This window comes from Rhodococcus sp. NPDC056960 (genome assembly GCF_042674125.1).
Taxonomy (GTDB): domain Bacteria; phylum Actinomycetota; class Actinomycetes; order Mycobacteriales; family Mycobacteriaceae; genus Rhodococcus_F.
Genome location: NZ_JBHURF010000017.1, coordinates 113,048 through 170,718, shown reverse-complemented (window position 1 = coordinate 170,718; position 57,671 = coordinate 113,048). Strand labels below are relative to the sequence as shown.

Sequence of the window (57,671 nt, the reverse complement as noted above, 5' to 3'; positions counted from 1 at the left end):
GCCGTCAGCAACGCCGACGGGTCGATGGCCGGATCCGCGGCCTGGGCGCCGAGGAGGATCAGCGGGAGGAACGACTCGGCCGCTTCGATACCCGGAACACCCGAGCGGAAGTACTGCGGCGTCTGATCGAGCCCGTTGCCGGGGGCGATTGCCACGGCGCCACCGAGATTCAGCTCCGGCGCGCGTTCCGCGCCCTGCGCCGCGGTGAACAGCGCCGCCTGGCCGCCCTGGCTGTGACCGATCACGAACCACGTCGTGCCGACGGCCGGGTCCATGTCGCGGGCGGCGCGGACGATGTCCACGACGGCGTTCGCCTCCGTGTCGCCGTTGACGTACGGGTGGATACCCGGCGTTCCCAGACCCTGGTAGTCCGTGCTCACCACGGCGTATCCCTTCGCGACCCAGTCGTCGAGGGACGCATTCACCCCGGTGAGATAACTGTGGGCGGGGCCGCCCACGAAATCCGCGGACGGGGCGCAGGCGTCCGCGACACCCGTCGTGCCGTGCGCCCAACTGATCACCGGATACCCGCCCTCGGGTGCGGGTGTGCGGGGAATCGACACCGTGCCCGACACCACGACCGGGTCGCCGTTGCCGTCCTGCGACGCGTAGGTGATCACCTCGTTCCGTCCGGCGCTCGGCAGTGCCGGACCGTCGTCGACGGCCCGGGACGACAGAAGCTGGCCCGGCCGGAGCACACCCGGGTCCGTCGCCGTCTCGGATGACGCAGTGGAACAAGCACTTCCGCCGAGGAGAACGAGCGCGGCCATCGCGCCGATCCGGGCGCGCGACGCCGTCACGAGAACGCCGCCAGCGGCTCGGAACCCGACCAGTCGTGACCCCAGTAGCTGTCCGCGGTGATCTCCTCCGCGGTGTAGTGCGCCTCGTCGACGAGCATGCCCTCGGTGCCGAACTCGAGGTCCCAGCCGCCGGGGGCGCGTACGTAGAACGACACCATGCGGTCGTTGGTGTGACGGCCGAGGGTCGACGAGATCGAGAATCCGAGCTTGCCGAGCCGGTCGAGAGCCTGGCCGACGGCGTCGAGGGAGTCGACCTCCGTCATCAGGTGCACCATCCCGGGTTCGCCGCTGTGCGGCGCCGGGCACAACGCGAGACTGTGATGGCGCTGGTTGACGCCCATGAACCGCACCCGGCGGGCCGGTCCCGGGGCGTCGGCCGGTCCGAGCCGGATCGCGCCGCGGGGCAGGAAACCCAGCACCTCGGTGTAGAACGTGTAGGCCTCCTCGAACGCCGGCGTCGGGAGGACCACGTGCCCCAGTCCCTGCGCGCCCGTGACGAAGCGGCCCCCGTGCGGAGTAACGACCGGACTGTGGTCGAGCACGGGCCCGAAGAACACCTCCACCCGGGTGCCGGACGGATCGTCGAACGCGATCACCTGCTCGGCGTCGCGGTAGCGCGAGTCCTCCTCCGAGAGCACGGTCACCTCGACACCGGCCTTCTCGACGGCCTCGCGCACCCGCTGCAGGGCGAACTGGTCGCGCACCTCCCACCCCACGGCGAGAGCTTTGTCCGTGTCGCCGGGCAGGACGATCAGCCGGGACCGTCGCTCGTCGACGCGCAGGTACAGGCCGTCCGGCTCGGGGCCGGACCCCTCGGCCATGCCCAGCCCGTCCACCACCAGCTCACGCCAGCGTGGCACGTCCTTCGTCTGGATCCGCAGGTAGCCGAGCCCTCGGATGTCGGTCATGTGGAAGTCCTTTCCTGGAGGCGGCTCCGCCGCCCGTGCGCCTTTCTGGTTGCTGGAACTACCAAAAAGGCGCACGGGCGCGAAGCGCCTAGATCATGGAGCGGTGGATGCCCTGGGGTTCTCCGCCGAGCTGGGTCAGAGCCGAGGAGTGGAAGATCGATCCGGGCACGTGGATGGCGTGGGAGAGGCCGGCGTGGGCGTCGCGCCAGAAGCGTTGCATGGGTGTCTTCAGTTGCAGCGCACCGCCGCCGGAGCGGGCGAAGATCTCGTCCACCGCGCGCACTGCCCGCCACGCGGCGGCGGTCTGGGTGCGCCGGCCGATGGAGCGCAGTTCGAACGACACCTCCCGGCCCTTCTCGGTCATGTCCCAGAACCGGTCGACCGTCTCGAGGATCGCCGCGCGCGACGCCGCGATCTCCGCGGCCGCCTCGCCGATCGCGAACAGCACATACGGGTCTTCCTTGATCGCGGTGCCGGAGACGGTGATGCGTTCGCGCTGCGCGTTCAGGTGGCAGGCCAGCGCGCCCTCGGCGATGCCGATGAGCGAGGACGTGATGCCGAGCGGGAAGATGCAGGAGAACGGGAAGTTGTACAGCGTCTGGGTGCGGCCGAACTCCTTCGGCGCGGACCCGTCGAACACCTTGTCGGCCTGCAGCGTCCGGTGCTGCGGGATGAACGCATCCTTGACGATCAGGTCCTTGGATCCGGTGCCGCGCAGTCCGACGACGTTCCAGCTGTCCTGGTCGATGTCGTAATCCGAGCGCGGGAGCAGCACGTGCAGGATCTTCGGGGGCATCACGCGGTTGCCGTCCCGGTCGCCGACCGCGGCGCCGATCATGACCCACCCGCAGTGGTCGGTGCCCGACGAGAACGACCACCGTCCGTTGAGGACGTAGCCGCCGTCGGTCGGCACGGCCACGCCCATCGGGGCGTACGGCGAGGCCATCCACATGTCGGAATCCTCGCCCCACACCTCGTCCTGCGCCGTGCGGTCGAAGAACGCCAGCTCCCAGGGGTGGACGCCGACGATGCCGCTGACCCAGCCCGCGGCCCCGTCGATGGCGCCGATGCCCATCGCGGTCTCCGCGAACTCGCGCGGATGCGATTCGTAGCCCCCGTACTCCTTGGGCTGCAGCATCCGCATCACTCCGGAGTCGCGCAACCGTTTCGCGGACGTGTCGGACAGGCGCATCAGCCTGTCGCCCTCGGCGCCTTCCGCGCGGATCTCGTCCGCGTACTGTTCGATCCTGTCAAGAACCTGGCCCATGATGATCTCGGCTTTCTGGTGTCGGTACCCGGCGAAACGCCTAGGCGGACTTCTTCTCGGCGACTGCGGCTTCCGCGGACTTCCGGTCCGCGAGACCGAGGGCGATCTCGATCAGCTGGTCCTCCTGACCGCCGACCAGCTTGCGCCTGCCGGCCTCGATGAGGATCTCCGCACCGGATACCCCGTACCGGCGGGCGTGGGAATCCGCGTGCTTGAGGAAGCTCGAGTACACACCGGCGTAGCCCATGGTCAGCGACAGCCGGTCGAGCAGGCAGTCGTCGTCCATGATCGGCCGGACGACGTCCTCGGCCGCGTCGATGATCTTCAGAGTGTCGATGCCCGTGCGGATCCCGAGTTTCTCGGCGACGGCGGCGAACGCCTCGACCGGGGTGTTGCCGGCTCCGGCGCCGAAACGCCGGGTGGATCCGTCGATCTGCAGGGCGCCGGCCTCGACGGCGAGCACCGAGTTGGCGACACCGAGGCCGAGGTTCTCGTGCCCGTGGAAGCCGACCTGCGCGTCGTCGCCGAGTTCGGTGACCAGTGCGGACACCCGGTCGCCGACGGCATTCATGATCAGGGCCCCGGCCGAGTCGACGACGTAGACGCACTGGCAGCCGGCGTCGGCCATGATCCGGGCCTGCTTCGCGAGGACCTCCGGCGGCTGACTGTGCGACATCATCAGGAACCCGACCGTCTCCAGCCCGAGGTCGCGGGCGAGACCGAAGTGCTGGACGGAGATGTCGGCCTCGGTGCAGTGTGTGGCGATGCGGCAGATGCTCGCGCCGTTGTCGGCGGCCTCGCGGATGTCGGACTGGACACCCAGCCCGGGGAGCATGAGGAACGCGATCTTCGCCTGCTTCGCCGTCTCCACCGCGGCCTTGATCAGCTCCTGTTCCGGGGTGTGGCTGAAGCCGTAGTTGAACGAGGAGCCGCCGAGTCCGTCGCCGTGCGTGACCTCGATGACCGGGACCCCGGCGGCGTCGAGCGCCCCGACGATGGAGCGGACGTGTTCGACGGTGAACTGGTGGCGCTTGGCGTGGGAGCCGTCGCGCAGCGACGAGTCCGTCACCCGGATGTCGAGATCAGCACTGTAGGGCATCGGTAGTCCTTCGAAGAGTGAGTGGGGCGGACGCGCTCAGACGCTCGCGCCGAGGATCTGCGTCGCGAAGCTCTCGCCGACCTTGGTGGCGGCGGCGGTCATGATGTCGAGGTTGCCGGAGTAGGGCGGCAGGAAGTCGCCGGCGCCCTCGACCTCGAGGAAGATGCCGACCCGGGCGAGTCCGCCGCTGATCGGTGTCGGGTCGTCGAATTGGGGTTCGGCGCGCAGCCGGTAGCCGGGGACGTAGGCCTGCACGGACGCCGCGACGTCGTGGATGGACGCGGTGATCGCGTCCCGGTCGGCGTCGGCGGGAATGGAGCAGAACACGGTGTCCTTCATGAACATCGGTGGTTCGGCCGGGTTCAGGATGATGATCGCCTTGCCCTTCTTCGCTCCGCCGATCGTTTCGATGCCGCGGCTCGTGGTGATCGTGAACTCGTCGATGTTCGCGCGGGTGCCCGGCCCCGCGGACGGCGAGGCCACGCTGGCGACGATCTCGGCGTACGCCACGTCGGTGATCCGGGAGACGGCGTGCACCATGGGGATGGTCGCCTGGCCGCCGCAGGTGATGAGGTTGACGTTCGGCGCGGTCCGGTGCTCGCCCATGTTCACGGCGGGCACGACGGCGGGTCCGAGCGCGGCGGGGGTGAGGTCGACGGCCTGGATGCCGAGTTCCGCGTAGCGGGAGGCGTTGGCCCGGTGCACGTACGCGGACGTGGCCTCGAACACGATGTCGGGACGCTCGTCCTGGGCGAGCAGCCAGTCGACGCCCTCGGCGCTGGCGATCACGCCCCGGTCCGCGGCGCGCTTCAGTCCCTCGCTCTCGGGGTCGACGCCGATCATCCAGCGCGGTTCGATGATCTCCGAGCGGAGCAGCTTGTACATCAGGTCGGTGCCGATGTTGCCGGATCCGACGATCGCGGCGAGAGCCTTGGTCACAGTTGTCGCCTTTACTTGAATTCTACTGATACGGAACCGATGTCACTGAATTCGGCGCGGAACACGTCGCCGGGCCGGGCGTCGATCGCGCGGGTGCACGAACCGGGCAGGATCACGTGCCCGGCCTCGAGCCGCACCCCGAAGCTCGCGACCTTCCGGGCCAGCCAGGCCACGGCCTTCGTGGGATTGCCGAGCACCGCCGACGCCTCGCCCCGCGCGATCTCGTCGTCGCCCCGGAAGAGCACCGCGGAGATGGCGCCGATGTCGACGTTCGCCGGTTCCACACGTCCGGCGCCGAGGATCACCCCGGCCGAGGACGCGTTGTCGGCGATCGTGTCGGCGAGCCCGATCTTCCAGTCCGTGATGCGGGAGTCGATCAGTTCGATGCTGGGAACGATGTATTCGGTGGCCGCGAGCACGTCCGCCTCGGTGCACCCCTCCCCCGGCAGGGTCTCGCCGAGGACGTACCCGATCTCCACCTCGATGCGCGGGTAGCAGAACTGCGCGGTGTCGATCGGCGTCCCCTCGGCGTACACCATGCTCGACAGCAGATGTCCGTAGTCGGGCTCGTCGACACCCATCATCTTCTGCATGACCTCGGAGGACAGTCCGACCTTGTGGCCGTACACCGTTTCCCCCGCCGCCAGCCGCGCCCGGATGTTGAGCAGCGCGATCTCGTACGCGTCGACGACGTCGATGTCCGGGAAGACGGTGGTCAGCGGGTCGATGGGGGCGCGGTCCCGTTCGGCGTTTCGCAACAGGTGGGCGGCGGACAGGCGTTGCGGGTCGCTCAGCATCACGCCACCTCCCCCGCACGTGAGTGCCGTCGTGTGTCCGGGGACTCTTTGCCACTCACCTGGGCGGCGTGCTGCGCGGCGATGTAGCCGAACACCATCGCGGGACCGATGGTCGCGCCCGCGCCGGCGTATTCATTGCCCATCACCGACGCCGACGTGTTGCCGGTGGCGTAGAGGCCGTCGATGACGGATCCGTCCTCGCGGAGCACCCGCGCGTCGGCGTCGGTGACGAGGCCGCCCTTCGTTCCCAGGTCGCCTGCCTCGCAGCGGATCGCGTAGAACGGTCCCTGCGTGATCTCGTCGAGGCACGGGTTCTTCATCGTCGGGTCGCCGTAGTACCGGTCGTACGCGCTGTCGCCACGGCCGAAATCCTCGTCCTTGCCGGAGCGGGCGAAGCCGTTGAACCGGTCGACGGTCGCGACGAGGGTGTCGGCCCTGACACCGATCTGCTCGGCGAGGTCGCGGAGCGTGTCGGCCTTGTGCACCACGCCGGAGTCGTAGAACCCCTGCGGGAACGGCACTCCCGGCAGCACCTGCGCGAACGGGTACCGCGACTTCGCCTTGTTGTCCATCACGAACCACGCCGGGACGTGCCCGCCGTCGAGTTGGTCGTGCACGAAGTTCACGTACGGCGACGACTCGTTGGTGAAGCGTTCGCCGCGACCGTTCACGATCACCGACGGCGGAATGCACCGCTCCGACACCAGCGGGATCACGGCGCCCATCGGGTGCAGCACCGACGGCATCCACCACGCGTCGTCCATGAGGTCGACGGCCGCACCGAGCCGCTGACCCGCGACGATGCCGTCGCCGGTGTTCTCGCGGGCGCCCGCGCTGATGTCCGGGGCGCCGTGCTTGGGCAGGTACTTCGCGCGCATGTCCTGGTTGTGGTCGAATCCGCCGGTCGCGAGCAGCACACCGCGCCGGGCCCCGATCCGGACCGTCCGTCCGTCGCGCTCGGCGAGCACACCGACGACCGCTCCGGCGTCGTCGACGATCAGTTCCGTCATGGACGTCTTCAGCCACAACGGCACTCCGGCGTCCTTGAGGACCATCCGCATCCGTGCGACGAGTGCGCGTCCGCCGGTGGCCATGTGGCGTCGGCGGATCACGTTGGACGCCACCCGCCACGCCGCCACCAGCGACGCCTTGCGGCCCTTCCAGGTGCGCTTGACCATGGCGAGGTCGTGGTAGTCCTTGGACGTGACCCACAGACCCAGTGGGCCTTTCATGCTGTTGGGACGCTGGAACTGCTCGTCCTCCTTCAGCGCCCGGGTGTCGAACGGCGTGCATTCGATGGTGCGCCCGAGCGGACGGCCGCCCTCGTACTCCGGGTGGTAGTCGGAGTACCCCTTCACCCAGTAGAGCGTCATGTGCGGGCTGCGGTCGAGCAGGTCCATCAACTCGGGGCCCTTGTCGACGAACGCGTCGAGGCGGTCGGCGGGAACCGTGCCCTCGGTGATGATGTCGAGGTAGCGGCGGATCGACTCGCGGGAGTCGACGACGCCCTTCGCGCGCAGCGTCGGAGCGTTGGGAATCCAGATGCCGCCGCCGGAGATGGCGGTGGATCCGCCGAACGTCGAGCCCTTGTCGATGACCAGGGTGTCGAGTCCGCGGTGGGCCGCCGTGATGGCGGCGGCCATCCCGCCGCCGCCGCTGCCGACGACGAGGAAATCGACGGTGCTGTCGAATCTTTCGCTCATCGTCCGCTGCCGTCCTTGCGGAGGAGGAAGGCGAGGACGGCGCTCTCGAATGCCGTCTTCTGCTCGATCATCGCCCAGTGCCCGCAGTTCGGGAACACGTGCAGTTCCGCCTTGGGAATCGACCGCATCGGGATGATCGCCATGTCCAGCGGGCTGACCCGGTCGTCGCGACCCCACGTAAGGAGCGTCGGCGCCGTCACCTTGTGCAGCTGGGCCCAGTACGGGGTCGCGTCGGACTCGAGTGCCGCCTTGGCGCCCGCCGCGAACGCGGCCTTGCTGTACATCTTGCGGGCGCTGGCGAGCGTCTCCGGATCGGTGGCCTGCGTCCAGCGTTCCTCGATCAGTTCCTCGGTCACCATGGCGGGGTCGAACACCATCGAGTGCAGCCACGCGATCAGGCGTTCCCGGGTGGGGTCGTCCGTGAACTCCATCAGCAGGTTGATGCCCTCACCGGGACCGGGGCTGAAGAGGTTCCTGCCGATGCCGCCGATGGTGATCAGCTTGGCGACCCGGTCGGGGTGTGCGATGGCGAACTGGGTGGCGACGATGCCGCCCATCGAGTTTCCGAGGATCGCGACCTCGTCGAGTCCGAGCCCGTCGAGGAAGCGGAGTACCGCGTCGCCCGCAGTGAGCATCGGGTGACCACCGAAGTCGTCGCTGACCCCGAATCCCGGGAACTCCAGGATGAAGGTCCGGAAATGTTCCGCGAAGACGCCGAGGTTGCCGCGGAAGTTGCGCCACCCCGTCACGCCGGGGCCGGAGCCGTGCAGCAGCAGAAGCGGCGGACCGTCGCCGGCCTCGTGGTAGCGAAGCACGCCGAGGTCGGTCTTCAGCTCCTTCAGGGTACCCTCGTAACTCGAGTCAGTCGTCATGGTCGATCACGTTGCCAGCGCGCCCCCCGCTCGGACAGAAGCGATCCCGGTCAGCGAGACACCACCCGGTCGCGGACGGCACCCGTCGGGGATTTCCACTGACCGAGACGGCATCTCGTGACGCTTCCGCGCCGTCCCTAGCCTCGGGGACGATCGTCGAACGGGTCGGCGACGGAACAGCACTCGGAGGCGATCTGATGGCAACCGAACCGGCCGACACGACGTCCGGCACACGCGCGGATGCACCCTCGCCGGACGAGATGCGCCGCGCCCTCGGCCAATTCGCCAGTGGCGTCACGGTGGTGACCGGACTCGACACGGAGGGTCCGGTGGGGTTCACGTGCCAGTCGTTCGCGTCGGTATCGCTGGAGCCGCCGCTGATCCTGTTCTGCGCCGACCACCGGGGGCGGGCGTGGCCGCGCATTCGGCGGTCGGGACGGTTCACGATCAACGTGCTGCACGAGGACCAGACGGACCTCTGCTTCCGGTTCGGCTCGAGCCGGGGTTCCAAGTTCGACGGGCTCGCGTGGGAGCCGTCGCGGTGGTCGACGCCGTCACTGCCCGGGGTGCTGCTGCGCGTGCACGCGGACGTGCAGTCGGTGCACGTCGCCGGCGATCACGATGTCGTGATCGGACGCGTCCGGGAACTCGAATCGGTCTGCGAGGAGCGTCCGATGGTGTTCTTCCGCGGCGGTTTCGGCGTCGACGCCGCTCCGCGGCCCGTGCGTGTGTGACGAGTCCAGGGACTCGTCACACACGCACTAGAGCCATTGCCCGGACTGCACCGCGAGGAGCTGGTCGAGGGTCTCGGTCGACCACGAGTTGTCCGGGATCTCCGGAGCCCGGCGGCCGCGACGGGGGGCGCCCAGTTCGGGGTGCAACGTCCGGGTGACCTCCCGGGCGGCGTCGACAACGAGCGGGGCGACGCGTTCGAGTTGGACGGTGCGCGCGTCCCCGCACAGCGAGATACCGGCCACCGGTCCGTCGGCGCTGCGGACCGCGACACCGACGCAGCCGATTCCGCGGACCGCTTCACCTCGCTCGAAGGCGAGACCTCGGCGCTGCCGGATCCGGTTGAGTTCCTGGTGCAGCGTGGACAGCTCGGTGATCGTGCGGTCCGTGCGGCGGCCCAGTCGCGGCCCGTACAGGCCGTCGACCTGCTCGGGGTCGACCCACGCGAGCATCGCCTTGCCGCCCGCGGTCGTGTAGGCGGGCACACGCCCGCCCACCCGGGACGGCAGGGTGGCAGCCATCCGCCCGCCCACCTTGTCGAGGTACACGCTGTCCGCGCCGTCCAGCACGGCGAGGTGCACCACCATCCCGGTCTGCATGTGGAGTTCGTGCAGCAGTGGCGCCGCGGCCGCCCGGACCTGGCTGTGCCCGTTGTCGCCGCCACCGAGCCCCATCGCGCGCCGCCCGAGGCAGTAGCCGAAGCTCGCGTGATCGACCCAGTCGAGGCGGACGAGCTGGTCGAGGATGCGGTGCACCGTGGACCGCGGCAGCCGGGTGCGGCAGGCCACCTCTTCGAGGGTCAGACGCGACGTGCGGCCGTCGAACGCGTCGAGGATCAGCGTCATCCGCTCGACCATCGACGGGGGCAGATCCTTCTTCGCAGCGGGTACCGACAATGCTTCATCCGAATCGACGACAGTCATCGACGCCTCCAAATATCCTGGTCACACGCATACGTCCGACAAAAATTGAAATGAATTCTTAAAATACTAACAGTCGTGCGCGCCGCTGGGAAGAAATCGGGCAACCACCGCGTCCGGTGACCGGGAATGCCCGCACAGCCCCCGGGCACCTCGAGTACAACGGGGACGACAGACGACCCCGAGAGCGGAGTTACGAACTGATGCACATAGGAATCGCGCCGCCCATCGTCATCGCGCACCCCTCCGTCCGCGCGGACTGGGAAGCCGGCGCCGGGATCGCGGAGTTGACCGCGATCGCCCGGACCGCCGACCGCCTCGGCTACCACCACCTCACCTGCAGTGAGCACGTCGCCGTGCCCACCGACGTCGCCGTGGAACGCGGCGGCACCTACTGGGACCCGCTTGCGACCCTCGGGTTCCTCGCCGCCCACACCGGTGGCATCCGCCTGGCGACGCAGGTTCTGGTACTCGGGTACCACCACCCACTCGAGATCGCCAAGCGGTACGGCACGCTCGACGTCGTCAGCGGCGGCCGGCTCGTACTGGGGTTGGGTGTGGGCAGCCTGCGCGAGGAATTCGACCTGCTCGGCGCCCACTTCGACGACCGGGGCGCCCGCGCCGACGACGCCCTCGCGGCGCTGCGTGCGTCGCTGTCGCACCCCCGCCCCGAGTACCACGGCAGGTTCTTCGACTTCGACGGTGTCGTCGTCGAACCGCACGCCGTCCAGCCGCGGGTCCCGCTGTGGATAGGGGGACGGACCCTGCGGTCCCTGCGCCGCGCGGCGACGCTCGGCGACGGGTGGGTGCCGTTCGGCCTCTCGCTCGACGAGTTGTGCGCCCTGCTCGGCAAGGTCGATCTCCCCGACAGTTTCGAGGTGGTCCTCAGCGCCGGTGCACCGCTCGACCCGATCGGGTCCCGCGACGCCGTGACCCGCGCCCTCGAACGACGACGCGACGCCGGGACCACCGTCGTCAGCGCCACCCTCGCATCCACAAGCGCCGACCACTACTGCGAGCAACTGGACGCCCTCCGGCAACTCGGCGACCAACTCGGCCTTTCCTTCCGCACGCCCACCGAAGACAGGATCCGCCCATGACCGACACCGACGAACTCGTCCGCGCACTCGCCGAACGCGTCACCGCGCTCGAAGACAAGATCGCCATCCTCGAACTGATGACCGCCTACGGTCCCGCCATCGACAGCGGTTCCGCCGACGCGGTCGCGCGGCTGTGGACCGAGGACGGCGTCTACGACGTGGACACCGGGGTGATGCGCGGGCACGCGGCCATCACGGCGATGGTGCAGTCGGAGGCGCATCAGGGCTGGATCGGCGGCGGTTGCGCGCACATGCTCGAGCCCGGGCACGTGCGCATCGACGGCGACACCGCCGTGGCCACCTGCAAGTCGCAGTTGATCATCTCCGACGACAACGGGTTCCGGGTGCACCGGATCACGGCGAACCGGTGGGAACTCGCCAAGATCGACGGCGAGTGGAAGGTGACCCGACGGATCAATCGACTGCTCGACGGCCGCGAGGAGGCGCGCTCGCTGCTCGCCGCGGGTGTACGCGCCTGACTGCATACACCGACACGAGGCCCGCACTGCTGCGGGCCTCGTGTCGTCGTGGCGGAGGGAAGGTCAGGCGGCCATCTCCGAGGTGGGCGCCGCCACATCGGCGGGGCGGTCGATCCTGTTGCGGGTGAGCAGAAGTCCCATCACCGCGGCCAGCAGTCCGGCGACGGCGAGCGTGAAGAACGCGTACACGAATCCCTTCTCCGAGTACTGCGCGGCGCGGCCCACCAGCACGACACCCGGGATCGCGACGATCGCGATCATCACCTGGCTGCCGATCGCGCTGCCCAGCGAGCCCGACAGGTTGAGCATCCCGCCGGCGATGCCCTGCGTCTGCGCGGGCACGGTGCGCATGATGAGGTTCGGCAACGTCGCCGACGCGGAGCCCAGGCCGAGGCCGATCACCAACTGACCGAACATCATCTGCGCCGTCGAGTCGTGCAGCGTGGCGAGCAGGACCGAGCCGAGCGCGAGGGAGGCGCCGCCGAACACCAGCACCGGTGCCGGACCGATGCGGCGGGTGAAGTACCCGCCGACGGGGCCTGCGATCATCGACACGACGCCCGTGGGAACGGTGTAGATCGCGACGGCGAGGGCGGTGACGCCGAACCCGTAGCCGAGACCGAGGCCGGGATCGGTCATCACGAACATCGGGATCAGCATCGAATGGCTCACCAGGACGAACTGGACGAAACCACTGGCCGCCAGTGTTTTCGCGACGGGTCCGTGCTTGAGCATCTGCAGGTCGATGAGCGGTTCCTTCGGCGTGCGCTCGTACAGCAGCCAGCCGGCGAGGATGGCGAGACCGCCGCCCACGCACAGCAGCGTCTGCGGGGCGGTGTATCCCCACGCGGTGGCCTTGCCGATGCCGAACAGCAGCACGAAGGCGCCGAGTCCGAGGATGACCGCGCCGAGCACGTCGAGCTTCGACCGCGTCCGCAACGTGGTCTCGGGAACGAGGATCGCGACCGCGATTCCGGCGACCGCCACGTGGAGAAGTTGCGCCCAGAACACGCCGGTGTAGCCGAAGTGGTCGATGAGGTAGCCGCCGATGATCGGGCCGAGGATCGTGCTGGCGCCCATGCCGGTGGCGACGAAGCCGACCGCCACGGGAATGACGGACGGGGGCAGGATGTCTCGGATCAACCCGTAGGCGAGCACGAGGATGGCCATGCCCGCGCCCTGCAGTCCGCGCCCGACGAGGAACAGTTCGAAGTTGGGGGCCAGCGCACCGAGGAGTGATCCGGCGCCGAATACGGCGGCGGATACCAGCATCATCCGCTTCTTGCCGTAGATGTCGCCGAGTTTGCCGACGAGCGGAGTCGAGGCGGCGAGCATGAGGGTCACGATGGTGATCACCCAGCCGACGTTCGCGGTGCCGAAGTGTTTCGCGATCTCCGGCAGCGCCGGGGTGACGAAGTTGTAGGCGAGCGGGATGACTTCGACGAGAAGGATGATCAAGGCCAGGAGGGCGAACGACTTCCCGCGCGAGAGGGGTGCGCGCTCCGCCTCGCCTGGGGACAGGGGCATGTTATGCATATGGGGCTCCGGGGGATTCGTGAGGATCAGCACGCCCAACCTGGCATGCCGCCCAGTGACGTCGACCACAGTTCCCACTCACCGAGACCTGCCCGCGGCCGGTGTCGTCGACATCGAATCCGCAGGAGAAGTAGAAAACATTCCTGCACTGAATCGCACTCATGTAGTGACTGATCAGTAGTTCATGCGATACAACTAGAATGAAATCTAATTCTCTTCGCGATCAGGAGCAGCCATGACGGAATCACTCAGCCTCACCGGACGCACCGCCGTCGTCACCGGCGCCGGCGCAGGCCTCGGCCGTGCGGAAGCCCTCGCACTCGCCGCCGCCGGCGCCGCGGTCGTCGTCAACGACATGGGCGACGGCGCACACGAGGTGGCCGCGGAGATCACCGCCGCCGGCGGCCGCGCCACCGCCGTCACCGGAGACGTCTCCGACTGGGCGCTGGGCGAACGCCTCGTCCACGAGGCCGTCGGCACCTTCGGGTCGATGGACATCCTCGTCAACAACGCCGGAATCCTGCGCGACAAGATGATTTTCAACCTCTCCGAATCCGACTGGGATGACGTCATCCGTGTTCATCTCAAGGGTCACGCCGCCACGTCCCGCGCGGCGGCCGTGCACTGGCGCGAGGCGAGCAAGGCCGCCGGGGGCCCGGTGTACGGGCGGGTCGTCAACACGTCGTCCGAGGCGTTCCTGTTCGGATCGGCGGGCCAGCCCAACTACTCGGCCGCGAAGGCCGGGATCACCGCGCTCACCCTGTCGACGGCACAGGGACTGTCCCGCTACGGAATACGGGCCAACGCGATCTGCCCGCGGGCCAGGACGGCGATGACCGCCGACGCGTTCGGCGAGAACACGGCCGACGCGGGACTCGACCCGCTGTCGCCGGAACGGGTGGCCACCCTCGTCCACTACCTGTCCTCCCCCGCCGCCGACGAGATCAACGGACAGGTCTTCGTCGTGTACGGCAGGATGGTCGCGCTGATGGCGGCGCCGAAGGTCGAGAATCGCTTCGACGCAGCGGGTTCCGCGTTCTCGCCGGAGGAGCTCGACGGCCTCCTCACCCCCTACTTCGCGGGCCGCGGACCGTACGAGAACTACGCGGCGTTCAGCGTCGCCGAATTGGAGAAGGCCGCCCTCGCGACCGGCGACGCGGCCGGTGTGCGATGAGGCTGCACGGCAAGACGGCGATCGTGACCGGCGGCGCCGGAGGGATCGGTCGGGCCGTCACGACGGTGTTCGTCCGCGAGGGCGCGAACGTCCTGTTCGTCGACATCGACGACCGACGCGGCCGGGAACTCGAGCAGGAACTGGGAGCGAACGCCCGGTTCGTGCACACCGACATCTCCCTCCGCGAGTCCGCCGAGCAGATCCGGGACGCCGCCGTCGCAGCGTTCGGATCCGTGGACGTGCTCGTCAACAACGCCCACGCATCGCGGCAGGCGCTGCTGATCGACCACACCCAGGAGATGTTCGATCTCTCGTTCCAGACCGGGTTCTATCCCGTGGTGCACCTGATGCAGGCCTGCTACGAGCAGCTGAAGGCGGCGCAGGGCTCGGTGATCAACTTCGCGTCCGGGTCCGGGCTCGACGGCATGCCCACCCAGACGTCGTACGCCGCGGCGAAGGAAGCGATTCGCGGCGTCAGCCGGGTGGCCGCCAACGAGTGGGCGGCCGATCAGGTCCGGGTCAACGTGATCTGCCCGTTCGCCGCGACCGAGGGTGTCGTCGCTTGGCAGGAACGATTCCCCGACCGCGCGGCCGCCTCCGTCGCGAAGGTTCCGCTGCAACGCATCGGCGATCCCGAGACCGACATCGCGCCCGTCGCGGTGTTCCTCGCCTCCGACGATTCCCGCTACATGACCGGACAGACACTGATGGCGGACGGCGGCAGCATCAAGCTGCGCTAGTTTGCCGGACAAGGAGAACGAAGATGGACGACTTCCAGGGCCGAGTTGCCCTGATCACCGGCGGCGCCCGCGGCCAGGGCCGCAGCCACGCGGTCGGGCTGGCCGAACGCGGCGCCGACATTGTTCTGTGCGACCGGTGCGAGGACAGTGCGGCGGTGAACTATCCCCTGGCGACCGCGGCCGACCTCGACGAGACCGCCGAACTGGTGCGCGCCACCGGCCGCCGGTGCCTCACCGCCAAGGCGGACACCGCCGACCGGGCGGCGATGGACGCGCTGGTCGCGGAGGCCGAATCCGAGTTCGGGCGGATCGACATCGCGGTCGCGAATGCCGGCATCTCGGTGGCCGCTCCGGTGCAGTCGCTCACGCAGGAGCAGTGGTCGGAGGCGATCGGGTCCAACCTCACCGGCGTCTTCAACACCGTCGGAGCGGTGGCGCCCGGCATGATCCGGCGCGGATACGGGCGGATCGTCACCATCTCGTCGATGCTCGGCCGGGCCGGCAGCACCAACATGGCGGCGTACGCGGCGTCGAAGTGGGGTGTCATCGGGCTCACCAAGAGCGCGGCCCTCGATCTCGCACCGCACGGCGTCACCGTGAATGCGATTGCGCCGGGCAATATCTCGACGCCGATGATCCACAACGATGCCCTCTACCGGATGATGCGCCCCGACCTGGAGACGCCCTCCGCGGAGGATGTGGAACCGGTGTTCCGCACCCTGCACGCCCAGCCCGTCGCATGGTTGGACGCCGCCGAGATCACCCGGGTGGTGCTGTTCCTCGCAGCGGAGGGCAGCGCACACATCAGCGGCACCGTGCTGCCCGTCGACGCGGGCAATGCCGCCCGCGGCCTGTGAGTACTTATTAACCGCCCGACGTTGACAAGTACTCACGGGTGGTTGATCAATGCTTTGATTACATGGCTTCCGGCGCTACTCTGAATCCATGCCCGAGCAGACGACCGACCAGAGCAACTTGGACTTCCTGTCCTTCGTGGACTTCGCGGTCGGCAAGACCGTCGACGAGCTGCCCGACGTCGATCCGGTCTCCATGCGGCTCGTTCTCGCGCTGCACCGGGTGACCAGCGCCCTCGTCTACGACCTCGAGTCGGCGGTCCACCGGCCCAGCGGGTGGAGCTGGCCCGGCTTCCGGGTGCTGTTCGTGTTGTGGCTCGCCGGCCCGTGCGAGTCCAAGCGGGTGGCGTCGCTGTCCGGGATGAGCAGGTCGGCGGTGTCTGCCCTGGTGAACACGCTGGAGCGGGACGGTCTGGTGACACGACAGCCGTCCACCGGAGATCGTCGCGCCGTCGATCTCGACCTGACCGACGCGGGGCACGACGCCATCGTCAGTACCTATTCCACGCACAACAAGCGCGAGCAGGCGTGGACCGAGGCGCTGACACCGTCGGAGCGGCTGGCCCTGATCGGGTTGCTGGAGAAGCTGGCGTCCGGTACCGCGGCGCAGGAAGCCATCACACGCAGTTGAAGCAGGTGCACAGGCCATGAGCAGTCTCCTCCACCCCGGCGACCAGCGCCTCGTCTCGTTCGACGAGTTCCGCGAGTCGGTGAGCGACGCGTTCGTACCGCTCGAGATGACGTCGGACGACCACGACGACTTCCGTGGCGTCGTTCGCGGCGCGGCAGTCGGCGCGGTCCGGGTCACCGAGATCGTCGCGGCCCCCCACGTCATTCGGAGAACGCCGCGGACCATCCGCGCCGCCAACCCCGACTACTTCAAACTCGGACTGCAGGTGCGCGGCCGCTGTGTTCTGACGCAGGACGGCCGGGAAGCCGCGCTCGCCCCCGGCGATTTCTCGATCTACGACACCACCCGGCCGTATCAACTGTCCTTCGACGACCGGTTCCAGATGCTCGTCGTGATGTTTCCCCGGAATCTCCTGCGCGTTCCATCCGACGGCATCGCACAGCTCACCGCGTCCCGGGTCTCGGGCACGCACGGACTCGGCGCCCTCGTCACCCCACTGCTGCGTGGACTCGGCGAGCAGATCGCCGACGCGTCCCCCGCCGTCGCCGTCCACCTCGGTGATGCCGTTCTCGACCTGGTCGGCGCCGCATTCGCGGAGCAACTTCACCTCGTCGACGGGCGGGCCCCGACGTCGCGCCGGAACGACCTGTGGGTCCGGGTCACCGCGTTCATCGACGATCGGCTCGCCGACCGGGAACTTGATCTGCACTCGATCGCGGCCGCGCACCACATCTCGGTTCGGCACCTGCAGAAGCTGTTCGAGGCCGAAGGCGACACGGTGAGTGCGTGGATCCGGCGGCGCAGACTCGAAAGGTGCCGGCGCGACCTGGCCGATCACCGCTACCGCGATCTGCCGGTCTCGGCCATCGGTGCGCGCTGGGGATTCGTCGACGCGGCCCACTTCTCCCGGCTCTTCAAGAACACCCACGGATCGACGCCCGGCACCTACCGCGCCGAGGCCGCACCCCTCACGGGGTAGGCGAGTCGGATTCGATGATCTCGGCGACCTCGTCGAGGTGGACCGGTCTGCGCCAACTGTCCCAGCCGACGTGGATCTGCCGCGGATGGACGGACGGGTCGAGCACGCCGGACTGGTGAGTGTGCCCGTGCAGCAACCAGTCTCCCTCGTCCTGCAGGCGGTACTGCACACCCCGGTCCTCCGCGGTGTGGTCGCCGGTGTACGGGAAATGGGAGAGCAGCACCGCGCGGCCCGCGATCTTCCGTCGGGCGAACAGCTGCACCGACGCGAACGTGTCGAGAAAGACGCGCTGCCTCACATGGCTGTTGCGGTTCGCCATCGGATGGCACGAGTCGTGATTGCCCGGAACCAGGTGCAGTTCGACGTTCCGCGTCCGCGCCAACTCGCCCAGCGCGCGGAGCGCCCAGTCCTCGGCCGCCCGGCCTCCGACCGTGACGTCGCCCAGGACCCAGAGTTCATCCCCACTCACGACGGCGGCCCCGATGCTGGCGAGGATGGACTCGTCGTGCGCGTCGATCTCCGTGTCGAAGCCCCGGATCTCCACCAGCCGCGCATGACGAAGGTGCAGGTCGGAGGTGAACCAGACGCTCATGGGCCTCCTTACCGAAAGGGTCGTGGCCGACCGTCGTCGGAACACGATATCGGCCCCTGCCGACAGGATGACCGACCCGGACCGTTCAACCGCCACCGTGCGGCGCGCCCGAACTCCCGCTCCGCTGCGTCCCAGCGGATACCGGGTCGGGGTGCGATACTCCCGGTGGCTCCTGCCTCGTATTCAACCCTTAACCGAGAAGTCCGGAAGGATGCACCGATGAAGGTCACGATTGCACGAACCGTAGGAATGTCCGCCGCAGTCGCCGGCACGGCACTGCTCGCCGCACCCACCGCATCCGCGGCACCCGAGGACCTCGCCGTGGACATCGCCGTCGACGGCAACGCGATAGTCATGGACGTCGCGTACGACGTTCCCGGAGCCGTGGTGTGTGTGCTGAACGTCCTCCCCGTCGACGGCACCGTGCCCGCCGCCGTCGTGGGACCCACCACGGTCATGGGTGGGGACGACGGCGAACTGCGGGCCACCGTCGATCCCGGCAAGTACACGGTGCAATGGTCCTGCTCGAGCATTCCGTCGTTCGAACAGTGGGGCACCGCTCCGCCGCTGACCAACGGCACCGAGGACCCCGTCGACGTCACCGTCACCGTCACGTCCGGGCCGGGCGGCGGAGGTTCGTCCGGCAGCCCGTTCGGCAGCTGACTACCGCCCGGTAGGCAATCCGGGGCGAATGCGTAACGAAACCGAGGCGAGCGGGGATTGACAGTACGGAATCCCGCAACGGACAGGAACCCTCCGCCATGGCTACCGTCACGCACATCGATATCGCTCGCGCCCGCCGCTCCCGTCGGGTTCTCTTCATCGGCAACCCCACGCGGTACAAAGAGGTGTCGCACTGGGCGATGGTCAAGCAGTGGATGGTGGTCCACGGACTCGAGCCGGTCCGGAAGATGGACGGCCCCGCGCTGTGCGCGATCGTCACCGAGGACGTCCTCGACGGCGTCGGCTCGCCCCAGGACGCGCAGGCGATCCAGAAGGCCCGGGAACAGGGCATTCCGTGTATCAGCGTGCACGACAGCACCCAGATCTGGCAGGCCACGGCCCGGGTGCGTGCCAGCATCGCGCGATCCGCGGGCGGCGCACACCCGAGCCCGCACCACCAGGGAGCCTGAGGGAACCCGGGCCACCGGCATGGTCGACTGGGACGGCGAAGGGTACGCGGACGTCGGCGCACTCCAGCGGGCCGTCGCGGAGAACACGATCGCCGAGCTCACCCTCGCGGGCACTGAAACCGTGCTCGACGTGGGGTGCGGCGACGGATTCGTCACCCTCCGGATCGCCGAGCGACTTCCCCGAGGTTCGGTGACCGGAGTGGACGCGTCGCCGCGGATGATCGAGAAGGCGCGTTCGAGAGCGGTGCCGGACGATGCCCGCGCAGAGTTTCGGGTGGCCGACGCACTCGATCTCCCCTTCCACGACGAGTTCGACGTCGCGGTGTCGTTCAACGCACTGCACTGGGTCCCCGACCTGCAGGTAGCGCTGGCCGGGATCGCCCGCAGCGTCGTGGACGGTGGACGTGTGATCATCCAGATGGTGTGCGCGAGCCCGCGGACCAGCGTCGAAGACGTCGAGATGGCGGTGTCCGCACGCCCGCGCTGGGCGCAATTCTTCACCGGCTTCACGGCGCCGTACATCCACATCGAACCGGAGAAGTTCCGCGACCTCGCCCGAGGCGCCGGACTCGACACCACCGACCTCGTCGTCCGCGACGTCGAATGGGACTTCGGTTCGCGGGAGGAATTCACCCGGTGGTGCACCGTCGGATCCACCGACTGGACGACGCACCTCGACGAAGCAGACGTCTCCGCATTCATGGAGGACGTCGTGCGCGAGTACGAGCAGATCTCCGGACGCCCCGGACTTTTCCTCTTCACCCAGATGCGGGCGGAACTCGTCCGGACGACGCAGCGCTCGTAGGCCGCCCTGACCTGTGCCCCCAGTCGGACTCGAACCGACACTGTGCGGATTTTAAGTCCGCTGCCTCTGCCAATTGGGCTATAGGGGCTGACGGTCGCCGAGAGTGTGGCTCGGCGACCGTGCGCAGATCACCCTAGCTCAGGCGATCGACAATGCGATTCCGTCGAGGATGTCGTGTTCGCTGACGACGAGATGGTCGATTCCCGCCTTCTTCTCGAATGCGTCGGCCAGTGCCAGGGTCACGATGGCGCCGCCGCCGATGACGTCGACCCGCCCCGGGTGCATCGGTCCGAGGGCGGCCCGTTCGGTGTGGGTCATGGCGATCAGCGAGTTGCAGACGTCCCGCAGCCGCGGCAGCGGGATGCGGGAGAGATGGACCTGCTCGGCGTCGTACTCGGGCAGTTCTTTCGCGAGCGCGGCGATCGTGGTCATGGTCCCCGCGACGCCGACCCAGGTGTGGGCCTGTTCGACGGGAACGCGGGCGAAGGCGTCGTCGAGACGCTCCTGCGCGACGGAGCGCGCCTCCTCGACCTGTGCAGGGGTCGGCGGATCGTCGTGGAGGCAGCGTTCGGTGATGCGCACGCACCCGATGTCGGTCGAGAACGCCGCGTGGACGCCGGATTCGTCACCCAGCACGACCTCGGTGGAACCGCCGCCGAGGTCCACGACCACGAACGGTCCCTGCGCCGGATCCAGTTCGCCGACCGCACCGTTGAACGACAGCCGCGCTTCCTCGTCGCCGGTGATGACTTCGGCGCCCGCGCCGGCTATCACGGCTCCGAGGACCTCCCGGGTCATCGAGAAGAAATCGTCCCGGTTGGATGCGTCGCGGGTGGCCGACGTGGCCACCATGCGGACCGCGGTGGCGCCGGCCTCCGCGATCATTCCGGCGTACTCGGCCAACGCGATCCGGGTGCGTTCGATGGCCTCGGGTGCCAGCCGGCCGGTGGCGTCGACGCCCTGCCCCAGCCGGACGACCCGCATCTCCCGGCGCACGTCGTGCAGTGCGCCACGGTCGTCGACGTCGGCAATGAGCAGGCGGATGGAGTTGGTGCCGCAGTCGACGGCAGCGACCCGCGTCACTGCTCGGGGCTTTCGACGTCGTCGATGCCGGGCCAGTCCGCGGGGATCGCGGTGCCCCGCAGCTTGCCGCCGGCCGCGGACGCGGCGAGTGCCACGGACTCGTCGCCCAGCGGGTTGACGCCCGGGCCCTTTGCCAGCGAGTGCGCCATCAGCACGTGCAGGCACTTGACGCGCTCCGGCATTCCGCCGCCGGTGAAGTCGGTGCCGAGGGGCTCGATGGCGTCGCGCTCGGCGAGATACGACTGGTGGGCGCGCAGATATGCGGCCGCGAGTTCCGGATCCTGCGCGAGGCGCTCGGTCATCTCCCGCATCACTCCCGCGGACTCCTGCCTGCTGGCTTCCGCGGTGAGGCGCGGGTCCGTCAGGTAGTACAGCGTCGGGAACGGGGTTCCGTCGGGAAGTTTGGGCGCGGTCTTCACGACGCCGGGCTTGCCGTCGGGACTGCGGTACGCGATCTCGAGCACTCCGCGCGGTTCGCGGCCCAATTGGGCGGCGACGGCGTCGAGGTCTTCCTGCGGCACGGGGCTGGACGGGTCGGACGAAGTGGTCACCCGGTGGGTTCTCCTGGTTCTGGCGGTACGGGCGGCGGGACCACGGGGGGTGCCGGCGCCGGCGCCGGCTGCACCTCGGGTGCGACCGGCGGTTCTGAAATGGTCTTCCACAGGTCGGAGTACCAGGCGCCCGTCATCTCGGCGTCCTTCTCCTCCGGCTTCTCCGGCTCCTTGTAGTCGCCGGGCAGCTGCACCTGGAACGGGGTGTCTCCGGGTTTCACCCAGCGGAGACGGCCACGCGCCTGCGCCTCGATGTAGGCGGGATCCGAGTAGCGCTCCTCGAGCACCCGCAGGTCCTTCAGTTCCTTCTCGAGCTGAACCTGTTCCGCCGCAATACGATCCGCCTCACTGCGCTGGGTGAGGTAGTTGCGCAGCGGAACCGCGAGGGTGAGGGCGAGGAGCAACACGACCATCACGAGGATCAGTGCCCGGCCGGTCGACAACCCGAGGATCGTGTGCTCGGACCGGGTGATGCGGGCGGCCCCGGTCGCGCCCACCCGTCTGGGGCGGGCGCGACCGGGGAGCACCTTGCCGGTGTCGGTGCCGTCGACGGACTCCGGTTTGCCGTCGGTCTGACCGGGAGTCGTCGACTTGGTGGTGCGGGGACGCCGCGCTCCCGGCTGGCCGTCTGCCCGGTTTCCGCGCGCGCGTTCACCACGCCCGGAACCCCGGCCGCCCGGACTGGCTCCGGACGACCGCGGCCTACCGCGCTGTGCCACCTACCCCAACACCCCTTACGTCGAACGGTCGAACGTCAGCCTTCGAACGAGAACCGCGGGAACGCGACCTCGCCTGCGTAGCGGGCGGCGTCGCCCAGGTTCTCCTCGATGCGCAGCAGCTGGTTGTACTTGGCGACGCGCTCGCTGCGAGCGGGTGCACCGGTCTTGATCTGACCGCTGCCCACGGCGACCGCGAGGTCGGCGATGGTGGTGTCCTCGGTCTCGCCGGACCGGTGGCTCATCATCGTCTTGTAGCCGTTGCGGTGCGCGAGATCGACGGCGTCGAGGGTCTCGGTCAGCGTGCCGATCTGGTTGACCTTCACCAGCAAAGCGTTCGCGGCGCCCTTGACGATGCCCTCCTCGAGCCGCTCCGGGTTGGTGACGAACAGGTCGTCACCGACCAGCTGCACCTTGTTGCCGATCTGATCGGTCAGGGCGACCCAGCCGTCCCAGTCGTCCTCGTCCAACGGGTCCTCGATGGACACGATCGGGTATGCGTCGACCAGTTCGGCGTAGAACGCCGCCATCTCTTCCGCGGTCCGGTCGCTGCCCTCGAACTTGTAGCCGGTGCCGTCGGTGTAGAACTCGGTGGCGGCGACGTCGAGCGCCAGCGCCACGTCGGTGCCCAGGACCAGACCGGTCTTGCCGATGGCGACGCTGATCAGGTCGAGGGCTTCCTTGGTGCCCGCGACGTCGGGGGCGAAGCCGCCCTCGTCACCGAGTCCGGTGGCCAGGCCCTTCTCCTTGAGCACCGACTTCAGCGCGTGGTACACCTCGGCGCCCCAGCGCAGCGACTCCTTGAACGTGGCGGCACCGATCGGGGCGACCATGAACTCCTGGACGTCGACACCGGTGTCGGCGTGCGCGCCACCGTTGAGGATGTTCATCATCGGGACGGGCAGGACGTGGGCGTTGGGGCCGCCGACGTAGCGGAAGAGGTCGAGTCCCGAGGACTCGGCGGCCGCGCGGGCCACTGCCAGCGATGCACCGAGGAGCGCGTTGGCGCCGAGGCGGGACTTGTCCGGGGTGCCGTCCGCGTCGAGGAGCGCCTGGTCGACGGTGCGCTGCTCGGTGGCGTCGATGCCGATGATGGCCGGCGCGATCTCGTTCAGCACGGCCTCGACGGCCTTCTCGACGCCCTTGCCGTTGTAGCGGTCGCCGCCGTCACGCAGCTCGACGGCCTCGTGCTCACCGGTCGACGCGCCCGACGGAACCGCGGCGCGAGCGAAACTTCCGTCGTCGAGCAGCACCTCGACCTCCACCGTGGGGTTACCACGGGAATCGAGGATCTCACGGGCTCCGACCTGCTCAATGATGGACACTTGCTGATTCTCCTTTATTGGGCTTCGCACTGTGCACCGACCGGTCCGATCGTGACAGGACACCAGATCGTGCCAGGACACAGCGTAACGGCACACCGAAACCGGCGCGGGATGGCGCGCACATCGTGGACGAATGGCCGGATGGCCGGGATTTACGGGCGGACTCCGACCGAGTAGGCCGACGCCCGGTCGCGCACCGACGCGAGGTAGTCGCCCGACAGGTTGTACGCCATCAGTGCCGACTGCCAGCCCTCGGCGGTCGTCAGATCGCCGCCCCGCTCACACAGGTAGCGGGCCGCCGTCAACGATGCGTCGTCGATGTTGTCCGGGTCGGCCACACCGTCGCCGTTGGCGTCGACCCCCCACCGCTTCCAGGTCTCGGGGATGAATTGCAGCGGTCCCATGGCACGGTCGTGGAGGGGGTCGCCGTCCATTGCCCCGCCGTCGGTGTCAGGGATCTCGGCGACGCCGGGTCCGCCGTCGAGGGGGATTCCGCGGATCGGCGGTGTGACCTGACCCGTAGGCCCGACCGTCGATCCGCGGTAGGTGCCGTGCCTGCTCTCCACGCTCCCGATTCCGGCGAGGGTGGTCCAGCCGATGCCGCAGCCCGGTCTGGTCTGGGCCATTACCGCCGCCGCGTAGCCGTACGCCTCGAGCGCGGTGTGTCCGACGCCGATCGAATCGGCCAGTCCGGTAGACCAGTCGTGTAGTTGGTCCGCGGACCGTCCGGGCGCGTCGACGTCGATCGGTGGGGTGGCCGCCCCGGGTCCCGGCGGGATGCCTTCCGGTATCGCGATCCGCGGTTGCTGCTCCCGCGAGCACGCGCCGTACGCGAGAACCACGACAACCGTCGCCGCCAGAAGGGCGAACACCGGTCCGGGCCATCGGGAACGACGCTTCGGCCGCGCGGGATATCGGTTCACGTCTCCATCATCCACACAAAAGTCGCCGATCCCGGAACCGCGAGACAGCCCCCACACCGCGTCGCCGACGAGGACACACCCCGCGCGAAGGTAAAGAGTTGTAAAAGTGCTGGTGAGGGCTTCTTCCGGGAAGCGGGCTCGGTGTATGTTTTTCAGAGGCCTAAGGTTCGCCTTGCCTACCGCAAGGTTGCCTACCCAACATTGCGGATCGCTCTGCTCGACCTCGTCTCGCTCAGGAGTGTTCATGTCCGTCCTCGCCGCAGGGACCGCGACCGCGCCGTCGATCGCCACGCAACTGTTCGGCAGCGGACTGATCGGACTCCGCGAAGGACTCGAAGCGGGAATCGTCGTCATGATCCTCGCCGCGTTCCTCGTGAAAGCGCAGCGCAGGGACGCCCTCAAGTGGGTATGGCTCGGCGTCGGCATCGCCGTGGCGATGGTGGCGGCCATCTTCCTCGTCATCCACTACGGAACGTCCACCGTCACCGGACTGACCGCCGAGATCATCGCCGGCGTCGCCTCCCTCGTCGCGGTCGCGATCGTCACCGCGATGGTGCTGTGGATGCGCAAGGCTGCGCGCACCATCTCCCACGATCTCAAGGCCGGTATGGAGAAGGCACTGGTCGCCGGACCGGTCGCGGTGCTCACCCTCGCCTTCTTCGCCGTCGGCCGGGAAGGCGTCGAGACCGCACTCCTCATGGTCGGCTACGCCGAGAACACGGCGGGCAGCGTCTGGCCCCTGATCGGCCTCCTGCTCGGCATCGTCGCCGCCGCGGTCCTCACGGTTCTCCTGTACTTCGGGGCCGTCCGGCTCGACTTCGCGAAATTCTTCAAATACACCGGCATCTTCCTGATCATCGTCGCCGCCGGAATCCTCGGGTACGGCGTCCACGCCCTGCAGGTCGGCGGCGTCCTGCCCGGGGGGTCGGCGCTCGCCTTCGACATCTCCGACAGCTACGACGCCTCCAGCTGGTACGGCACCGTTTTCGCCGGCATCTTCAACTTCCGCCCCGATCCGACCATTCTTCAGGCGGTCGCCTGGATCGTGTACGTCGTCGTGGTCCTGTTCCTGTTCCTCCGGCCCGTCTCCCCACCGAAACCGGTGCCCGCCGCCGGTGGCTCCAGCGAGCGCACCGACTCTCCGTCCACCACCCCCGATGAAACCGTCTCGTGAAAGGCACCGTCCGCCCATGAAGACCATGCGCCGAACCACCTTCGCCCTCGCCTCGGTCGCGGTGCTGCCGCTCGCTCTCGCCGGCTGCACCGAGAAGTCGACCGCGAACAGCGACGACATCACGGTCACCGCGAGCGACGATTCGTGCGACGTCAGCACCGACTCCGGGACCACCGGCACGAGCACGTTCCAGGTCACCAACAACGGAAGCAAGGTCACCGAGTTCTACGTGTTCGCCGAGGGCGACCGGGCGATGGGTGAGGTCGAGAACATCGGTCCCGGCCTCACCCGCCAGCTCATCGTGTCGCTGCCCGACGCCGGCACCTACCAGCTCGCGTGCAAGCCCGGCATGGTCGGCAACGGCATCCGCCAGGACTTCACCGTCACCGGCGACTCGACGAGCGCGTCCGACGAGAGCGGGCAGCTCGCCGAGGCCGCCGAGGGCTACCGCCGCTACATCCGCAGCCAGGTCGTGGCCCTGCAGGACACGACGCAGAAGTTCGTCGACGCCGTCAAGGCGGGCAACATCGAGCAGGCCAAGGCCCTCTTCCCCGTCGCCCGCACCTACTACGAGCGCATCGAACCCGAGGCCGAGAGCTTCGGCGAACTCGACCCCAAGCTCGACCTGCGGGAAGCCGACCTCGAACCCGGGCAGGCCTGGACGGGCTTCCACCGGCTCGAGAAGGATCTGTGGGTCACGGGCCCCCAGCCGGACACCAACGCAATCGCCGACCAACTCGTCGTCGACGTCCAGTACCTCGCCGACCAGGTGAACGCCGAGGACTACACGATCGATCCCACCAAGATCGCCGGCGACGCACAGGGGCTGCTCGACGAGATCGCGACGTCGAAGATCACCGGCGAGGAAGACATCTTCTCCCACACCGATCTGTGGGACTTCCAGGCCAACGTCGACGGCTCGCAGGCCGCGGTCGCCGCACTGCAGCCGATCATCGAAGAACGCAATCCCGAACTGGCCGCGAACCTCACCCAGCGGTTCGCGGACCTCGACGCCGAACTCGCTCAGTACCGTCAGGGTGACGGGTTCGTCTTCTACGACACTGTCAACGAACAACAGCGCCAAGAACTGTCGCGCCAGATCGACGCCCTCTCGGCCGAGGTCAGCCAGGTTCAGGGCGTGGTAGCAGGCGCATGATCATGACTGATCCGACCGGTACGACCGACACGACAACCACGGTGGACGAGCGCAGGGGCGTGTCCCGACGACGTCTGTTCGGCGCCGTCGGGGCGGGAGCCGCCCTCGCCGGCGCCGGCGCACTGGTCGGGCGCGCCACCGCCGCCGAACCGCCCCTGTCGCATGCCGACGTGGTCGCCTTCCGGGGCGAACACCAGGCAGGCATCGTGACACCGGCGCAGGATCGGATGCACTTCGTCGCGTTCGACGTCACCACGAAGTCTCGCGAGGAACTCGAAGCGCTGCTGAAGAAGTGGACCGAGATGGCCGATCGGATGACGTCCGGCGAGGAGGCCACCCCGGACGGTGCCATCGGCGACGGCGCCCACGTTCCGCCCAGCGACACCGGTGAGGCGCTGGGGCTCGCGGCGTCCCAGCTCACCCTCACCATCGGATTCGGGCCCTCCCTGTTCGACGACCGATTCGGGTTCGCGTCCAAGAAACCCGCGGCGCTCGTGGAACTTCCGCACTTCCGGGCAGACAACCTGGATCCGGCGCGCAGCGGCGGCGACATCGCGATCCAGGCGTGCGCCAACGACCCGCAGGTGGCCGTCCACGCCATCCGCAACCTGGCTCGTGTCGCGTTCGGGACGGCCTCGGTCCGCTGGTCGCAATTGGGGTTCGGCCGCACGTCGTCGACGTCGACCACCCAGGACACCCCGCGAAACCTGTTCGGTTTCAAGGACGGGACGAACAACATCAAGGCGGAGCAAACCGACGTCGTCGACGAGAACGTCTGGGTGGCGTCCGGCGACGACCAGCCGTGGATGGGCGGCGGCGCGTATCTGGTGGCGCGGCGGATCCGCATGCTCATCGAGCAGTGGGACCGCACCGTGCTCGGCGAGCAGGAGCGAGTGATCGGGCGGTCCAAGGGCACGGGCGCTCCCCTGAGCGGCAAGGCGGAGTTCGACGAACTCGACTTCGATTCCAAGAAGGGCCACGACCCGGTGATCGACGTGGACGCACACGTCCGGTTGGCGTCCGCGCAGGAGTTGGGCGGCATCCAGATCCTCCGTCGCGGCTACAACTTCACCGACGGCTCCGACGGTTTCGGCCACCTGGACGCCGGACTCTTCTTCATCGCCTACTGCCGCAACCCGCAGGAACAATTCGTGCCGATGCAGCTCAACCTGTCCCGGAACGACGCGATGAACGAGTACATCCAGCATGTCGGTTCCGCCCTCTTCGCCTGCCCACCCGGACTCGCCGAGGGGCAGTACTGGGGGCAGGGCCTCTTCACGTAGCCGTCACCCGTGCCGGCCGATCAACCGAAGATCGAGTTGGTCGGCCGGGAGCGGCAGCCCGTGGTAATGCCCCTGGGTGACATCGCAGCCGTACCGACGCAAGGCCCGTAACGTGTCTTCGTCCTCGACACCCTCGGCGACCAGCGACGCACCGAGGCTGTGCGCGAGCTCCACCGTCGAGCGCACGATCGCGACCGAGCGCGGGTCGCTGGACAGACGCGCGACGAAGATCCTGTCGAGTTTCAGCTCGTCGACGGCCAGGTCCTGCAGGTACGCCAGGGACGACCAGCCCGTGCCGTAGTCGTCGATCGATAATCCGATTCCCAGCTCCTGCAACGCCTCGACCACCCTTCTTGCGCTCAGGTAATCGGTCATCAGCACGCTTTCGGTGATCTCGAGGATCAGCGCGTCGGCGGGCAACCGAAAGTCGTTCAGCAGTCGGTCGATGTCGGCCACCAGGTCCGCGTCGAGGAGGTTCGTCACCGACAGGTTCACGGCGACGGTCAGCGTGATTCCGCGGTCGAGCCAGCGGCGCGCTTGGCCGAGAGCAAGCTCGGGGACTCTCGTCGTCAGTGGGCGCATGAGTCCCGACTGCTCGGCCTGCGGAAGGAACTGATCGGGCAGGAGCAAGCCGTGGCGGGGGTGCTCCCATCGCACGAGAGCCTCGACGCTGTGCACCTGCCCGTCGTAGGCACTGACCTTCGGTTGGTAATAGCACGTGAGCTCGCCACCGGCGATCGCCGTGCGCAACTCCTCGACGGACTGCCGCTCGTCGATGCTGTGCCGGTTCTGGGTCGCGTCGTACACCGCGATCGGGCGCCGGGTGCACTTGGCGCGGTACATTGCTACGCCTGCGCGCTGCAGCAGGTCTTCGGGATTTGCGCAGTGTTGTGGGCAGAGGGCTATCCCGATTCTCGCCTCGACGCCCACCGTCGCCTCGTCGAGGTGGAACGGCTCGTGCAGCGCCTCCAGGACGCGGCCGGCCAGTGCACGGGCGGCCGTGATGTCGGCCCCCGCGGGCAGCAGGACCGCGAACGCGTCTCCGCCGAGGCGTGCGGGCAGGTCTCCCGGCCGCACCGACCGGGCGAGCCGGTCCGCCACCTGGCACAGCAATTGATCGCCCGCGAACCGTCCGAAGGAGTCGTTGACCTCCTTGAATCGGTCCAGATCCATCAACAGCAAACCCGGGCCCCGGCCGGAGACGTGCCCGTCCGGTCCGGAAACCTCGTCGAGGTACGGGCCCGACAGCGCGGCCACGACGGCCCGTCGGTTTGCCAGATCGGTGAGATCATCGGTCCTCGCCTGGCGGTGGCTGTCGGCCAGAACGACCACCTCACGGAACGTCACCGCGAATCGGGCCGCGACCGCGACCAGGCTCAGCGCTGCCAGCACCACCGCGAGCCGCGGCAACCGCGCATCGTGGTCGAGGACGAGCAGCCCCACGGCAACGGCGGTACACACCAGTGGCGGGACCCAGATGACCAGTCCCGGCCGCTGACCGGATCGACGACGGCCGGAGGCCCGCCAGCTCGCCGCGGCCACCAGCACCGCGGCGGCATGCGGGAGCGCGTCGATCCACGTCCCCGCCACGGACTCGTCGGCGCTGCGGAACAGGTAGACGGTGTCGGCCACCGCGAACAGCATGAATCCCGCGACGAGGAGCACCCACCGCTGGTCTGCACGCCACCCCAGCACCGCGAGGGCACCGACCGCGAGGGCCAGCAGCAGCACGTCCCCCACCGGGTAGGCCAACTCCACGACGACCGCGGCGGGTGATCCGCCGGCGACTGACTCGATCGGGCTGAACGCGAGCGCGGCCGCCAGCGCCCCCAGGGTCAGTCCGGCGGTGACGGCGTCCAACCAGATCTCGGCGGGTAACCGCCGCACTCGCGCGCGCAGGAGCAGGATCAACCCTGCATAGACGAGAGGGTAGAAGGCCAATTTCAGCAGATCGGCGACCGACGGCGACCGGCCGTCGGGCACCCACACCATCGCCACCACGTCGCCGACGCACCAGCTCGCCATCCCCAGCGCGATCAGCCACCACGCCCGATGCTCTGCCGCGACACACCACGCACGAGCCGCGACCAGAAGGGTGGCCGTCAGCGCCAGTCCGTCGTAGAGCACCTCGAGAAGCACGGTCCACCCCGCCGCCCGATCACCCGTCCCCACCGCGATCCCGCACAGCACCGCCGCGATCAGCAGAACTCCGGCGGCCACCCCGAGAGCGCACCGCGACGGGTCGGGCGGCGACACCCAGTTGGACCGAACCGGTCGCTGCCCTGCCGCAGCCTGATTCGTGACGGTTCGCACGGATGGCGGCCCGGTCGCGGCTTCCCCGGCCCCGCTGACGAGGGCGTGCCGGGTGGCGCGGTCGAACTCTGATCGTCGGTCAGTCTCTGCGGAGACGGCCGGGTCCGGCGTGAAGCTGCGCAGGCAGCCGCCGCCGCAGCGTTTCGCCGCGTACATGGCCTGGTCCGCCTGCTTGAGCAGGCTTTCGGTCGTCGTGTCGGGCATCTCGGCGGTGACGATGGTCAATCCGATACTGGGACGAATGGACAGGACGACACCGTCGATGATGAACGGCGGGGTAAATGCCTCCAGGACCCGATCAGCTGCCGCCAGGGCATCCTCGACGCTCCCCTCGACCAGCGCCGCGAACTCGTCACCGCCGAGCCGGGCCACGGTATCGGTGCTCCGCACGCACCCCGTGAGGCGTTCGGCGACGCGGATCAGCAGCTCGTCCCCGGCGGGATGGCCGAGTCTGTCGTTGACCGTTTTGAAGTCGTCGAGGTCCATGCACAGCACCACGATCGGGATCAGTCCGCGGCGCTGGCGCTGAACGGCTTGGTCGAGCCGATCGAGAAACAGGGCACGGTTCGCCAGTCCGGTCAGTCTGTCGCGAAAAGCCTGCCGAGCCACGGTGAGCAGCAGTCGTCGGTTCTCGGCCAACACGATGAACTGCCGCGCCAGCAAGGCGAACACCAGAACCATGATCGCGGCGGGAATCGGGCCGGAGTCCAGACTGGGCAGCTCCCGCTTCAGGCCGACCGCAACGGCCAACAGCAACGGAATGTACGGCAACCACAGCCGAGCCCGAGACGGGGTTTGCACCGAAACCGGTTCGAGCGACGGCTCGCGGGTGCTCGACAGCGCCGCCAGTCCGAACGCGACGAAGGCAGCCACCCAGCCCACGTCGGTCACACCGCCGTTCCGATACGTGCCCAGCGCGGTCAGGTAGGACACGGCGCTGGCAGACAACGCCATCAGGATGACTCCGATGCACAGCAGTCCCAGAGTCAGGCGTTGCCCCGGCCGCGCCCGGGTCAGCACGACAATCGCCATGGTCGCAATCACCAGGTCCGCGACGGGATATGCGAGGGACGACACAAGGGCGAGCGGGGTGTCACTCCCGGCGCGGTACACGCTTCCCAGCACGCTCACCCAGGACACCACGAACAGCGAACCCGCCACGATGAGACCGTCCAGGATCAGAGTGGTACGGGACTGCTCACTGCTGCCTGCGGGAAACAGCAACAACGCCGCGCATGCGCCGATCGGAAACAACAGGTACGCCGCAGCCGCGACGGCGGGGAACGGGATCTGATCACTTCCTTGTCGCACCACGTAGTAGCACCAAATGGCTTGGCCCACCGACCAAGCCGCCAGTCCCCCAGCCAAGGCCAGCCAGCTTCGGCGCCGACTGCCCCGCCCTTTCCAGGCAGCCCACGCGGCGCATCCGGTCGCGGCCAGAGCGAACACCAGCAAACCCACGTCGACGACGACCGTCGTCGCGGACGCTCCACCCCACCCGTGCCACGCCGCCAGTGCGAACAACAACGCAGGCGCGGCGAAGATCACGGAGATCAGCCACAGGGCGCCGCTCGACACCACGGCCTCTGCCCGCGACGGCGTCGCGATCCGGCCGGGTGTCCGATGTCCCATCGTCACCACCCGAACTGCCGTCGTTACCCATCTGGATTCGAAGTTGCTAGAGATCCATCTTTGCACGATATAGATACTGAAATATAGTCTAAAATGATACTTTCAGTATGTTTACTGGGTCCGGCACACCGGGATCGGCTGAGGTTCTCGTAACGATCAGGTGGAGAGCGCGGCACCAGGTCCGACGCTCAGGCCCCCGGATCCGCCGGCACCACTTCGATGTCGTCGACGCGAAACGTAGCGTTGTCGCCGCGCAGGCCTACCCCGCCGGCGCCCCGCAGCGGTGCACATCCCACCCCCTGATCGACGGCTCTTATCCGGGTGCCGTCGCGGTCTGCGGTGATCTCCACCGAACCGTCGGGAAGGTCGCGGACCGACGCTGCCACGTGCTGCCAGAGTCCGAGCGGGATCGGCACATCAGTCGCGACCGAACCCAGATCGAAATACGTGCCACCGTTGGAACCTCCGCCGGGACATTTCTTCTTGATGATCATCTCTCCGTCGCGACGGTCGACACTCACCGCATACAGCTGCCACTCCGATTCGTATCGCACCCAGAGGTGCGCCCCGTCGAAGTCCTGCGCCGGTGTCCGTTCAGTCTCGACGAGCTCGTCCACCCTCAGCCGCATCGTCACGTCGACGTCGGCAAAGTCGCGATCACGAGAGATCATCCGGAATACCGCCGAACCGGTGGCATCGATTTCACGCCCGTCGTCCGGCGTCCCTGTCCACCCCTCGTTGTCCTGGCGGAACAGAGATCCACTGGTCATCATCCACGGCGAGTTGTCCGAGACCGGACTGCCCTCGGAGACGATCAGTTCGTCCCGACCGGTGAATGAATCCCAGATCCCGATGGGTGTGCGCGTGTCAGCTGACGCCGAACAGGACGCGCACGCGAGGATCAGACCGACCACGCCGATCGATCGGAGACGACGAGACCTGACCGGCGGACCCGGGTATCCAGGATGTGCGGCCACGACCAACCTTCTCATTGCACGCACTGTCAGTGAACCGACAGGTCGCCGACGAGTGGCACCGGACTCGTGGGCCGTTGCCTCACACCGGAGATGGCGATCCCTCCGGCCGCAGGAATGGATCCGCGCCCTTGTACCGGAAGAGAACCGACCTCGAGTCCGTCGATCCGCACACTGACCTGGTCGGGACGGACCGCCATCTCGGCCCGGTACGACCCCGCATTCGGCAGGGCGCCCGTCGCGACCACGACCGCCCCGGCGGCGCCGCGACGGATTTGATAGGAACCGTTGCTGACCGACACTTCGACCTGATTGATGTCGTCACCCGACAGCGCCGTCAACCCAGTCGATGTTCCGTCTCCGGGTTGACCGAATCCGCCGAGATCGGCGCTCACCGTGTAGTTGTTCCACATCGTCGTCCTGTGACGAGCGAAGCGGCTGACGACGTAGCCGGCCTCGGCGGAATTCAGAGCAACCTGTCGGTCGGCGACGACGGTCAGTGGTTCTCCGGTACTGCTCGCCCATTCACCGATCCGGCTGAACGGCTGGGCCGTGGACGGGTCGAGAGGACTCGCATCACGCAGCCTCGCCGCCCATTGGTCGAGCGTGACATCGGTCGTGATGTCCATCCGGTCGAGATGCCGGACAGCGAGCTCAGCACTCGTCGTCGTCGCGACGCCACCGGGCGTGTCGAGCATGGCCGCCTGAAACTGTGCGGTGACCGCAGCATTGAGAAGCCCGCTCCCGGTCGAATCCTTCTCGGGAGGCGTTTCCTCGTGTGAGGAGAAGGGATAGGCGAAGAACGCGGGCTCAGGCAACCCGTGAGCCGCGAATTCGGCCTTCGACGCCGAGAGGTCGCTACTGACGCGGGTGCGGTACTCGTCGACTGTCTCGTACCTTTGCAGGTCCACGCGGTACAGACGGCTCGACAGGAACGGGCCTTCGTTCCCCGCCGCGTCGACGGGAATCTGATCGTGACCGAGATGCGTGTGCGAACCGAGATCCCAGCGACCACTCGACTGCAACTGCTGCACCTCGGGCCAAGTCATGTAATACGGGGCGTGCGTGCCCACATTGCCGGTGATGATGTACGCAATCGCGCGCTGACCGTAACGGGCCAGAATCGGATCGGCGTACTGCCACACCCCCCGGGCACCGTCATCGAAACTGATCATCACGCTCCGCGGCGGCAGGGCGTGTCCCTCCAGCCAGCCCGAAAGCTGGTCTGCCGAGATCGTGCTCCATCCCGCGTCGTGGAGAAGTTGCATCTGGGCGGCGAACGCCTCCGGCGTCACGGTGTAGCGGCTGGAATTGTAGGCGATGTCGTGGTACGTCAGAATCAACGGCGGACTCTGCGGACTACTCTCCGCCGCCGCAAGCTCGGACACGAGAGCGGGGTCACTCGGGCCGGACGCGAACGTCTCGATCTGCACGATCGATTTGTCGGCTTTCTCTGCCGCGCTTCTCCATTGCCAGACGGCCGGCAGCAAAAGGTAACCCGCGACGACAACAGCCAATCCGATGACAACGATTCCGGAACGCAGGCGAGCGGTGAATCCGATCGACGACGGCGGATGGTGTTCGGTTTCGCGGTGGGTCATCGGGTGCCCCACTTGGAATCCCGGATGGTGAGCAGTGCGTAGGGTAGTTGCCACACCAGCACGAGCGTGTAGAACATCGTGAAGAATATTCCCTTGTACCAGTACTTCTCACGTTGATGAAGGCGGTAGTAGAGGCCGTAGATGATCGCCATCGCTGCGACGCCACCGAGATACCAGTAGGGCAACTCGCCGAGAAAATGCGGTTGTACGACGAAGGCCCTGAGCACGATTTGCGGCGCCATGAAGGGCAGAAGGAACCCGAGATAGAACATGAGGGCCATCACCGGATGCTTGCGCCACATTATCTTGGCAGCGCGCGCGGACTCTCTCAGCCAGCTCTTCTTCCACCGAAGCTGCTGACGAAGAAATTGCTGCATGCGATCGGGAACTGCCGTATAGGCCTGGGCGTCGGGCGCATACAACACACGCCAGTCGGGCAGGAGAAAGTTCGTCAGGCTGCGATCATCTCCGAAGGTACTCGGCTGACCGAAGAACCTCTGGTTGGCCCAGCTGTGCAGAACGGGCTCCACCGCTGACCGACGGTATCCGGAAAAGCAACCGGAGCAACAGGTTACCGAACTGAAGAGCGCCTCTGCCGACTTGTACACTCGGAACGCGATGTAATACTGCATGGCCTGCATCCGGGTGAGCAGGTTGGTGTCCTGATTCGACACATCGGTGTGGCCCGCCACGGCCCCGACCGACGGGTCCGCGAAGTACGCGATCAATTTGCGCACAGCATCCGGCCGCACCTGAGAGTCCGAGTCGATGAAGACGAACACTTCCGAATCTCCGTCTGCAGCAATTCCGGTGGCCATTGCATGGCGCTTGCCGCCGTTGGACTCCGATGCAACGACCGTCAGTTCGGGATGGGCGGCGGCGACCTCACGGATGCGTGCGAGTGTGTCGTCCGTCGACTTGTCATCCACGACCACGACACGGAGTCGATCCGTCGGGTATTCCACCGAAAGACACGCTTCCAGGGTTTCTGCAATCGCCGGTTCATTGAACGCGGGGACGATGATCGCTACCGACGGGCAATAGGTAGCCGCCTCTGCGGTGAGCCGTGGGCGGTAGAAGAAGGCCAGTCCGAAGCGCGAGAGAATGAAGGTGGTCACGAGGAGGCTGTACACCGCCCACACCGGTTCTGAGCGCAAATTGTCGAGCGATATGACTTTGACCAGACAGATCGCCACGATCACGACCAACAACGCGGCAATGAACACTCCGCGGAGGACATGCTCCCGCCGGGGTGCCGCGTCAGCCTCTCCTGCCTCCGCTTCCCACCGCGACGTCACGTCGAGGATAGGTGTCCCGTCGGCGTCGTACCGGCGGACCTCACTCCCTTCGCCGACGGCGACTACTACACCGGACGGAACTCTGCACGCCACGCGGTTGTCGGCGCCGAACACGGACTCGTCGGACGAGGCCAACACATCATCGGCGGTCTCGGAGACCCATAGTGGCTGGGTATCAGACGCCAGCACGACGCCGGACACCCCCTCAGCCGTCACCGCCAAGGTCCAAGAGCCCGCCAACCGACGCACCACCGCGGAAACCGCGAGAGCCAGTCGAGAGAGACTACGGTCGAGATCGTCGGCGAGTTCCTCCTCTACCAGGTGAGCGACAAGGCTTGCGCCATCCTCGGTGTGAACAGCATGTCCCCTAGCGATCAGTTCCTGAAGCAGGGGCTCGGCGTTCTCGACGCCCCCACTGAGAACCACGGCGACTCTCTCCGTGCAGTCCACCCGCGGAAGCACCTCCGGTGCGCCCGGTCGGACGCCGCCGAGATAGCTGATGCCGAACACGTCCGCCCTGCTGTCGATCAATGTCGCGAGCCGGGTGTCGGTTCGGCGTGCGCCCCAGCGCTCTTCGATCACAGCGGCCGGAGAATGTTCGACCGAATACCGATCATCGACCTGCCCGGCGAGACCGAACCTCGACGCCGAAGAATTCAGGGAAGGACCGTGATAGGCCACGATTCCGGACAAGTAAAGTCTCCTCGAGCTGGATGGCCGCGGAACCTGTGGCAGACCGCGGCGGCAGTGTGTAGATCAGAGAACATGCGGGTGGATGACCCGGTCGAGTTTGTACGTCGCGTCGAGCACCAAAGGCGCATCTGCAATCCAGGAATGGTCCACGGCAGGATGCAGGGTGTGGGCGATCACGAGATCCCAGTCGCCCTTTGCGGGTTCGACTTCGGCGGTGAGTACTCCCGTTCTGGTCGTCACACTCTCGACCAGAGCGTCGGTGTAGGAAACTTCGGCACCGCGGCGGACGAGCTCGTCGACTATCTCCAGAGCCGGCGACTCCCGCACGTCGGCAACACCGGGCTTGTAGGCCACGCCGACGAGCAGGACACGAGTGCCGGAGAGTGGGCGACCCGCCTCGGCGAGAATTTCCTGGGCTCGGGTCACGACCGATCGCGGACGGGCCGCGATCGACGCCATCGCAGCCTCGGTGACGGGAGACTGCTTGCGGTTGGCCTTGAGCTGCCACAGCAGGTAGTGCGGATCGCACGGGATGCAGTGGCCGCCCACACCCGGCCCCGGATAGAAGGGCATGAAGCCGTACGGCTTGGTTGCGGCAGCACCGATGACCTCGATGACATCGACACCGAGCTGCAACGCGATGCCGGAGAACTCGTTGGCCAACGCAATGTTGACCGCTCGAAACGTATTCTCCAGCAGCTTGGTGAGTTCGGCGGCTTCCGGCGTGGAAACCCGGTGGGTGACGGCAGCCACCCTGGCCAGCGTCCGTATGGCCCGATCGGCACACGCCGCGGAAGCGCCACCGACCACGCGGGGCGTGCTCTCCTGAGTGTGGTCTGCAACGCCCGGGTCGATTCGCTCCGGACTGAAGGCGACGAAGACGTCCTGCCCGACGATCAGCCCTCGACGCCGCAGAGGTTCGATCAGGAACTCGCGAGTGCAGCCCACATACGTCGTCGAGGTCAAGACGATTGTCTGGCCGACGCGCGTCGAGTTCACCACGGCTTCGCAGCATTCGGACAGCATGGTCAGATCGGGCACGAGATGACTGTCGACCGGCGTCGGCACGCAGATGATCACCGTGTCCACCGCACTCAGCGCTGCGTGTTCCGTTGTGAGGCTGAGCAGCTCCGAGCCGAGTAGCCGAGAAAGCCGCTCCTCGTCCGCCGGGAGAAGGTCGACAGTCTGCGCTTTGATCGAGGCAAGTCGTGCCTCGCTGATGTCGTAACCCACCACGTCGACGTCCACATCGGCGAGGGCAAGAGCGGTCGGAAGCCCGACATAGCCCAAGCCGACGACACCGACCGCGTGGCGGACGGTGTCGGCGCGCACGGGGTACGCCCGCAATTCGCCGGGGTGCACAGTCTCAGTTACCACGCTGTTGCTCGACACGTTGTTCATCGACGGCATGTGACCCCCATATGCTAACCATCAGCCTTCCACGGCCCTGTATTGCGGATACTTGTCAGCCCAACACGGCACTACAGCAACTTGCCGTTCGTATTATGCACCATAAACCGTTCTCAGGTTTGTTTTTCTTTCAATCATCTCGCGACGTCTGCATAGTGTGCGCGTACTGTTGGCAACCACTCCGCAACCGCACATGCTCTGACCGTCCGATTCGCCCGGTTACGGCCCCCGTGTCACAGCGCTCGTCGGCGGAGCAGCTGACGATGTCTCTATCGTGCCCCGAAGTAGCCGAGCCACTCATCCCGGCCGAGTGAGGACCTCCCCGCCGCGCGCGCAGCGTTCTCGGCAGCGCGAATCCGGGCGATCAGGTCGTGCGTCGCCGCCTGCAGCCGCGACTCGGCGGCAACCACCGCTGAGCTGTCTGCAATGATCTCCGCCGGCACCAGCTCTGGCGGCAGACCCGCCTTACCGGCGCGGGCGATCACCTTCGCCGCCAACGACGCCGCCGGCTGACTCATCGCGATGCCGTCGAGGCAGGAGTTCCGGGCCTTCTCCGCGGCCTTCCGGATCTCCCACGCCCGTTCCTGCTCGGCGATGTCGATCGGTCCCACGACATCCTCCCCGAGGTGAGGGCTGCGGTGCACGAGTTTCGCGACCAGGGTGGCGGCCACCTCGTCGACGTCGAAATTGCCCGCGGCCGATGCGATGCGCGAGTGGAACAGCACCTGCAGCAGCAGGTCGCCGAGCTCCTCTCGCAGATCACCGGGATCGGCGGACTGGATCGCGTCGAGCACCTCGTACGTCTCCTCGACGAGGTAGTGCGACAGGCTTCGGTGCGTCTGGGTCACTTCCCAGCCGCCGTAGCTCCACAACCGGTCCATCACCTCGGCGGCCTCGACGAGATTGTCGCCCAGCACTTTCGGTGCCGCGACGACGCGGGAGCCTGCCGCGACCCATTCGCGCACGGTCGGGTGGTCGGGATCGGTGCCGACCAGGACGGCGGCACCCGGTGCGGCACGCAGCAGCGTCCGCACGACCTCGGGGACGTCGTCGGTGAATTCCACACCGTCACCGACCAACCCGACGGCCTCCATCGGCAACGTCGTGGGCCGCAACGGGTCGAGCAGAACCACCGTCATCCGGTCAGGCCTCCATCACCACGGACCCGGCCGCCTTGCCGTCCAGCGCGAGCACGAAATCAGCGATGTACTGCAACAGCTCCACGTCGCGCACCCGCTCCGCACCGATTCCGCCGGAACCCGAACGGGGCAGCGGCAACTGCACCATTCCGGTCGTGGCACGGTACTGGGCGCTCGGGTAGATGCGCTTCAGACGCAGCTGCCTCGAGTCCGGCAGCGCCATCGGCGAGATCTTCAGCTGCGTCCCGACGACTGCGATCTCCTCGAGCGCGTACTCGCGGGCCAGCAGCCGCAGCTTGGCCACCGAGACCAGTCGCCGGACCTCCTCGGGGAGCGGACCGTACCGGTCGACGAGTTCGTCCACCACGGCGGTGATGCCGTCGAGTTCCGTCGCGGCCGCGAGTTTGCGGTATCCCTCGAGACGGAGCCGGTCGCTGGTGACGTAGTCGGGCGGGATGTGCGCGTCGACGGGAAGGTCGATGCGCACTTCCTTCGGGGCGTCGTCCGTCGTGATCGGCTTGCCGTCCGCGGCCGCACGGAACGCCTCGACGGCCTCCCCCACCAGCCGCACGTACAGGTCGAACCCGACGCCTGCCACGTGACCGGATTGCTCGGCTCCCAGCACGTTTCCAGCGCCACGGATCTCGAGGTCCTTCATCGCGACCGCCATACCGGCGCCGAGGTCGGAGTTCTGCGAAATGGTGGCGAGACGGTCGTACGCCGTCTCGGTGAGCGGCTTCTCGGGCGGGTACAGAAAGTAGGCATACCCGCGTTCGCGGCTACGCCCGACGCGGCCGCGCAGCTGATGCAGCTGCGACAGACCGAGAGAGTCGGCGCGCTCGACGATCAGTGTGTTGGCGTTGGAGATGTCGAGGCCGGTCTCGATGATGGTGGTACACACCAGGACGTCGAAGTCGCGTTCCCAGAAACCCTGCACGGTCCGTTCGAGGGTGTCCTCGTTCATCTGCCCGTGCGCCACCACCACGCGTGCCTCGGGCACGAGTTCGCGGATCCGCTGGGCCGCCTTGTCGATGGAGCTGACCCGGTTGTGGACGTAGAACACCTGCCCGTCGCGGAGCAGTTCCCGTCGGATGGCCGCGGCCACCTGCTTGTCGGCGTACGCACCGACGTAGGTGAGGATGGGGTGCCGCTCCTCCGGCGGCGTGAGGATCGTGGACATCTCCCGGATCCCCGCCATGCTCATCTCGAGCGTTCGCGGGATCGGCGTCGCCGACATGGTGAGCACGTCCACGTGGGTGCGCAGCGCCTTGATGTGCTCCTTGTGCTCCACACCGAAACGCTGCTCCTCGTCGACGATCACGAGACCGAGATCCTTCCACCGGACCGCGGTCTGCAGCAGCCGGTGCGTGCCGACCACCACATCGATCTCACCGTCGGCCATGCCCGCGATGATCTCCTTGGATTCGCCCGCATCTGTGAAGCGGGAGAGTCCGCGCACCTTCACCGGGAACGCCGCCATGCGCTCGGTGAACGTCTGCAGGTGCTGCTGGGCGAGAAGCGTCGTCGGCACCAGGACCGCCACCTGTTTGCCGTCCTGCACGGCCTTGAACGCCGCCCGCACCGCGATCTCCGTCTTGCCGTAACCGACGTCGCCGATGACGACGCGGTCCATCGGGACCGCCTTCTCCATGTCCGCTTTGACCTCGCTGATGACCGTCAGCTGGTCGTGGGTCTCGGTGAACGCGAACGCGTCCTCCATCTCCTTCTGCCACGGGGTGTCCGGGCCGAACGCGTGACCGGGCGCCGCCTGCCGGGCGGCGTACAACTGGACGAGCTCCCCGGCGATCTCACGAACCGCCTTGCGCGCCTTGCGTTTCGTGTTTGCCCAGTCGGAACCGCCGAGTTTGCTGAGCGCGGGCAGTTCGCCGCCGACGTACCGCGACAGCTGGTCCAGCGACTCCATCGGGACGAACAACCTGTCGCCGGGATGGCCGCGCTTGCTGGCGGCGTACTCGATCACGAGGTACTCGCGCCGTGCGCCACCGATGGTCCGTTCGACCATCTCGACGAATCGTCCGATGCCGTGCTGGTCGTGCACGACCATGTCGCCGGCCGTGAGGGCCAGCGGGTCCACCTGGTTGCGGCGCTTCGCCGGCAACCGCTTGCCGTCGCCGACGGCGGCCACCCGGTTGCCGGTGAGGTCGGCCTCGGTGACGACGACGAGTCCGGGCGTGGAGTCGTCGCCGGGGAACACCAGGCCGTCGTGGAGCGAACCGCGCAGCACTCCCACCTGACCGCGCGCCGGCTCGGAACCGGGGGCGAGTTCGGCGGCAGGCACTTCCGCCTCGCGCAGGCGTTCCAGCACTCGGAGCGCGGTGCCGGCGCCCGCGACCACGACAACCGCCCGGCCGCCGGTCGTCACGTGCGCCCGCAGGCTCACGAACAGTTCCGACAACAGGTCGTCGGAACCGCGCACCTGCGGCGCCGGCGTGATCGCCAACTCGAGTTCCTCACCGCTCCCGGACGCGAGCGGGCTCAGCGTCCACCACGGCAGTCCCGCCGTCTCCGCGGACTCCCGGACCTGGCTGAGCGAGCGGTAGGCGGACGCGCCGAGGTCGATGCCGTCGCCCTTCAGGACCGACGTGTCGAGCGGGGCCGCGCCGCCGATCGACGCCGCCGTCCACGACGCCTCGAGGAATTCCTGACCGGTGCGCACCAGGTCGGTGGCGCGCGTCCTGATCTTCTCCGGATCGCACAGGAGCACGTGTGCGCCGTCGGGCAGCACGTCGGTGAGCAGTTGAAGCTGCCCCGGCCGCAGCACGGGCAGCAGTGCCTCCATGCCCTCGACCGGAATGCCGGCCGACATCTTGTCGAGCATTTCGACGAGCGCGGCGTCGGCCTGGTTGTCGACCGCGAGCTGCGCGGCCCGGTTCCGGACGTCCTCGGTGAGGAGCAGTTCCCGGCAGGGCGGGGCGATCACGGCGTCGATCGCGAGTTCGGACAGCGACCGCTGGTCCGCCACGGAGAAGGCCCGCAATTCGGTGACCTCGTCGCCCCAGAATTCGACGCGCACCGGATGATCCGCGGTGGGCGAGAACAGGTCCAGAATGCCGCCGCGGACGGCGAACTCGCCGCGCTTGCCCACCATGTCGACGCGGGTGTACGCCATCTCGACGAGCCGCTGGATCAGCCCGTCGAAGTCGTGCTCCACACCCACGTGCAGCGTGACGGGCTCGATCTCCCCGAGGCCCGGGGCCATGGGCTGCACCAGGGAACGGACGGTGGTGACGATGACCTGGAGCGGGGCGCCGTAGGAGCGGTCGTCCGGCCGCGCGAGTCGGCGGAGCACCTCCACCCGGCGACCGACCGTGTCGGCGCTCGGCGACAGCCGCTCGTGCGGCAGCGTCTCCCACGACGGGAACTGCGCCACGGCGTCGCCGATCATCTCCTGGAGTTCGGCGGTGAGGTCGTCGGCCTCACGACCGGTGGCGGTGACCAGCAGCAGGTGGGTGCGTTCGGCGAGGGCCGCGGCGACGAACGGCCGGGCCGGTCCAGGAGCGACGACATCGAGATGACGGCGCCCGAGCGCCTCGGTCACCTGCGCGACGACGCCGTCGCCCAGTGCGATCTTCGCCAGACCGGCGAGCGGGGTGTCGGCGGACGAGGGCTCGGCAGCGATGAGCGGGGAAGACAACGACGCACTCCTGAGCAGTGGTGACGAACTGCCGGCGAACAGCTCGGGCCGGGGCGGGCGGCCAGTTGCGGACTGAGCCAGCCTAGTCGATATCGCACACGGACGGACCGGGGTCCGGATCAGCCGGCCGCGGGCGTCACCCGTGCGACGGCGACCGAGGTCACCGACCGCACGTACCCCGTCATCACGGCCGCGGCATCGAGCCTGCGCATCGGCACGAGCCGGGATGCCGCCTCAGTATGCGCCGTCGGGCCTCAGCACGGCCCGAATCGTCTTCCACAAGATGAGCACATCCAGCGCGAACGTCCAGTTCTCGACGTAGTGCAGGTCTGCGCGAACCGACTCCTCCCAGCTGAGGTTGCTCCGGCCACTCACCTGCCACAGCCCCGTCAGACCCGGCTTGACGAACAGCCGCCGCCGCGCGCCGTCGTCGCCGTACTGCGCCACCTCACATTCCAACGGCGGACGTGGACCGACGAGGGACATACTTCCCGTGACGACGTTGAACAACTGCGGCAGCTCGTCGAGCGAGTAGCGGCGAATGAACTTCCCCACCCGGGTGACTCGCGGATCGTCGCGGATCTTGAACAGGACGCCGGCTCCCTGGTCGAGCGCGGCGAGTTCGCGAGCACGCCCCTCCGCACCCACCACCATGCTGCGGAACTTGTACATCGTGAACAGCTGGCCGTCGCGGCCGACGCGGGTCTGGGTGAACAGCGCGGGACCACGACTGCTCGCGCAGATTGCACCGGCGATCACGAGCAGGACCGGCGCGATGGCGACGACGAGAACGAGAGCGAAGATCCGATCGAGGACATTCTTGATCACCCAAGCGGGGCCCGAATACGTCGGCGCACTCAACTGCATCAAGGGGACCCCCGCGACGGGGGCGATGTGCAGGCGCGGACCGACGACATCCATGAGCACGGGCGCGATCAACAGGTCCGTTCCAGTGCCCTCCAGCTCCCAGCTCAACCGCTCGGTGCGAGCGGGGGTCCAGCCGCTGGACGGGAGAACGGCAATCGCCTGGAAGGAATGCAGCCTGGTGATCCCGACAATGTCCTTCTCCGTGCCGATCACCGGAGTGTCGTCGACGGCGAGCGGAAGCTGTTCACCCGGCCGCACGTCGGCCAGGCACACCGCGTCGACACGCCACCCGGCTTGCGAGATGTCCGGCGTGCGTTTGATCAGCTCGAGCACTTCGTCGATCTCACCGGCGACGAGGACGGAGCGCAGACTTTCTCCCGATCTCCGGCGCCTGCGCAGTTCCCGCCTCAGCACGTACCGCCCGAGCAGAGTCAGCGCTGCTGCGAGCGGAAGAGCGCCGAACACCCACGAATGCCCGTTGGCGGTCCCCAGGGCGTACCCGGCGAGAGCCATCCCCGCGATGACCCACACGTACGCGCGCCCCACTCTGCGCAGCTCCTCGGAACCGCTGCCGAGAATGCGCGGATCCCACGCGTGCGCCAGCGCCAGGGACAGCATCACCAGCACGGGAACCGCAAAAGCGACCGCAAGGCTCCCGGCCCACGTCCAGAGAGAGAGTTGACGATAGACGACGGTGACGAAAAGGTCGGCGGCGACAACACAGAGGAGATCACTGCACACCGCTGCATGAGAATACGAACGCTCCCAGGGGGGTCGTGGAGACGGACTCTCGGGCACGGCACCGCCGGGGACAGTGGGTAGCCCCGCACCTCTACGGCCGTGTGCACATTCGGATCCGATGAGCAGTTGGGTTCGCTCGGACACGCTCAGTGCCTCGAATTCGCTTCCACATTCGCACATTGATCAAACCCATGCTCGGAGCCCGCCCGCCGCCGCGTCGATTTGGTCGCGCCGCGGAGTTGATTACTAAAAACATACTCCGCGCCTGTTATTGCCGCAATCAAATGGTCTCCAATTATTATTTGCGTTAGAAACCAAACTTTCGGTACATTTACAGCCTCACGGCCGCCTACAAACCGACCTCGATGGTGCCGGCCACCAGCAGGGCGCCGATCTTCTCCGCCGAGACGGGCCGGCTGAACAGAAATCCTTGAGCCCGATGGCATCCCATGTCGATCAGCTGTCGTGCCGACTCGACGTTCTCCACGCCCTCCGCCACCAATTCCAGGCCGAACGATTCGGCGAGACCGATGATGGATTTCACGATTGCCCGATCCTCCGGGTTGGTATCCAGGTTCATCACGAAACCCTTGTCGATTTTCAGCGTCCCCACCGGCAGCGCCTTGAGGTGACTGAGCGAGCTGAACCCGGTGCCGAAATCGTCGATCGCGACCTCCACGTCCATCGCATGCAGCCCTTCGAGCGCCTCACGCGTCCAGGTCAGGTCGCTGAGCACCGCGTTCTCGGTGATCTCCAGGCACAGGGCACCCTTCCGAACGTCGAATTCCGCCAACGCATTCGCGACGACATCCAGAAAGTCCAGACCTGCCAACTGCCCCGGCGACACGTTGACACGGAGATCCAAATCGAGTGCGGGCACCTGCGAGCGCCAGTCGGCCCACTGCCGGCAGGCCTTCCGGATCACCCAGCGTCCGAGTTCCCCAGCCACGTTGGTGGCCTCGGCGACGTCGATGAACGATGCCGGTTGCAGCAGCCCGAGCAGCGGATGATTCCAGCGCACCAGGGCCTCCACCCCGATGATCCGGCCGGTCCGCAGGTCGACCTCTGGCTGGTATTCGAGGAACAGCGACTCGTCCGCGATGGCCGCCCGCAGACTGAGCTCGATCATGTTGCGTTTCTCGCTCTCCTCCTGCATCTCGTCCGTGAAGACGCTGATCGCATTCCCGCCCTTGGTCTTCGCGACCATGACGGCCTGGTCGGCCTGACTGAGGAGTGAACTCGTGGTGGCCTTGCCCGGATGTCCCACCGCGACGCCGATACTGACGCTGCGGCTCACGACCTCGCGGCCGAGCCGTACCCGCTCGGTGACGACGTCGCGGATGTGCTGCGCGCGGACCTCCGCCTCCGCGAGGCCGACGGACCCACCGAGCACGAGGACGAATTCGTCGCCGCCCAGCCGCGCCACGAGGTCGGAAGGGCCGCTGCTCGCGCGAAGCCTCTCCGCGATCGTCGAGATGAACCCGTCACCGGCGCCGTGCCCGAAGAAGTCGTTGAGCGGCTTCAGCCGGTCCAGGTCGAGGAAGAGTATGGCCACCGGCCCGGGTTCGGACGACCCCAGCCGGGTGTCCAGGTGGTGGTACAACGCGCGCCGGTTGCTGAGCCCTGTGAGCGAGTCGTGGTCGGCCGAGTACCGCAACTGCTCCTCGACGACGATCCGCGCCTGAACCTGGGCGAGGAGGGCGGCGATCGCCTTGAGGACGTCGACCTCGGGCGGCGTCCAGTCACGGTCGCCGAACTTGATGAAGCCGAGCGTCCCGGTCGTCGTCTCACCGGACAGCAACGGAACGGCCGCGAGTGACACCTGGGGAACTCCGGAGGCCTCGCGGACCCGCTCGTTGTAGTCCGGACCGGACACCTCCGGCCGGATGATGGCCACTTCCTTCTGGTGCTCGATCCGGGCGAAGGTCGAATCGGCGCCCTTGAAGTAGACGACGCCGATCGGGTCGGGGTCGGGGATGAACGGCCGCAACGGGTATTCCGCGATGAGCACCGTCGCCCCGATCTCGTGATCGGTGAACCGGAGAAAACTGGTGTCGACCTCGAAATGCTCCACGAGATCCTGCAGCACACGGGTGGCCACCGACTTGAACGAGACGGCATCGACAGGGGTGAGCCGGGACGCCACGGTCGTCACCAAAGTCTCGAGCTTCTCTGACTGCTTCTCGACTTGCTTCTCGGTATCCACTGGCCCTCCTGTCCTTACGATATCCGCCCTTGGACTCTGTCCGCGCGACGCTCGCTGCGGACCGACGGACCGGGGGCATGACTGAGCCGCAGCACCAGGGCGAGGGCCTCCCCCGCCTTCGCACCGACGACGTCGAACAGTTCCTGCCGTAGCCTCTCCAATGGTGCCGCATACCGTGGTGAGAGTTGTTCGAGTTCCGCCCGTTCCACACCGTAGAGAAACACCGGGGAAATCGGCTGGACGGCGAGCCCGAGCGCCTGGGCCTCGATCCACACACTTTCGGTGGCCTCCCCGCCCCGCACGTAGTCCCGAGGGGTGTTACCCGGGATCGCGACGACGGCGATCGCCGAACTCGACGCGACCCGGTCCGCGGTGGACTTACCCAGCGCCCGCCCGCCGTCCTGCGCCCCGAGATGTTCCATGACCTCGGGCCGGCGCAGCAGCGCGAGGGTCGACAATTCGGCGGAATCGAGTTCCAATGCACGGACGTCGATGCCGGTCTCGACCGAATCGCCCGGTGGCCACCGCAACTCCCCGATCATTTCGCGATGCAGGGTCGGCGTGAGGAATCGGATGCGGTCCGACTCCGCCAGAATGGCGCCGATCGCCGCGATGTCGTTCCGGTCCGTCACCAGGCAGAGGCGTGCGCCCTCGCGCGACGCCGCCTCCGCGAGACGTCCCGCTTGCGCGTCGTCCAGCGGCCGGGACACACCCGGCCTGCGGTTGGTGGTCCGGTCGAGCATGGCCTCGTAGCGGCTCGTGAGATCCTGCTCGCTCCCACTGCCGAACGTCATCGTCGCGGCCAGCCCCGGTTCGGTGTCCTGAACGGTGACGGCGCCGAGAAGGCCGGCCGCCGACGCGGCGATCCGGACGTTGTGCAGCGCCGCACCGAGCGCGACGTAGCTACCCCGATATTCGACGTCCATCGCCGTCGTGTGCTCCGGCGCCAGTGAGATGGTCACCCCCTCGTCGTCCGCGGTGATCGTCCAGGGCTGGACGTTTCCACCGGAAGGCGCACGCGTCGCGGCGTTCACGACGGCGTCGGCGTCGTTCGACACGGCGTTGTCCGCGCTGGGTGTCGCCGGCGGCTCCGCCAGATCGAGCGGTATCGGTGGATCGGTGAGCGCATCGAGGTGTCCGTCTACGTCCATGCGGCACCGGCCCGACGCGAGCGGCTGTCCGAGCGCGATGCGCCGCACCGCCGCCGCCACCTCCGCCCCGCCGAGCAGCACCTCGCCTCCGAGCTGCGGCCAGGTGGAGATGGTTTCGTCCACCTCGACCAATGACGCGGCCATCGTCGCCGACAACTGCGCGGCATCGAGAATCTGCAGGACCAGGGGAATCTTGTCCCGCGAACCCAGGCCTGCGAGTGACTCCACGTCGACGTCACCGATCACCCCGTGGAAGATCGGACGATCCGGTTCGAGGTCGAACCGCTCGACGTCCAGCAGGCCCCTGTCGCTGGTGGCCATCAGCACCGGCAGACCCCGTCGGCGGGCCTCCCTCCGCAGGGACACCTTCACGTCCAGCGAGTCACACTCGTCGACCACGACGTCCGTGCCGTCCAGAAAGTCCGCGACCGACTCGACGTTCAGCCCGTCCTCCCACAACGTCACGGTGACGTAGGGGTCGATCTCCGCGATGCGGCGGGCCGCCACCACCGCCTTGTTCACGCCGAGGTCCAGAACGGTTCCGGGAACCCGGTTCAGGTTGGACAGTTCGAGGGTGTCGAAGTCCGCGAGCCGCAGACCACCGCACGCCCCCTCCAGGGTGAGGGCCAGCGCGACCGCGTGCCCGACGCTCAGACCGACGATCCCGACCGTGACGTCGCGGAGTCGCTCCTGCTCGTGTGCGGTGACTTTGTTGCGATTGCGGTCGAGCCGGAGCAGCCGGAACGCTGCGGGGCCGAGCAGACGCACCGCGGTGCGCCGCCACGAGTAGTAGGCCCACACGGGCGGCTCGTCCAGCACGCCGGGAGCGGGCGTGGGAACGAGGGTGCGAAGCGAGTCCCGCTGGTGTTCGAGTCGATCGACGAAGACCACCGCGGGGTCGCGGCGGAGACGGTCCAGTACCGCCGCGTCCCCGGAGTGGTCCTCGTCGAGCAGCAGTGCGGTGTAGTCACCGCGGGATTCGTTCACGAGACGCTCCGCATCGGCCGGACGACGTTTCCTCCCATCACCGTCGCGGTGTCCGCCGACGGCGTCGGTCGGGACGTCGTGAGTAACAGTTGGGCCAATTGCAGGGATTCGGCGCGGCCCCGACGCCTACTCCGATCCCACCACATCAGCCGTGTCTCGTAGCGGTCATCCGGGTACGGCACGGGCGCAATGTGGTCGGCTACCACCCCGCCGGAGGACCTCCACGTGTCCAGGACATGGGCTGCCGCGGTCGCGAGCATGAACTGGACGTCCAGCAGATCCATCGAATAGGTGGCGAATCGGCCCAGTGCGCTGACGAGTTCACCCCGGCGGCTCGCGCTGTCCGACACCCAGGCACCCTTCGCTTCCACGACGCCGAACGGCAACCGGTCCTCGATCATCCGGCGCACGGCGGGAGCGCCGGGGTGGGTGCCCCATTCTGTGATCGCGTGCGCCTGATCTGCGGAAAGGTAGGGTCCCTGGATTCGGACGCCTGCCGCGACGGAGCCGTTCGGTTCGATCGCGACGAAGAACGCCGCAGTGGTGTCACCGTCCTGTATCCGCCGGTATTCGAGGGCCTTCTCGGCGCCGTACTTGCGGTAGCCGGTGACGGCGCCCTCGAGATATTCTTCCCACAGCGCGGGTTCGTCCGACGGCCGGGCGACGACGAAGCGACACTCCGATCTGGGATCCCACACACTCAGGGTTCGGTCGAGTATGGTGTCGGTCGACCGTTCGTCGATCTGCAGACGCGTCAGCTGTTCAACTGGCATTGGCTTTCCCATCGGAGTCGGTGCGGTAATTCCGGGGACTCACGGGTTACGTAAAGACCCCAAGAACTGGACACACGAACACCCGGCCACAGCCCCGCGGCTACTCATTTTCCGCGTTTAGTCCCGATTTGTCACCTGCGGTGCCTCAAATGGGCACGAAAACAAACTTCTGGTCGGTAATTATCGACTGGGAATTAGGTGAGGGAAATGAACAGTTCGACGTTGCTCGGAGCGCGGAAGACCTCGATCTCCTCCGCGTAGGCGCGCTCGATGCGCCCTTCCTTCTCCGCCAGCTCGGCCTGGATCCACACGTCCTCGATCGGGTCGGACGACCGCCCGTCGGGTGTGAACCTGGCGAAATAGCCCGACGGGACCCGCACCAGCACGTCGCCGATCTCGAGGTGATCGAGGTCGATACAGCGGTACCCGATCACCGCGGTCCACCCCAGATCCGGGACCGCGACGTAGACGGTGGCCAGTTCGCCGACGCCACGTTGCTGGATCCGCTCGCGCGTGAACTTCATCAGGTCGGTGGCGTGCGCCGTGGGTCCCAGTTCTATGCGCGGCAGGATGAGACCGCCGAAGTCGGTGGCCTCACGCTTGACGATCTCGAAACTCATTGCGGCCCCTGCCTCGTGGCGGGTGGCACTACCGCCACGTACAAATCGATCCCGAAGGCGTGCGGGTAGAACTCGAAGTCGCCGGTGAAGGATCTCTCGATCTGCCGCGATTCCTCCGCATTGCGAATCTGCCCCCAGAGCGCGTCGAAAAGGTCGGGAAACGTTCCGACCGAGGAAAACTTCGCATAGGTTCCCGCGGGGATCCGCGATACGAGGTGCCCCCGTCCGACCTGGTCGAGCGAGGAGCACTCATAACCCACGATTTGCGTGTAGTACGAATTGATCTCGGGGGCATGGTCGACATAGGCAGAGGCCAGCGGCCTGTCCACATTCTGCGCGAGAAGGGTGGACCACGTCTTCTCGAGGGCTCTGTCGCGCGCCTTCCCGAGCGCCCTCTTGGGGCTGCGGACGGCCAGTCCGGCCACCAACGTCTCTTTGCGTTCGACTATGACGAACGGCATCGGGCACCCCCTCCGACGTCATCGTCACGTTAGGCCTGCAACTGCAATATCGTTCGCCCACCAGCAATTCGGCGATCAGGTTTAACCATACCCCGTTACGAATCCACCGTCCTGAGCATTCACCCCGGAAAGCGTCGGAAACTGCCGTCGCCGAACCCTTTTATGCACCCATCTCGAGGAGATAAATAAAGGATCAGAAACAGCTTTAAAGGCAGTTAACATACCAAAAGTTGGTTTTGGTCTTGTTTACCTGTCCTCGATGTGGTTAGTTGGATGAATCGAGTACCACTGGTGTGACGCATCCGACAGTCGGCGTCGCGACCGGGGGATCGGGGCGAAGGGAGGCTGCCCATGCTCTGCCGACTGTGCAACTCCGACAGGATGCGCAGCATCCTCGACCTGGGCGCGACCCCGCCGTGCGAACTCTTTCTGACCGAACCCGCCCTGGACGTTCCCGAGGTCACCTACCCGCTGCACCTGCGGCTGTGCGAAGACTGCCTGCTCCTGCAGATCCCCGCGCTGATCACTCCGGAGGACACCTTCACCGACTATGCCTACTACTCGTCGTTCTCGGACTCCTGGGTCGAGCACGCGCGGCTGTTCGTGGACTCGGCAGTGGACAGGCTCGGACTCGACGACTCGTCGTCGGTCGTGGAGGTGGCGAGCAACGACGGCTATCTTCTGCAACATTGTGTCGCCGCCGGGATTCGGTGCCTCGGAATCGAACCGTCGCACAACGTCGGCGCGGCGGCCCGTGAACGTGGAGTCCCCACCCTCACGGCATTTCTCGACGAGGACCTCGCCGCGCAGGTCCGGACGGAACACGGGCCTGCGGACCTCGTGGTCGCGAACAACGTCTTCGCCCATGTTCCCGACCTTCTCGGATTCACTCGAGCCCTTCGCGCGCTCGTCGCCGACGACGGATGGCTGAGCATCGAGGTTCACCACGCGCTCAATCTCGTCGGCCTCGCGCAGTTCGACACGATCTATCACGAGCACTTCCAGTACTACACGGTGCTGTCCGCGACCCGCGTGCTGGCGACCGCAGGCCTGACCGTCGTGGACGTGGAACTGCTCGACACCCACGGCGGATCGATACGGATCTGGGCGCGTCCCGACGCCCCCGGCCGCGGGCCGGCTCACCGCGTCGCCGAGGTGTTGCACCGAGAGGAAGTAGCCGGGCTCCACGACGTCGGCGGGTACCTCGGACTCGAACCGCGGGCGCGGGCCGTGCGTCAGCAGTTGCTCAGGTTTCTCCTGGACTGCCGGGCCCAGAACAGAACCGTCGTCGGCTACGGGGCTCCCGGCAAGGGAAACACCTTGCTGAACTACTGCGGAATTCGTCCCGACCTACTCGAATACACGGTCGACCGGAATCCGTACAAGCACGGCCGATTCACGCCGGGCACCCGGATCCCGATCCTCGACCCGCAGCAGATCGAGAAGGATCGCCCCGACGTCGTTCTCGCGCTGCCCTGGAATCTCGAGGCAGAACTGACCGAACAGCTGCGTTACATCGCCGAGTGGGGTGGTGAGCTGGTCTTCCCACTCCCCTCCCTGCACAGCGCCGGTTTCCAGCAGGACCGAGTGGCAAGGAGTCTTACGACATGAAAGTTGTCCTCTTCTGTGGCGGTTACGGCATGCGCATGCGGAACGACCGCAACGACGCCATCCCCAAGCCGATGCAGATGGTCGGCCCTCGCCCCCTCCTGTGGCACGTGATGCACTACTACGCCCACTTCGGGCACAAGGAGTTCATCCTCTGCCTCGGGTACGGCGCCGAGGCCATCAAAGAATATTTTCTCGACTACCGCGAAGCGGAATCCAACGACTTCGTGCTCCACGCCAACAAGATCGAGCTTCTGAATTCCGACATCAGCGATTGGTCGATCACGTTCGTCGACACGGGTCTGGAATCGGCAATCGGTGAACGACTGCGCCGCGTACGACGGCATCTCGACGGCGACGAGTACTTTCTCGCGAACTACGCCGACGTCCTGACCGACGCTCCCCTCGACGACGTCGTCGCGAAGTTCCACGAATCCGGGGCCGCGGCCTCGATGCTCGTCGTTCCGCCGCAGTCCTCGTTCCACTGCGTGAACGTGGCCGAAAACGGGGAGGTCAAGGAGATCATTCCAGTCGGTCGCCTGCCGATCTGGGAGAACGGTGGCTACTTCGTCCTCAGCGACGAGATCTTCGAACTGCTCCCGCCGGGCGGCGATCTGGTGGCGGACGTGTGCGAGACCCTGGCGGGCGAGGGGCGTCTGTTCGGATATCGGCACATGGGCTTCTGGAAGCCGGCGGACACCTTCAAGGAGCGTGCCGAACTCGATGCCAACTATTCGAAGGGCATCCATCCGTGGATGGTGTGGGAGCAGTCGGAGGCGGTGTCATAGCTCATGCTCGACCTCCACGCCCAGCACGTCGCCGAGATCGCTGTTCTCGGCGCACACTGCGACGACATCGCGATCGGCATCGGGGGGACGCTGCTGACTCTGTCGTCCACGTCTCCCGGCCTCCGGGTGCGCGCACTCGTGCTGTCGGGCAACGACTCCCGACGAGAGATCGAGGAACGGCACGCGCTCGCCGCACTGTGCCCCGGTGCCGACATCGAACTCGACGTCCTCGACGTCCCGGACGGGCATGCGCCCGCGTACTGGGAACCGATCAAGACTGCACTCGAGGGATTCCGGCGGCGATGTGAGCCCGACATCGTGTTCGCTCCTCACCGCGCAGACGCCCACCAGGATCACCGGCTACTGGCCGAACTCGTGCCCACCGTGTTCCGGGACCACCTCGTGCTGGGATACGAGATCCTCAAATGGGAGACCGACACCCCCCACCCCACCGTCTTCCATCCCCTGTCACGGGCGGTCGCGGAGGAAAAGGCCCGGGTTCTGCTGAAGCACTACCCGTCCCAGATCGACCGCGGCTGGTTCGACGAGGAAGCGTTCCTCGGCATTGCCCGGCTACGCGGTGTGCAGTGCCGGCGCATGTACGCCGAAGCGTTCGTCCTCGAGAAAACGACCATCCGATTCGGAAGGACCTGACATGAGAGTGCTCCTCACCGGACACCAGGGTTACCTGGGTTCGGTCATGGTCCCGGCGCTGCGAGCCGAGGGTCACGACGTCACCGGTCTCGATTCCGGACTGTTCGCCGGCTGCCTCCTCGGCCCCGCACCTGCCGACCCCCCGTCCGTCGACGTGGATCTGCGGGACGTGACGGAGGCCCACCTGGCCGGGTTCGACGCCGTGATTCACCTTGCCGCGCTGTCGAACGATCCTCTGGGGTCCCTCGCGCCCGACGTCACCTACGACATCAATCATCACGGGTCGGTGCGCTTGGCCCGTCTTGCGAAAAATGCCGGGGTACAACGCTTCCTCTACGCATCCACCTGTTCGGTGTACGGCTCGGCGGGTGACGACCTGGTGACCGAATCGGCGCCTCTCCGCCCGCTCACCCCGTACGCGGAAAGCAAGGTCCGCGTCGAGGACGATGTGGCCGCCATCGCCGACTCGGGGTTCTCGCCGGTCTTTCTGCGGAACGCGACCGCGTTCGGGTTCTCACCGCGCCTGCGTGCCGACATCGTTCTCAACAACCTCGTCGGCACCGCCACGCTCACCGGCACCGTGCGAGTGCTGTCGGACGGCACCCCGTGGCGCCCCCTCGTGCACGCGCGCGACATCGCCGCCGCGTTCTGCGCCGCGCTGACCGCTCCGACGGGCGCAATCCACTGCCGCGCCTACAACGTGGGCACCGAGGCCAACAACGTCACGGTGGCGCAGATCGCGGAGGCCGCCGCCGCAGCGGTGCCGGGCTCGACTGTCGCCCTCACCGGCGAGACGGGACCGGATCCGCGGTCGTACCGCGTCGACTTCAGCGCGATCAGAACCGCATTCGAGGGCTATGTCCCACAATGGACCGTCGCCGACGGCGCAGTCGAGCTGTACGAGAACTACGTCCGATGGGGGCTCACCGACGAGCTGTTCACCACCCGATTCACCCGGCTGGCCCACCTACAGGCACTGCGGACGTCGGGGGTGCTCGACGAGTCACTGCGGTTTCTCCGAATCGGGGCCGGCCATGCCTGACATAGCCACTGCGCGGCGGTCAGAGAGATCGCAGCAGATCCTCCCAGCTTCCCGCCGAGGCATCGCGTGGGCTCGTGCCGGACACGGGGAGCGGCCACTCGATCCCGAGGCCGGGATCGTCGTAGGCCACGGCGAGATCCTCGGTGGGATCGTGACCGCGGTCGATCCGGTAACACACGTCGCAGTCGGTGAGGGCCTGGAAACCGTGGAGAAATCCCGCCGGCACGAACAGATGCGAGAAGGTGTCGTCGTCGAGCCTGAACGCCTGCTTCCGGCCGAACGTCGGCGACGTGCGCCGCACGTCCACGAGCACGTCGTAGATCGCTCCGCGCGCACAACGCACGAGTTTTGCCTCGCCGTCCCCCGATCTGCAATGCATGCCACGGATCACGCCGCGCACCGACCGCGACTGCGAGTCCTGGACGAAGTCGGCGGCACGGACCACTCGGCCCGTCGACGCTCGGCTCGCGACGGCGTCGTCGAAGATCTGCGCATCGAAGGTTCGGGTGAAGAGTCCCCGCCCGTCCCGGAACGGCTCGGGAGTGAACAGCAGGACGTCGTCGAGTTCCGTGAGTTCCACGCGCACCTCCCCATCGTGCCGCATCGCGGTGGGCGGGTCCGGCATTTCCGGAAGTCGGGACGGCCACGATGATCTGCCGCGGATGCGCCGGATCCGACACGGTCCGGGTACTCGATCTCGGGGCTGTGCCTGCTGCGGACCATTTCCCGCCGGAGCGATCGGCGATCGACTCGTGCGAGTCGGCTCACCCGCTGGCCATGGAACTGTGCCTGCGGTGCGGCCTCGCGCAACTCGCGGAGGACGACACGACGCCGGAGGAGCCGCGGGGCGTCGAACCCCTGGCGTTGCGGAATCAGGCCGCCGACGCCGTACGGACGGTCGCGGTGTCGGGTTTCCTCGACGGCGACACCGTACTCGAGTTCGGCAGCCCGCACGGCGGCAGCTGGCTCGGACTGCTCGCCGCGCGGGGATTCTGCCCGCCGCCCCCGGGGAAGCCGGCCTCGGTGGTGCTCGACTGCTTCGGCCTCATGCACGAAGCCCACCAGCGGACGGCACTGCGGCATCGCGCCGACGCAACGGCGAGCGACGGTGTCCTCCTCCTCCAATTCCACTCTCTCGCTGCAATAGTCACACACGGTCAGTGGAACGCACTGCGGCACGGCCATTACGCGTACTACTCGCTGACGGCCCTGCAGCGCCTGCTCGGCGAGGTCGGAATGAGCTTGTCGTCCGCGTGGGAATTCGACCTGTACGGCGGGACCGTCCTTGTCGCTGCACGGCACGGTATCCGGTCCGACACCTCCCCCGCCGTGCGGAGAATCCTCGCGGCCGAGCACGAACTCGGCGTGTGCACGCCCCACACTCTCGGTCGGCTGCAGCGTGCCGCGGACGACCACGCCCGGGTGCTGCACGACTGGCTCGACGCGATGGCCGATCACGGTCGGCGCGTCTACGCGTACGGCGCTGCATCGCGTGCCGTCGCGTTGTTCGGCCGTGCGAGTATCGATCGGCGACTGGTGGGGGCCGTGGCCGACGCGTCCCCCGCCAAACAGGGTCGCCGTATGCCGGGCACGAACGTTCCGATCATCTCCCCTGCCGCGTTGGTCGCGGCCGACCCCGACCTCGTACTCCTGACGGTCGCCGACCTGGCCGAGGAGGTGCAGGCACAGTTCCCCCAGTTGTCCGGCAAGTGGGTGGTGGACATTACCGACGGGGACGGGCCGAATGAAGATCCTGCGCTCATCCCGGGACCTCAGCAGTCCTGCTGGAACAGGCTCCGCACGTACCCCGCCGTCTGATAGCCGCTCTGCCACACCCAGTCGGCGGCAGAGATGTTCGCCGGGCTCGCCGCCATCATGACTTCCCCGCCGAAGCAGCGCTGGATGGTATACCGAGCCCGTGAAACATGCGGAGTGAACGTGACGACGATGACACTGTTCCATCGCCCGGCGGTCGCGTAATCGCGGAATGCCTTCGCTTCCCCGGCTGTGGTCGCGGGGTCGGGATCGAAGCAGACGACGGCAAATGTGAACCGCTCTCCGCAGAGTCGATCGAGCCACTCGTCGGCTCCCCCGCTGGGATCGGACAGCAGCACCTGCTCGGCGAGCCCCTTGCGGGCAAGGTCGAGTCCGTAGGTGTAGCGCTCGTGGCTGGGACCGCCGAGGACGAGGATCGCATCCGCTCGGTGGAGCTCGTCGAGTTGCGGCTCGACGTATGTCGGCACACTCGCTGCCGTCGCGCCGAGGACAGCCGTAGTCACGAGGACGAACGTCCAGCGCGGCCATCGAGCTCGTCTGCGCACCTAGCGTTCTCCTCCCGCGACTCGGTCGGCGATCGTGTGGACGGCCTCCCGTATCTCGGCGAAGGCGGATGGTGCGACCAGCCGCAGGGACAGGAGGTAGACGATCAGGAACGCCACACACTCCAGGGCTATCGACGCGAGTCCCACCGCGATCGACCGCTGATCCGAGTGCACCACGTACCGTTCGAGCGGCGCGATCACCGCGAACGCCGCCAGCGACGCGACGATCGGTGGGACCATCACCCGGGCTATCTCACCACCCGATGTCCCGACCACCGATCGGGCGAGTCCGAGCCCCGTGATTCCCACGACGATCGCCGCGCCCGACACCGCGAGACCGACCCCGGCGAGACCGAGAGGGAGCAACAGCACCAGCAAGGGCACTCCGGTCAGCAGGCCCGCCGCGGTCATCCAATTCATTCGGCTCGATCGGCCTGCACCCTTCATCGCCTCCGCACTCACCGAG

51 protein-coding genes and 1 tRNA gene (2 of these 52 running past the window's edge) are annotated in these 57,671 nt (G+C 67.5%); 19 read left to right on the top strand and 33 right to left on the bottom strand.

Annotated features, from left to right (window positions below; all coding sequences use genetic code 11):
* The 8 genes from ACFTWF_RS26735 to ACFTWF_RS26700 all read right to left on the bottom strand — a co-directional run.
* Positions 1-800 carry the 5' portion of an alpha/beta hydrolase family protein gene (locus tag ACFTWF_RS26735; protein ID WP_378464164.1) on the bottom strand. The gene continues 355 nt to the left of window position 1, outside the view, so the window shows 800 of its 1,155 coding nt (coding positions 1-800); its start codon is at positions 798-800; its stop codon lies off the left edge, out of view.
* Positions 797-1,708 carry a biphenyl-2,3-diol 1,2-dioxygenase gene (gene bphC, locus ACFTWF_RS26730; RefSeq protein WP_378464163.1) on the bottom strand — a complete coding sequence of 304 codons (912 nt, stop codon included), beginning with the start codon at positions 1,706-1,708 and terminating at the stop codon, positions 797-799. The genes ACFTWF_RS26735 and bphC overlap by 4 nt, the downstream gene beginning before the upstream one ends.
* 88 nt (positions 1,709-1,796) lie before the next feature.
* Positions 1,797-2,975 (bottom strand): hydroxylase, encoded by a 1,179-nt coding sequence (locus tag ACFTWF_RS26725; protein ID WP_378464162.1) that lies wholly within the window; start codon positions 2,973-2,975, stop codon positions 1,797-1,799.
* A gap of 40 nt (positions 2,976-3,015) precedes the next feature.
* Positions 3,016-4,074 (bottom strand): 4-hydroxy-2-oxovalerate aldolase, encoded by a 1,059-nt coding sequence (gene dmpG / locus ACFTWF_RS26720; protein WP_378464161.1) that lies wholly within the window; start codon positions 4,072-4,074, stop codon positions 3,016-3,018.
* Positions 4,075-4,110: 36 nt separating this feature from the next.
* A complete protein-coding gene (locus ACFTWF_RS26715) occupies positions 4,111-5,013 on the bottom strand; it encodes an acetaldehyde dehydrogenase (acetylating) (protein ID WP_378464160.1) in 903 nt (300 codons plus the stop codon).
* 11 nt (positions 5,014-5,024) lie between these two features.
* Complete coding sequence (locus tag ACFTWF_RS26710; protein ID WP_378464159.1) at positions 5,025-5,810, bottom strand: 2-keto-4-pentenoate hydratase; 786 nt, start codon at positions 5,808-5,810, stop codon at positions 5,025-5,027.
* Positions 5,810-7,513, bottom strand: a complete 1,704-nt coding sequence (locus ACFTWF_RS26705; protein ID WP_378464158.1) for an FAD-binding protein — start codon at positions 7,511-7,513, stop codon at positions 5,810-5,812. Before ACFTWF_RS26705 ends, ACFTWF_RS26710 begins: the two co-directional genes overlap by 1 nt.
* Positions 7,510-8,385, bottom strand: a complete 876-nt coding sequence (locus ACFTWF_RS26700) for an alpha/beta fold hydrolase (RefSeq protein WP_378464157.1) — start codon at positions 8,383-8,385, stop codon at positions 7,510-7,512. Before ACFTWF_RS26700 ends, ACFTWF_RS26705 begins: the two co-directional genes overlap by 4 nt.
* A 197-nt stretch (positions 8,386-8,582) precedes the next feature.
* Here ACFTWF_RS26700 and ACFTWF_RS26695 point away from each other — a divergent pair, with 197 nt between their 5' ends.
* A complete protein-coding gene (locus tag ACFTWF_RS26695) occupies positions 8,583-9,119 on the top strand; it encodes a flavin reductase family protein (protein ID WP_378464156.1) in 537 nt (178 codons plus the stop codon).
* Positions 9,120-9,146: 27 nt separating this feature from the next.
* On the opposite strand, the gene ACFTWF_RS26690 is transcribed toward ACFTWF_RS26695, so the two are convergent.
* Positions 9,147-10,040, bottom strand: coding sequence for an IclR family transcriptional regulator (locus ACFTWF_RS26690; RefSeq protein WP_378464155.1), 894 nt, complete (start codon positions 10,038-10,040; stop codon positions 9,147-9,149).
* 200 nt (positions 10,041-10,240) lie between these two features.
* Between ACFTWF_RS26690 and ACFTWF_RS26685 the strand changes: the two genes are divergently transcribed.
* Together ACFTWF_RS26685 and ACFTWF_RS26680 are read left to right on the top strand one after the other, a co-directional pair.
* Positions 10,241-11,137 (top strand): TIGR03619 family F420-dependent LLM class oxidoreductase, encoded by an 897-nt coding sequence (locus ACFTWF_RS26685; RefSeq protein WP_378464154.1) that lies wholly within the window; start codon positions 10,241-10,243, stop codon positions 11,135-11,137.
* Positions 11,134-11,616, top strand: coding sequence for a nuclear transport factor 2 family protein (locus tag ACFTWF_RS26680; RefSeq protein ID WP_378464153.1), 483 nt, complete (start codon positions 11,134-11,136; stop codon positions 11,614-11,616). Before ACFTWF_RS26685 ends, ACFTWF_RS26680 begins: the two co-directional genes overlap by 4 nt.
* 63 nt (positions 11,617-11,679) lie before the next feature.
* Here ACFTWF_RS26680 and ACFTWF_RS26675 read toward each other — a convergent pair whose 3' ends face one another.
* A complete protein-coding gene (locus ACFTWF_RS26675) occupies positions 11,680-13,143 on the bottom strand; it encodes an MFS transporter (RefSeq protein WP_378464152.1) in 1,464 nt (487 codons plus the stop codon).
* A 244-nt stretch (positions 13,144-13,387) separates the two neighbouring features.
* Between ACFTWF_RS26675 and ACFTWF_RS26670 the strand changes: the two genes are divergently transcribed.
* The 5 genes from ACFTWF_RS26670 to ACFTWF_RS26650 all read left to right on the top strand — a co-directional run bounded on the left by ACFTWF_RS26670 (position 13,388) and on the right by ACFTWF_RS26650 (position 17,530).
* Positions 13,388-14,326 (top strand): 3-oxoacyl-ACP reductase, encoded by a 939-nt coding sequence (locus ACFTWF_RS26670; protein WP_378464151.1) that lies wholly within the window; start codon positions 13,388-13,390, stop codon positions 14,324-14,326.
* Positions 14,323-15,066, top strand: coding sequence for an SDR family NAD(P)-dependent oxidoreductase (locus tag ACFTWF_RS26665; RefSeq protein WP_378464150.1), 744 nt, complete (start codon positions 14,323-14,325; stop codon positions 15,064-15,066). The genes ACFTWF_RS26670 and ACFTWF_RS26665 overlap by 4 nt, the downstream gene beginning before the upstream one ends.
* A gap of 23 nt (positions 15,067-15,089) precedes the next feature.
* A complete protein-coding gene (locus tag ACFTWF_RS26660) occupies positions 15,090-15,923 on the top strand; it encodes a mycofactocin-coupled SDR family oxidoreductase (protein ID WP_378464149.1) in 834 nt (277 codons plus the stop codon).
* An 88-nt stretch (positions 15,924-16,011) separates the two neighbouring features.
* Positions 16,012-16,551 carry a MarR family winged helix-turn-helix transcriptional regulator gene (locus tag ACFTWF_RS26655; RefSeq protein ID WP_378464148.1) on the top strand — a complete coding sequence of 180 codons (540 nt, stop codon included), beginning with the start codon at positions 16,012-16,014 and terminating at the stop codon, positions 16,549-16,551.
* Positions 16,552-16,567: 16 nt separating this feature from the next.
* A complete protein-coding gene (locus ACFTWF_RS26650) occupies positions 16,568-17,530 on the top strand; it encodes a helix-turn-helix domain-containing protein (protein WP_378464147.1) in 963 nt (320 codons plus the stop codon).
* Here ACFTWF_RS26650 and ACFTWF_RS26645 read toward each other — a convergent pair.
* The gene (locus ACFTWF_RS26645; protein ID WP_378464146.1) at positions 17,520-18,122 is read right to left on the bottom strand and encodes a metallophosphoesterase; all 603 of its coding nucleotides are present in this window, start codon (positions 18,120-18,122) and stop codon (positions 17,520-17,522) included. The genes ACFTWF_RS26650 and ACFTWF_RS26645 overlap by 11 nt on opposite strands.
* 219 nt (positions 18,123-18,341) lie before the next feature.
* On the opposite strand from ACFTWF_RS26645, the gene ACFTWF_RS26640 reads away from it, so the two are divergent.
* The 3 genes from ACFTWF_RS26640 to ACFTWF_RS26630 all read left to right on the top strand — a co-directional run bounded on the left by ACFTWF_RS26640 (position 18,342) and on the right by ACFTWF_RS26630 (position 20,060).
* Complete coding sequence (locus ACFTWF_RS26640) at positions 18,342-18,785, top strand: hypothetical protein (RefSeq protein WP_378464145.1); 444 nt, start codon at positions 18,342-18,344, stop codon at positions 18,783-18,785.
* Between the two features lie 98 nt (positions 18,786-18,883).
* Entirely contained in the window at positions 18,884-19,255 is a 372-nt protein-coding gene (locus tag ACFTWF_RS26635) for a hypothetical protein (RefSeq protein ID WP_378464144.1), read from the top strand.
* A 19-nt stretch (positions 19,256-19,274) separates the two neighbouring features.
* Complete coding sequence (locus ACFTWF_RS26630; protein ID WP_378464208.1) at positions 19,275-20,060, top strand: class I SAM-dependent methyltransferase; 786 nt, start codon at positions 19,275-19,277, stop codon at positions 20,058-20,060.
* A 14-nt stretch (positions 20,061-20,074) separates the two neighbouring features.
* On the opposite strand, the gene ACFTWF_RS26625 is transcribed toward ACFTWF_RS26630, so the two are convergent.
* The 6 genes from ACFTWF_RS26625 to ACFTWF_RS26600 all read right to left on the bottom strand — a co-directional run bounded on the left by ACFTWF_RS26625 (position 20,075) and on the right by ACFTWF_RS26600 (position 24,658).
* A tRNA-Leu gene (locus ACFTWF_RS26625) sits at positions 20,075-20,148 on the bottom strand.
* Between the two features lie 50 nt (positions 20,149-20,198).
* A complete protein-coding gene (locus ACFTWF_RS26620; protein WP_378464143.1) occupies positions 20,199-21,143 on the bottom strand; it encodes an exopolyphosphatase in 945 nt (314 codons plus the stop codon).
* Positions 21,140-21,694: a DUF501 domain-containing protein gene (locus tag ACFTWF_RS26615; protein ID WP_378464142.1), complete on the bottom strand. Its 555-nt coding sequence runs from the start codon at positions 21,692-21,694 to the stop codon at positions 21,140-21,142. Before ACFTWF_RS26615 ends, ACFTWF_RS26620 begins: the two co-directional genes overlap by 4 nt.
* Positions 21,691-22,413: a septum formation initiator family protein gene (locus ACFTWF_RS26610; RefSeq protein WP_378464141.1), complete on the bottom strand. Its 723-nt coding sequence runs from the start codon at positions 22,411-22,413 to the stop codon at positions 21,691-21,693. The genes ACFTWF_RS26615 and ACFTWF_RS26610 overlap by 4 nt, the downstream gene beginning before the upstream one ends.
* Positions 22,414-22,448: 35 nt before the next feature.
* Positions 22,449-23,735 (bottom strand): phosphopyruvate hydratase, encoded by a 1,287-nt coding sequence (gene eno / locus ACFTWF_RS26605; protein WP_378464140.1) that lies wholly within the window; start codon positions 23,733-23,735, stop codon positions 22,449-22,451.
* Between the two features lie 152 nt (positions 23,736-23,887).
* On the bottom strand, positions 23,888-24,658 hold the full coding sequence (locus ACFTWF_RS26600; RefSeq protein WP_378464139.1) for a lytic transglycosylase domain-containing protein: 771 nt from the start codon (positions 24,656-24,658) through the stop codon (positions 23,888-23,890).
* A 244-nt stretch (positions 24,659-24,902) separates the two neighbouring features.
* On the opposite strand from ACFTWF_RS26600, the gene efeU reads away from it, so the two are divergent.
* From efeU to efeB, 3 genes are read left to right on the top strand one after another with little or no spacing between them, the layout of a single operon-like run.
* Positions 24,903-25,832, top strand: coding sequence for an iron uptake transporter permease EfeU (gene efeU, locus ACFTWF_RS26595; protein WP_378464138.1), 930 nt, complete (start codon positions 24,903-24,905; stop codon positions 25,830-25,832).
* Positions 25,833-25,848: 16 nt separating this feature from the next.
* Positions 25,849-26,988, top strand: coding sequence for an iron uptake system protein EfeO (gene efeO / locus ACFTWF_RS26590; protein ID WP_378464137.1), 1,140 nt, complete (start codon positions 25,849-25,851; stop codon positions 26,986-26,988).
* A 2-nt stretch (positions 26,989-26,990) separates the two neighbouring features.
* Complete coding sequence (gene efeB / locus ACFTWF_RS26585) at positions 26,991-28,271, top strand: iron uptake transporter deferrochelatase/peroxidase subunit (protein WP_378464136.1); 1,281 nt, start codon at positions 26,991-26,993, stop codon at positions 28,269-28,271.
* Between the two features lie 3 nt (positions 28,272-28,274).
* Here efeB and ACFTWF_RS26580 read toward each other — a convergent pair whose 3' ends face one another.
* The 13 genes from ACFTWF_RS26580 to ACFTWF_RS26520 all read right to left on the bottom strand — a co-directional run bounded on the left by ACFTWF_RS26580 (position 28,275) and on the right by ACFTWF_RS26520 (position 50,792).
* A complete protein-coding gene (locus tag ACFTWF_RS26580) occupies positions 28,275-32,216 on the bottom strand; it encodes a diguanylate cyclase domain-containing protein (RefSeq protein ID WP_378464135.1) in 3,942 nt (1,313 codons plus the stop codon).
* A gap of 188 nt (positions 32,217-32,404) precedes the next feature.
* Positions 32,405-33,193, bottom strand: a complete 789-nt coding sequence (locus ACFTWF_RS26575; protein ID WP_378464134.1) for a hypothetical protein — start codon at positions 33,191-33,193, stop codon at positions 32,405-32,407.
* 26 nt (positions 33,194-33,219) lie between these two features.
* On the bottom strand, positions 33,220-34,791 hold the full coding sequence (locus ACFTWF_RS26570; protein ID WP_378464133.1) for a polysaccharide deacetylase family protein: 1,572 nt from the start codon (positions 34,789-34,791) through the stop codon (positions 33,220-33,222).
* Positions 34,788-36,782, bottom strand: coding sequence for a glycosyltransferase (locus ACFTWF_RS26565; protein ID WP_378464132.1), 1,995 nt, complete (start codon positions 36,780-36,782; stop codon positions 34,788-34,790). The genes ACFTWF_RS26570 and ACFTWF_RS26565 overlap by 4 nt, the downstream gene beginning before the upstream one ends.
* 63 nt (positions 36,783-36,845) lie before the next feature.
* Positions 36,846-38,159, bottom strand: coding sequence for a nucleotide sugar dehydrogenase (locus ACFTWF_RS26560; RefSeq protein ID WP_378464131.1), 1,314 nt, complete (start codon positions 38,157-38,159; stop codon positions 36,846-36,848).
* A gap of 302 nt (positions 38,160-38,461) precedes the next feature.
* Positions 38,462-39,331: a MazG family protein gene (locus tag ACFTWF_RS26555; RefSeq protein WP_378464130.1), complete on the bottom strand. Its 870-nt coding sequence runs from the start codon at positions 39,329-39,331 to the stop codon at positions 38,462-38,464.
* 4 nt (positions 39,332-39,335) lie between these two features.
* Positions 39,336-42,986 carry a transcription-repair coupling factor gene (gene mfd, locus ACFTWF_RS26550; RefSeq protein WP_378464129.1) on the bottom strand — a complete coding sequence of 1,217 codons (3,651 nt, stop codon included), beginning with the start codon at positions 42,984-42,986 and terminating at the stop codon, positions 39,336-39,338.
* A 234-nt stretch (positions 42,987-43,220) separates the two neighbouring features.
* The gene (locus tag ACFTWF_RS26545; protein WP_378464128.1) at positions 43,221-44,594 is read right to left on the bottom strand and encodes a sugar transferase; all 1,374 of its coding nucleotides are present in this window, start codon (positions 44,592-44,594) and stop codon (positions 43,221-43,223) included.
* Positions 44,595-44,943: 349 nt separating this feature from the next.
* Positions 44,944-46,800: an EAL domain-containing protein gene (locus ACFTWF_RS26540; RefSeq protein ID WP_378464127.1), complete on the bottom strand. Its 1,857-nt coding sequence runs from the start codon at positions 46,798-46,800 to the stop codon at positions 44,944-44,946.
* A 14-nt stretch (positions 46,801-46,814) separates the two neighbouring features.
* Entirely contained in the window at positions 46,815-48,938 is a 2,124-nt protein-coding gene (locus ACFTWF_RS26535) for an Rv1355c family protein (RefSeq protein WP_378464126.1), read from the bottom strand.
* Positions 48,935-49,711: a hypothetical protein gene (locus ACFTWF_RS26530; RefSeq protein ID WP_378464125.1), complete on the bottom strand. Its 777-nt coding sequence runs from the start codon at positions 49,709-49,711 to the stop codon at positions 48,935-48,937. Before ACFTWF_RS26530 ends, ACFTWF_RS26535 begins: the two co-directional genes overlap by 4 nt.
* Before the next feature lie 194 nt (positions 49,712-49,905).
* Positions 49,906-50,331, bottom strand: a complete 426-nt coding sequence (locus tag ACFTWF_RS26525) for a hypothetical protein (protein WP_378464124.1) — start codon at positions 50,329-50,331, stop codon at positions 49,906-49,908.
* Positions 50,328-50,792, bottom strand: a complete 465-nt coding sequence (locus tag ACFTWF_RS26520; protein WP_378464123.1) for a GyrI-like domain-containing protein — start codon at positions 50,790-50,792, stop codon at positions 50,328-50,330. The genes ACFTWF_RS26525 and ACFTWF_RS26520 overlap by 4 nt, the downstream gene beginning before the upstream one ends.
* A gap of 351 nt (positions 50,793-51,143) precedes the next feature.
* On the opposite strand from ACFTWF_RS26520, the gene ACFTWF_RS26515 reads away from it, so the two are divergent.
* The 4 genes from ACFTWF_RS26515 to ACFTWF_RS26500 are packed head-to-tail and all read left to right on the top strand — an operon-like array spanning position 51,144 to position 54,884.
* On the top strand, positions 51,144-52,403 hold the full coding sequence (locus ACFTWF_RS26515) for a methyltransferase domain-containing protein (protein WP_378464122.1): 1,260 nt from the start codon (positions 51,144-51,146) through the stop codon (positions 52,401-52,403).
* On the top strand, positions 52,400-53,188 hold the full coding sequence (locus ACFTWF_RS26510) for a glucose-1-phosphate cytidylyltransferase (protein WP_378464121.1): 789 nt from the start codon (positions 52,400-52,402) through the stop codon (positions 53,186-53,188). The genes ACFTWF_RS26515 and ACFTWF_RS26510 overlap by 4 nt, the downstream gene beginning before the upstream one ends.
* Positions 53,189-53,191: 3 nt before the next feature.
* The gene (locus ACFTWF_RS26505) at positions 53,192-53,842 is read left to right on the top strand and encodes a PIG-L deacetylase family protein (RefSeq protein ID WP_378464120.1); all 651 of its coding nucleotides are present in this window, start codon (positions 53,192-53,194) and stop codon (positions 53,840-53,842) included.
* A 1-nt stretch (position 53,843) separates the two neighbouring features.
* The gene (locus ACFTWF_RS26500; RefSeq protein WP_378464119.1) at positions 53,844-54,884 is read left to right on the top strand and encodes an NAD-dependent epimerase/dehydratase family protein; all 1,041 of its coding nucleotides are present in this window, start codon (positions 53,844-53,846) and stop codon (positions 54,882-54,884) included.
* Positions 54,885-54,903: 19 nt separating this feature from the next.
* Here the strand turns inward: ACFTWF_RS26500 and ACFTWF_RS26495 are convergent, their stop codons facing one another.
* Positions 54,904-55,470, bottom strand: a complete 567-nt coding sequence (locus ACFTWF_RS26495) for a dTDP-4-dehydrorhamnose 3,5-epimerase family protein (RefSeq protein ID WP_378464118.1) — start codon at positions 55,468-55,470, stop codon at positions 54,904-54,906.
* A gap of 62 nt (positions 55,471-55,532) precedes the next feature.
* Between ACFTWF_RS26495 and ACFTWF_RS26490 the strand changes: the two genes are divergently transcribed.
* Positions 55,533-56,702, top strand: a complete 1,170-nt coding sequence (locus tag ACFTWF_RS26490; protein WP_378464117.1) for a transferase — start codon at positions 55,533-55,535, stop codon at positions 56,700-56,702.
* On the opposite strand, the gene ACFTWF_RS26485 is transcribed toward ACFTWF_RS26490, so the two are convergent.
* Both ACFTWF_RS26485 and ACFTWF_RS26480 read right to left on the bottom strand, forming a co-directional pair.
* Positions 56,657-57,163: a YdcF family protein gene (locus ACFTWF_RS26485; protein WP_378464116.1), complete on the bottom strand. Its 507-nt coding sequence runs from the start codon at positions 57,161-57,163 to the stop codon at positions 56,657-56,659. The genes ACFTWF_RS26490 and ACFTWF_RS26485 overlap by 46 nt on opposite strands.
* Before the next feature lie 42 nt (positions 57,164-57,205).
* Positions 57,206-57,671 carry the final stretch of an oligosaccharide flippase family protein gene (locus ACFTWF_RS26480; RefSeq protein WP_378464115.1) on the bottom strand. 1,094 nt of this gene lie beyond the right edge of the window, so only the last 466 of its 1,560 coding nucleotides appear in the window; its start codon lies off the right edge, out of view — the gene reads right to left on this strand; it ends in the stop codon at positions 57,206-57,208.

What these genes read in the sequence shown, in the direction of transcription:
- bphC (WP_378464163.1), bottom strand. Translation starts at nt 1,708, where the DNA reads ATGACCGACATCCGAGGGCTCGGCTACCTGCGGATCCAGACGAAGGAC.
- ACFTWF_RS26725 (WP_378464162.1), bottom strand. Translation starts at nt 2,975, where the DNA reads ATGGGCCAGGTTCTTGACAGGATCGAACAGTACGCGGACGAGATCCGC.
- dmpG (WP_378464161.1), bottom strand. Translation starts at nt 4,074, where the DNA reads ATGCCCTACAGTGCTGATCTCGACATCCGGGTGACGGACTCGTCGCTG.
- ACFTWF_RS26710 (WP_378464159.1), bottom strand. Translation starts at nt 5,810, where the DNA reads ATGCTGAGCGACCCGCAACGCCTGTCCGCCGCCCACCTGTTGCGAAAC.
- ACFTWF_RS26705 (WP_378464158.1), bottom strand. Translation starts at nt 7,513, where the DNA reads ATGAGCGAAAGATTCGACAGCACCGTCGATTTCCTCGTCGTCGGCAGC.
- ACFTWF_RS26700 (WP_378464157.1), bottom strand. Translation starts at nt 8,385, where the DNA reads ATGACGACTGACTCGAGTTACGAGGGTACCCTGAAGGAGCTGAAGACC.
- ACFTWF_RS26695 (WP_378464156.1), top strand. Translation starts at nt 8,583, where the DNA reads ATGGCAACCGAACCGGCCGACACGACGTCCGGCACACGCGCGGATGCA.
- ACFTWF_RS26690 (WP_378464155.1), bottom strand. Translation starts at nt 10,040, where the DNA reads ATGACTGTCGTCGATTCGGATGAAGCATTGTCGGTACCCGCTGCGAAG.
- ACFTWF_RS26685 (WP_378464154.1), top strand. Translation starts at nt 10,241, where the DNA reads ATGCACATAGGAATCGCGCCGCCCATCGTCATCGCGCACCCCTCCGTC.
- ACFTWF_RS26680 (WP_378464153.1), top strand. Translation starts at nt 11,134, where the DNA reads ATGACCGACACCGACGAACTCGTCCGCGCACTCGCCGAACGCGTCACC.
- ACFTWF_RS26675 (WP_378464152.1), bottom strand. Translation starts at nt 13,143, where the DNA reads ATGCCCCTGTCCCCAGGCGAGGCGGAGCGCGCACCCCTCTCGCGCGGG.
- ACFTWF_RS26670 (WP_378464151.1), top strand. Translation starts at nt 13,388, where the DNA reads ATGACGGAATCACTCAGCCTCACCGGACGCACCGCCGTCGTCACCGGC.
- ACFTWF_RS26665 (WP_378464150.1), top strand. Translation starts at nt 14,323, where the DNA reads ATGAGGCTGCACGGCAAGACGGCGATCGTGACCGGCGGCGCCGGAGGG.
- ACFTWF_RS26660 (WP_378464149.1), top strand. Translation starts at nt 15,090, where the DNA reads ATGGACGACTTCCAGGGCCGAGTTGCCCTGATCACCGGCGGCGCCCGC.
- ACFTWF_RS26655 (WP_378464148.1), top strand. Translation starts at nt 16,012, where the DNA reads ATGCCCGAGCAGACGACCGACCAGAGCAACTTGGACTTCCTGTCCTTC.
- ACFTWF_RS26650 (WP_378464147.1), top strand. Translation starts at nt 16,568, where the DNA reads ATGAGCAGTCTCCTCCACCCCGGCGACCAGCGCCTCGTCTCGTTCGAC.
- ACFTWF_RS26645 (WP_378464146.1), bottom strand. Translation starts at nt 18,122, where the DNA reads ATGAGCGTCTGGTTCACCTCCGACCTGCACCTTCGTCATGCGCGGCTG.
- ACFTWF_RS26640 (WP_378464145.1), top strand. Translation starts at nt 18,342, where the DNA reads ATGAAGGTCACGATTGCACGAACCGTAGGAATGTCCGCCGCAGTCGCC.
- ACFTWF_RS26635 (WP_378464144.1), top strand. Translation starts at nt 18,884, where the DNA reads ATGGCTACCGTCACGCACATCGATATCGCTCGCGCCCGCCGCTCCCGT.
- ACFTWF_RS26630 (WP_378464208.1), top strand. Translation starts at nt 19,275, where the DNA reads ATGGTCGACTGGGACGGCGAAGGGTACGCGGACGTCGGCGCACTCCAG.
- efeU (WP_378464138.1), top strand. Translation starts at nt 24,903, where the DNA reads ATGTCCGTCCTCGCCGCAGGGACCGCGACCGCGCCGTCGATCGCCACG.
- efeO (WP_378464137.1), top strand. Translation starts at nt 25,849, where the DNA reads ATGAAGACCATGCGCCGAACCACCTTCGCCCTCGCCTCGGTCGCGGTG.
- efeB (WP_378464136.1), top strand. Translation starts at nt 26,991, where the DNA reads ATGACTGATCCGACCGGTACGACCGACACGACAACCACGGTGGACGAG.
- ACFTWF_RS26580 (WP_378464135.1), bottom strand. Translation starts at nt 32,216, where the DNA reads ATGGGACATCGGACACCCGGCCGGATCGCGACGCCGTCGCGGGCAGAG.
- ACFTWF_RS26570 (WP_378464133.1), bottom strand. Translation starts at nt 34,791, where the DNA reads ATGACCCACCGCGAAACCGAACACCATCCGCCGTCGTCGATCGGATTC.
- ACFTWF_RS26555 (WP_378464130.1), bottom strand. Translation starts at nt 39,331, where the DNA reads ATGACGGTGGTTCTGCTCGACCCGTTGCGGCCCACGACGTTGCCGATG.
- ACFTWF_RS26530 (WP_378464125.1), bottom strand. Translation starts at nt 49,711, where the DNA reads ATGCCAGTTGAACAGCTGACGCGTCTGCAGATCGACGAACGGTCGACC.
- ACFTWF_RS26525 (WP_378464124.1), bottom strand. Translation starts at nt 50,331, where the DNA reads ATGAGTTTCGAGATCGTCAAGCGTGAGGCCACCGACTTCGGCGGTCTC.
- ACFTWF_RS26520 (WP_378464123.1), bottom strand. Translation starts at nt 50,792, where the DNA reads ATGCCGTTCGTCATAGTCGAACGCAAAGAGACGTTGGTGGCCGGACTG.
- ACFTWF_RS26515 (WP_378464122.1), top strand. Translation starts at nt 51,144, where the DNA reads ATGCTCTGCCGACTGTGCAACTCCGACAGGATGCGCAGCATCCTCGAC.
- ACFTWF_RS26510 (WP_378464121.1), top strand. Translation starts at nt 52,400, where the DNA reads ATGAAAGTTGTCCTCTTCTGTGGCGGTTACGGCATGCGCATGCGGAAC.
- ACFTWF_RS26505 (WP_378464120.1), top strand. Translation starts at nt 53,192, where the DNA reads ATGCTCGACCTCCACGCCCAGCACGTCGCCGAGATCGCTGTTCTCGGC.
- ACFTWF_RS26500 (WP_378464119.1), top strand. Translation starts at nt 53,844, where the DNA reads ATGAGAGTGCTCCTCACCGGACACCAGGGTTACCTGGGTTCGGTCATG.
- ACFTWF_RS26490 (WP_378464117.1), top strand. Translation starts at nt 55,533, where the DNA reads ATGATCTGCCGCGGATGCGCCGGATCCGACACGGTCCGGGTACTCGAT.